We start from the raw sequence: 57,671 nt of genomic DNA, 5'->3' as shown, positions 1-57,671 counted from the left end.
GCGCCCGGAAATGATTTCGGGAATCGTGCGCACCAGAATGCGCAGATCGAGCCACAGCGACCAGTTCGTGATGTAGTAGCGATCGTATTCGACACGGCGCTGCATCTTGTCCGGCGTGTCGGTCACGCCGCGCAAGCCATTGATTTGCGCCCAGCCGGTGATGCCGGGCTTCACGCTATGGCGCAGCATATAGCCGGGAATCAGGCGCCGATAGAGTTCGTTGTGCTCGGCGGCGTGAGGGCGCGGGCCGACGAGGCTCATCGAACCGCTCAGCACGTCCAGGAATTGCGGCAGTTCGTCCAGCGAGGTCCGGCGCAGCGTCTTGCCGATCGACGTGATGCGGTCGTCGCCAGCGACCGCCTGGCGCACGGTGCCTTTGCTGGCCGCTTCTTCATCGCGCGTGGCCACACGCATCGAGCGGAATTTGTGCACAACGATCGGCTCGCCGCGCTCGCCGTAGCGCAGCTGGCGGAACAGGATCGGCCCTGGCGAATCGAGGCGGACCATGATCGCGATGATGAGCATGATTGGTGAAAGCAGCAGCAACATGATGGTCGCGCCGATGATGTCCACGCTACGTTTGAGCACGCGCGAAAGGCCGAGGATCGGCATGTCGTGCAAGGCGAGCAATGGCACGCCGGCAAGGTCTGTGCTGCGCGTCGAAAGATCCTCGACGATGCGCGATTCGGGCACGAAGTAGATGGCCGCCGTCGAATCGTAGAGATGCTGGAGGATATCGTTGTTGATGTTTTCGCCATCGGGTTGACCGATGGCGATAAACACTGTTTCGAAATCATTGGCCTGAATGCGGGCGGTGGCGTCCACAAAGCGGCCGAGATACGGCGGCAGCGTTTCACCGGCACGCGGCACGACAGGCGCATCGTTGTAGTAGCCGATCACGCGGATGCCGAGGATCGGCGAGCGGCGCAGTCGCAGATTCAGTTTGCGCGCCTCGTTTCCCATGCCGAAAAACACGGCGTCGCGCTGATTGCCGGGCGCATTGTTGATGCTGTGCGCGACGCCGCGCAGTACGGCGAGTCCGGCGAGTTGCAGGGGCAGTGCAAGCGCCGCCCATTCAGCGAGCAGCACGAGGGTGCTCGTGGCACTCAACTGCGCGAGCGGGCTCAGCAGCGCGAGGCCGACGAACAGACGCGCCCAACGCAGCGCGCCGCGCCCGAGCATCCACCAGAGATCGCGTGCGCTCGCCAGCAAGTGAAAACGCGCGAACAGAATGCAAGCCGCGATCGCCAGCAGGCCCGCAAGGACGCGCGGATAGAGCAGTTCGCCGCCCGAGCTGACAGGCGGCAGCAGGGCGACCAGGGCGCCCGCGTTGAGGGCCGCGCTGATACCGCCGGCCAGCGCCATGAAAAGGCGATGATGGTGGCTAGACTGGGTGGACATGGCGGGTTCGGCTGGTTCGTGGAGCTAACGACTCGACAGCGTTCATCAGGCCCGGCGGCGCGAACGCGTCCGGGGCTCGGGTGGTGCATGGGGAGAACGTCTCTCGCGAAACAGGCGCAAGCGTGCCGGGCAGGGCGTATCGTCTGCAAGACGATGCCCGCGCCGAAAGACTGGCGGTCGATAGCATGCTGCGAACGGGCGCACGCTTATTTAGCTGTGCGTCTTCGGTTCATGCATGCAGGCGGATGGCCTTTCCCCGATGGCCGATGGCGCGTGCTATTCGATCTGGCAACCCGAATGGTCTAGGTTCGAGCCGATATTCCAGAGCAGCAAGCTGCCATCCGATATTCGCGCCCATCTTACCAGCGACGTATGTTTTTTGCGTATCTGAAACTGGGGCTTCGATAAAAAGACACGCCGGTGTGGTCAATTGGTCACTAGACGTAATTTTTACGTGAATGGTGTCGGTCGCTTCTTTGAAAATAAATACCCGGGCGGGCGGGGACTTTTAAGCCGCTCAAGCACGCGCAAACGTTTTCGTGCCCGAATGCGTTTTATTCTGATGAATGCGTTGGGTGTTTGATTCAAGCCGCCAGTTTTTGCGTATTAGCGCCCGACGCTCGCGGGTAGCGAGCGTATCGCCGTCATGAGGTCGTCCGTGTGCACCATGAGGTCGCGCACCTGGTTCAGCATCGGGTATTGATTCAGCACGGAATGCCAGTGCGGCGACTCCTGTAGTGCTTGCCAGACAGGTTCGAGTTCGTGCGTGCTCGCAGGGTGGCCCTCTGCCAGCTTGCTCGCGAAACCGACGCTCGCCGGCGCCGACAGCAGTTGCATCCGGCTTGCCGCGCCTAGCAGGCGCTGCGGCGTGTCGGCAGGCCCATCGCAGCAATACAGCACTTCTTTCGCCACCCCGGCTTCGTCCGCCGTCAAGGCATGCAACGACGCACCGTTGAGCTTCACGGCGCCTTGTTGCGTTTCGAACCCATAGACCGTGTGGGTGTGGGCGTGGGCGAGCAGGCGCAGGCCGCGCAGCAGCCGGGGGAGGTCGGTCGTCGCGGCATCGACGGACGCTTTGGCTTCCACCAGCAGGCGGATGTCCCAGGCGCAGCGTTCATCGTCGTCGTCCGTCCTTGCGCGTTCGAGCAGAACCGCATCCCATTCGGTCTTGGCGCGGTCGTGGCTGCCGGGTATCGCTGCCGGCACGCGCATCGACGTGACGACGCGATACTGTAGACCGGCCGTGTCGGCGTCGTTGAGGCGTGCGGCGAGTGCATCGAGCGCCTGCATCGCCAGCGTCTCGACCGCCGCGCCGCGTTGCTGCGAGCGCGTGCCCTGGGCGATGGCCTGTGCGCTCCCGGGGCGCGGGCCGTTGCGGTTCAGCAAGGACTGGTACCTGCGCACGCGCTCGTCTTGCGCCAGCGCTTCCAGGCGCAACAGGCGCCCGAGCGCCGCATTGCCGGCCAGTTGTTCGATGTCGCGCGCGAGGGTTGGGGATGCGGCGATGGCAGGCGTCGCGAGCAGGTTGGCCAATGCCGCTTCGACATCCCGCCACGCATGCGCCGACGCAGCCGCCTGCAATTGCGCGAGCGCCGCGCGCGGTGCGTCATGCGCGAGCCGTTGCAGTTTGGCCGGATGCGCGAAGGCATTGACGGCGGCATGGATGGCGCGCCGATCCTGGTTCGCGTCAGCAGCGAGCGAAGCGTACTCGCGAACTTGCACGACGCGATGGCGTAGCACCGTGGCCTGGAGCGCGGCGTCGCCCGCCTCGTCGCGCATCGCGTGGCGAATCATCTGGGCGAGTGCGTCGATGAAAATGCGCTTGAGCGCCGTGTCTGGAACCTGTCCCTGGGCGATGTCCCGGCGGGCGGCTTCGATCACGACGGCGAGCTTCGTGGCCGGGCCGTCTGCGTCCGTCAAGGATGCGGCAGCGGCGAGCGGCGGCAGACGATAGCGCCGGTCGACGCGGCGCAGCGTTTGATCGAGCAAAGGCGGCAGCAGGGGCGGCATGAAGGAGCGGGTGAAGTCCTGACTATGTCGCGCAGCCCGGAATGGCGTCGCGGTATAGGGATTGTAAGTTTTTAACGCAGGCCTTGCTTGCGGGTTCAAGGAGACCGCTGCTCTGGACTGGACTGGGCTGGCGTGAGGCGGGCGGCGTATGAAAGCGGGTCGCAAGATGAGGGCGGGGGCATGCCAGGCTATGCGGTACTTTGGCGATCGGCAAGACGCGGTCGTGAGTCGGTCATTCTGCTGCTCGCGAATATATTCGGGAATCCTACTAAAGCGATGCGTGTTTGTTGAGCGAAGATCTGCGTGCGTGCAACGTGCTCATGCATGTGTTCGCATCGTCTTCGGAAAGTCTGCTTATAAATTTTATAAACGTCCTTTCAATGACGAATAAGAAACTCATGACGCACATCGGTGATAAGGTTCTGATGATATGGATTGGGAATGAAGACGTTGATTTATGCGATCGCCTAATTGGGAATGGGACACTCTGATGCTTCAATACCGCCTCCGTTTCTGTTTGCTATGGCTTCGATCTCCGGCGCGGTAAGAGAATGATTTTCATTTAGTCGCTAGTAATGCTTTTCCATTGGTGATCTATCCTTTGAAAGCAGAAAAAATATATGAAAAAACTCACCTTGCATCATGCTTCAATCGCGGCATTCCTGATGAGCGCTATTCCTGCATTCGCGCAATCCAGTGCGCCAGGGCGTGTGCCCGTGACCGTCAAGAATTTTGTTCGCGCCGAAAGCGACCTGTCGTTCGCGAATCTCGCCAAAATCAGTGGGGTAGGCAAGTTTTCCCACAATCGCGATGTCGCGCCGATCGACAATCAACCCATCGTTCGACCGAATCGCGACACGCTCTATTCGGTCGGTGTCTTCGACCTGGATGCAGGGCCGCTCACCATCACGTTGCCGGATGCGGGCCATCGCTACAGGGCCCTTCAGGTCATCACCGAAGATGAGTACACGCCCGAGGTCATCTACCGCGCAGGAGTCTATACGTTCACCCGCGCGCAGATTGGAAGCCGTTATGTGACGTTGGCCGTGCGAACGCTGGTCAATCCCGACGACCCTGCCGACCTTGCTGTGGCGCACCGTCTTCAGGATGCTATAGGCGTGAAGCAGGCCAGCATCGGGCAATTCGACATCCCGGACTGGGATCCTGAAAGCCAGAAGAAGGTGCGTGAAGCGTTGCTGGTGCTCGGCGCCACGCTACCGGATTCGAAGGGTATGTTCGGTGCAAAGGCAGAGGTGGATCCCGTGCGCCATCTGATAGGAGCCGCTACCGCGTGGGGCGGCAATCCGGATCATGCTGCGATCTACCTGAACGTTGTGCCGCAGAAGAACGACGGGAAGACCCTTTACCGCTTGCGGGCGAAAGACGTTCCGGTGGATGGATTCTGGTCAATCAGTGTTTATAACGCCAAGGGATTTTTCCAGAAAAACGATCTCAACGCTTATACGATTAATAACATTACGGCAAAGCATGAGCCCGACGGATCGGTCAACGTCCAGTTTGGCGGTTGTGACGGCAAGATTCCGAACTGCCTGCCAACGACCGAAGGCTGGAATTATATGGTTCGGCTTTATCGGCCTCGTGCCGCGGTGCTCGACGGACAGTGGCACTTTCCGGAGGCGGTGCAGGCGAACTGACGCGACCGGCCTGCGCGTGGCGTGACAATATTTACTTCACGCAGCATTTAATTCACTTTCCTCAATGGGTGCGCTGTTTGTGATCTTGCCGATGGCATAGGTGCGGGAGTCGATCATTAAAAAATCCCTGATCATCGGCAATTCATTCGGCCGCCATGCCGAATGAATGTTGCATGCAACTCAGCTCATAAAATTTAACGTTTCATTCGCTAAATTGTCCCATATACTTGCCCTGCATCAAGGCAAGTGCGGATGATACCCCGATGTCTGGCTGCGATAAGGACGTTATTAAAATGACGCGTTTGAAGAGGGTTCAAAAGAAGCTCAAGCTTTTCACCTTTAGCAGCCTGGCCGCCGCAGCCGTATGCGGGCCGATGGGGGCCGAGGCCACTGAAGGCGCACTCGGGCGGCCCGTTGCGGGTATGAGCGTGCTGTCGGGAATCGGCATCGTGCCGCCCGAACCGATGACGATCGTGAGCCTCCAGCAGATTTATATCGATGGCACCATCAGCGCGAGCCGTGGCGTGCCGGTCGCGGGCAAGACATCGCTGGGTCTGGAGGGCCAACTCGCTCTCACGCTTGCCACGATCGAACACGTGTGGGGCGGTATTGGCGGATGGGACTTTGCATCGGCCATCACCGTGCCGTATGTGTGGGAAGAGGTCACCGGCACGTTTTCGGTGGGGCCGGCGTCCAGGTCGACATCCGATCGGGTCTCGAATCTGTTCGACCTGTACTTCACGCCGATCGTCGCCGGTTATCACTTCAGTCAGACCGACCATATTGCGCTCAGCTTCAACTTCTGGGCGCCCACGGGGCAATACAACTCCCATGATCTCGCGAACGCCAGTCTGAATAACTGGACGTTCGTGCCGCAGGTCGCCTACACGAAAATCGTGCCCAAGTACGGCCTGGAGTTCGACGCCGTGCTGGGTTTGCAGTTTTATACCCGTAATAACGCGACCGATTATCAGAACGCGCCCTTGCTGACACTCGACGTGATGGGCTTAAAGAAGTTTGCGAACGGTGTGGGTGTGGGGCTGGTGATGGGTACTGTGCAGCAACTCGGCAAAGATACCGGGCCGACTGCGGACAAGCTCGACGGATTTGTCGGGCGAGATTTCTCCCTCGGTCCCATCGTGACCTACGACACGAAAATCAACGGCAAGCATCCGTTTTCGGCGAGCCTTCGCTGGGTGCCGACCATCGCCAGCACCAATCGCCTCAAGAGCACCACGAGCATACAGGCGACGGCTACGCTCGCATTCTAGAGTTTTCGACCGCATGAATTCGCACGTGCGGATACGTCTGGAATTGCCGCATCAAAACCTGGAACGATTCCAGCGCAGGCGATCAACGGGTGTGCTCGAATCAAACTCCTCATACCGAACATGGAGATTGCCATGAGAGTGAATCGCATAGTCGGCGGCCTTGTGGTGACGGTAGTTGCCGTGGCGCCCTGGGCAGCGTCGCCGGTATTTGCCCAGCAGCCGGTGGTGTATCCGGAGAAGGGACAAACACCGCAGCATCAGCAGGCCGATGAGGGCGCATGCTATTCGTGGGCCAAACAGCACACCGGAATCGATCCTGCAGTGGCCGCCTCACCGCCGCCTCAGGTCCAGGCGCAGAACGGACAGCGGGTCCGAGGAGCGGCCGCAGGGGCCGCTATGGGAGCGGCGGCCGGCGCGATTGGCGGCGACGCCGGTCACGGCGCTGCCGTGGGCGCGGCGGCTGGCACGATGGCTGGCGGCGTGGCGCACCGGCAGCAGCGGCGTGCCGCGGCCAACGAGAACGCGCAGATACAGGCGTCGCAGCAGCAGGCACTGGCGACCTATAACCAGGCGTGGGCCGCTTGCATGCAGGGGCGTGGGTACTCGGTGCGCTGAGGGGGCGACGTTTCGCGCTCGCGGCAGCGACTGGATCGTCTTGGCCGGGTTTCCCGCGAGGCCCACACGCTTGACGCGAACGTCGGACACGCAGCCGTACGGGCGGCTTGCCTTGCCAAAACCGTCGCAAAGCAATGCGCCCGCCCGGCGGGCGCATTGCGCAATCCTGTAGTGCGCCATTGAGCCACCAATAAACGCGATTCGCCCGCGGCCCAGGCCAAACCAACAGTGGCTGTCGCGACCGACTACTCGTTCTCAAAGCGTACCGAAGCCTGCTTCCTGATCTGAGACTAGCGGGCGTCCGTCTGCCGCTGCTTGCTGTCGATCAGCACGTCGCAGTTCTCGAAGTTCTAGTGCGGAGCCGACGCAACAGTGTGATCGTGACTGACGAGCTGCGAAGCGATGCGGCGGCGAACAACAAACTCGGGCTGAACGTTGAGGATCGGCAGCAAAAGGGATTGAGCATTCGGGCAGAAAATTCGCACCAGCCGACCCGGGAGCGTGAGAAGGTAAGCCGGGCTCGCACTTCACTCAGCATTGGCGATCCACGCCGGTCGTTTAAGTTGAAGCGCAGCGAGACAGACTCCGATTCCCGCCATGCAGCACGTTAGAATAAAAATAATCATCGCCGCCCCCAATCTGCCGGCAAACAAGCCAACGAACAGGCCAGCAAGCGGTTGAGTTATGTTGTTGAGCAACGCGATCAGGCCTACCGTTTTTCCGAAATCCTTCGGGGGTATCAGACGCTGCCGGGTACTCCGGATGAAGACGCTAAACATCTTGTCGAAGCCGGTAACCAGTACGAACCCAGCGACATAGATTAATGGATGCGTTATCCACGCCATCAGCAGACCGCCGAGTACGATCAGGAAATAAGAAACAAATCCCGATACCCACGCACGCAGCCGCACGTGGGCGACAAACGTGAGTACCACAACGGTCGCAACCGCGCCGCCCATCTGAAGCCACGCATAGGCCGACGTAGATTGTGCATAGACGCCGGAGAACATCGCAGCCGAGGTCGCAAGCGTGACGCCAACGACGAGATTTACGCCTGACGCCAGAACGATCAATTCAAGAAGGCCTGGAATCCTGACGATGTGCTGGGTCGCCACGAGATAGGGTTTGAATACGCCGTCGGCACGATTAGCGAGAACTTCTTTATCTCCACACCGCTTCCTCCACTGCGAAAACATGATGTCGGAAAGCACGAATATTGCCGCCGCGGCGGCGACTATGATTTGCCAGCTCCAGACAATCAGCAGGGCACCCGCAGCAAGGGGGCCAATCACCGTGCCAAGCTGGTCAGCGATCTGGGTATAGGAAAGTATCTTTCGATACTCATCCTGGTGAAAATATTGAGGGAGCATAGCCTCACGTGCCATAAATCCCTGTGTCGTCAATATGCCTGCTCCGGCAGACATGCCGATTACCCATCCGATCCCGCCGAACAACAAGAATCCACCGGCCCCTGCAATACACAGCAAGGCGCGAAGAATCTGGCTCACATGTATCAGTCGGACCGGCGGGATCCGGTCACAAAGGACCCCGCACACTGGAAATGCCGCATATCGCGGCAGGGACTCCACAAAGAATGACACGCCCGACCAGGCGACACTTCCAGACATCCTGAATACGATCAATGGGACGATAAAAAGCAGAATCTGGTCCGCGAGACGTGTGAGTAGCAGTGAAATGAAGAGCAGGGAATTTTTTGCGTTCATCTCTTGACTCAGAAGACACCGATCGATATATCAGCCAGCATGCTGCGTATGGCTTCCTTCGCGAAGCCAGGCGTCACAGTTTCATCGAATTCACCGTAGCGGCGCCAGGCACGCTCCACGTCTTCATCCGCCAGTGCATACTGCTCCAGAATGGGATATCTGATGCCAGCACGCAAGCATAAGGACGCTGCGAGCTGGCACTCCTCGGGCCCGGGAACGCATTCCCATGCAATCTTGTCATCTGACAACAACTCAAGCCACGTGGATCTGAGCGTGCTGTCTGGAAAAAGCGATGCCGATGCACCGACTACCGACATTGCATGATCTTCACCAAAGAGTGCTGACATCATCAGATAGCAGAACAGGCATTTCGTACACCGACGACACCACGGCTTTTTGTAATTGCACGAGTGAGTGCGTAGAAGAAGGTCGGGGCGATGTGCGATGATCCGATAGATGGCGAGATCATACAGTCCAGACAGCGGGCTATCAAAACCAAGAAAATAATCAAGTGAGGTTAATCTACGAAACAGATCTGTGCTTACTCGTCGATATTCATCGCTCTTGCACCACTGATGATTGATCGGCTCACCGTTCCAGTGCACCTGTGGTGAATCTGCTGATTTTTCGATGTTAAAAAGAATCCGATTATATCGGTGAGCAATGATAAGCGGGAAGTATCCAACATAGTTGGCGGTATGTCCCACCATGAAGTCCCCCTTGTAGTGCTGACATATCACCCCGTTGTTTATAAACTGACTATCCGGACAATCGAAGAAATTGTCGCTGACTGTAACACGACACCTTTTGCGTTGCGCGCCGTCGTCCGGTGTAGAGAGTTGCCCGAGCAGATCCGCCTGCAACTCGGCATTTCCACCTAGCGGCATATAGCCCTCGTACAGATCGAAATCCATGTGAAGGCCGGATAGTATCATCATACTCGCCAGCGTATCCTTGCCACCACCGTTTGTTAGCAGGCAGCGTGGTTCCGGAGCGTTATGCGAGTATTCTTGAGGACTTTCGAAGTCGGATTCATTTGAATAAAACCTTGCGCCAAGCAAATTCGGACCGAGAGGATCAGGATAAACAACATGGTTCCGGTATCGCCACTCAGCGAACTGGCGCATGAAGCAATGTCGCCAGATATCCCTGACGCTATCGCTCACCGATAAAATTTCACAGTCAGCGATAGTCAGACATTCACCGCCCAGTGCCATAAATCGCATGGCATCCCATGCAACAATTGCCCCGATCAACTCGCGAAACCGGCTCTTCCCCAATGGTGATATGACTTCGCTCCAACTGTCGATTGAATGCCAGGTAATATCGGAAAAAAAATTCTGCAGCCCAACGGACAGACTGATTTTCATCCTGGCAGGCCGATCCATTAGCTGTATCCGGGTGACGACCACATCGAGTCGCCTGCTGGCGACTACTCCCATACCTTCGCTTACTTTTTTCATGGATGTCTCTGAATCGGGCATTTCGTCTAAGGAGCCAGTTGCTCAAGCGCACGTTCAATATCGGTTGTGAGATCCGCACAGGATTCTGTACCGATGTAGATTCTCAGGCACAGCCCATCTGTGTCGCAACGCGATACACTTCGGTGCTCGTTAGCCATGAATATGGATACCAGACTGATCGTGCCTCCCCACCCGTATCCAATCCTGAAAACTTCCAGGGCGTCCAGAAATCCTTGAATCTTTGGCTTTGTGACGTCAGACAGCGAGACAGAAATCAGACTGTTACTTCCAGAGAAGTCACGCTTCCATAGCGAGTGGCCTGGATGCATTTGACGCGAAGGATGAAACACTGTTCTCACCAGCGAATGAGATCCGAGCTTTTCCAGCAGGATCGATGTGGTCTGCTGCTGGCGCTCTAGACGGAGGTCCATCGTCGTCAGAGAAGTCAGCGTCGCCGAGCATGCGTCTGCAGATACCGCCAAGCCATGCAGCGCGATCTCGTTGGCGATCTTCCGATAGAGCGCTGTGTCGTTGGTGAAAACCGCGCCGAGCGAAACTCCAACTGGTCCGCCCGCATTCTTTGACAGTGATACAACAGACACATCGATTTCGGATCTAAGCGGACGGAAGAAAGTCAGTGCTGCCCAGGTGTTGTCCAGTACGCTCACGATGCCCGCCCGCCGGCAGGCGCGCGCTATTGAAGGAACATCTTGAACCTCGAAGGTAAACGCTCCGGGCGATTCCAGGAAAACAACGCGCGTACGTGGTCTGAAATAGGCAGAGATATCGCTGGTATCAGGTGGATAATATTCCACTTCCACGCCCAGCTCCGACAAACGCCGCTCAAGAAACCAGCGTGTCGAATATGTGGCTGTGTCGACTGCAAGCAGATGGTCGCCCGGCCTGAGCAAGGATAGCAGTGTGACTGTAATCGCGCTCTGACCTGAAGGAGTCAGCGACGCAAATGCGGCGCCTTCGAGGCTACACAGAGCGCGCACGAGGTTATTGCTGGTTGGCGTACGCAGACTTCCGTAATTGAATCCGTCGAGCACGCTATCATTGTTCGCGGTCAGAGCCCCTTCGTCGATACCAGCGTCATCTCCGAATCTCCGCGAGATTACGGTTGTTGCGTTGACTGCTGGCGTGACGGGCACCATGACCGAACCAACCGGAAAGATTCCAGCCTGGGCGAGCAGCGTTGCTCCAGATCGGCTTTTGTCGCTCATGATTGCTCCGCTAGTTCGGCAAGCGAATGAAATTTCCGCAATCTGTTCACTACGTCGGCGAGTTCATCTAGTGTTGGTTTCCGAACGTCGGGCAGGGGGTAGCGCAGCGATGCCTCTCCAAAGTTATGAAACAGTTCCAGGTAGGGGCCGTCGGGCGTTCCCCAATCAATGTACTCGTATTCGATCTTCGGATTGATCGCGCGCAGGGGATGGCACACCGCCCAGTTCGCGCTCACGGTAACAGGTCCTCCCAGCATTATTCTGGTATCGAGAATCCCATCGAGTAGTGAAATTCGACTTGAATGGCTTTCACCGAGTCCGAAAAGGATCGCACAGCCGCACTTGATACCATTTGCGGCGAGAAATGTCAGCGCACTTCGGAAACGTTGTTGCCACGGCGCCAGCGCACTCCCGATATCCTTGCTCATACCGCCGATTTCTGTCGGATCCGCGGTTTCGAGACCAATGAAGACATAGCGCATGCCAACCCGGGAAAGGCGCTCGATGAGTGGCTGCCGCCGGAGTATCTGATCGATGGTGAATTGCACGCCGAAGTCGATATCAACGGGATCGTTCTCCAGCAGCTCGCAGAATTGTTCAATCTGCTTCGGAGAGCCACCGAGAAGTATCGAATCCTCGACAAATGCGCTTGCGCCGCGGCCGGGCCACTCATCCTGAATCACCTTTACGGCGTCCGACATCTGACGATAGAGTCTTTCAGGGGCTCGGCTGATATCCCGCAGACCTCCGGTTGTTGAGCGTCGTTCGCTGCAAAATGTACAGTCATAAACGCATCCCTGTCCGGTATCGCTGAATACATGCGCCGTCATCCTGCCTTCGAAAACATCGAAGGCAGCGGAAACGCCATAGATGGACGCGATCGATGGCAGCTCGTTGTAGTTGAGTGGAATTCCCCGGCTTACTACCGTTTGCTCACCGTTGCGACAGGCGACCGCTATCCAGTCTCCTGGAATCGCCTGGGTGCGAAGCCCACTCAGTATCGCTGCCATAGCCTCGCCAGGCAGCACGTGGACCAACAATTCTCCTATGGTGGAAATCACGAGTTCGCCGTCGCCAGAAACCACGAGGTCGAATACACAGGGCACGAGACCGCGCTTCATCAGCGCGACTGGCGACGCGAGATGGTGTACCACCCGCGATTCGAAGCGCTGTGAGGGATCATCGAGCCAGATTGTTTCGGAAGCATGGCGCCCCCCAAGCACAATGAAGATTTCATCACCAAACTTCTCTCTCGCTATCCGGGCACACTCCAGCGCTCCGGGAAAGCTGAGCGTCATTGCCCCCAGCAACAGGAGGTTCGGTCTCTCACGTTCGAGCAGTTCTACGAATTTTCCTATGTCATCGAGGGAATACATCAACAAGAATTTTTCCCTCAGTTGGGGACGTGGTACCGCCCAGTTGCTCTTCCCCCATTCGCCAACTCCATCCCGAGCCAGCATGCTCGCGTGTCGGCACGCATTAAACAGGCTCGCCGGGTCCGAACTGTTGAGGGCCGCCGAATTCTTCCTGCCTGCTATCCAGTCGGGTGCGGATACTGCCACGGTTCTCAATGACATTTTGAAAAATAAAATGGATTGCTAAATAAATTTTGCTCGCGTCGAGGATTCTCGTTCAACATGTCTAATATTTGAGTGCTGACGTACCGGAATCCGTTATTGCCCTGTGCCAACCAACGTCGATATGAGACGCCATGACCTGAAGGTTGCGCCAATGACGTTGAACCGGGTGGTCATGGGAAATGATGGCCGCTCCGGTACAGCCCATAATTCGCGCCACGGCTTTCAGGCAAAGCCTGGCAAGAAATGACCGATCGAGCCGTAGTGCCGCCTGCTCAGATGCGTTCAGATCTCTATCTTCGCATCCAGCCGTATGCAGGCTCATGAGCACATTCTCGTAGAGGGATCTCGCCGCCGACAATTCGGCCAGGCTTTCTCCAACTGTTGCGGCAACGACATCGGTGCCTGCAAGGCCTGGATGGGTTCGCCTGGCGGAGAGCAACTCAAGGCAGGTTGCAACAGCGCCTTCTGCGCAACCCATGATGGGGCCAACAATCGCGCTGACGGCATACGGTAAGTAATCGACACGGTCGACATACGTCTCCGCCGTAACGGCATTGCGTTGCAGGCACATGCGTTGGGAAATTACGAATTCCTCTGGTACCTTCAGCCTGGAAAAAGCGATGTCCCTGGATCCTGTCGCGCCCATTCCGGCCGGCTGCCAGTTCCCGCTGATCGCAGCTTTCTGGGGGCGAACGGCAACCATCAATCTTTCTGGCTCTTCATGCCCTGGACGGAAGTGATTGCCCGTCACCAGGATCCAACTGGCGTACTCAACACCAGAACAAAGTTGCCAGGTACCATCCAGAACGAATTCTGGGCCGACGCGTACCAGCGTACCGTTGGTTGATTTCGTCGCGGTGGCGAAGAGCTGTCTCTCACGCGGACAGAACAGTTGCTGTCGGGCGGCAACCGGAAAGCGACCGGCCAGCACGCCATGGCCACCGACAAGCGCAATCATCCATGCTGTTGACGCACACGCCCGAGCGGCAATCCGTGCGGCCTCCGGAAGCACCGGCCACGGGAGGCCATAACCCCCGAAGCGCTTCGCGGTGACAAGACGTAGCAGACCGGCGTCGAACAGTTCATCCATCGACGCTGAGGGGATCTGGCAGGCACGTTCGGCCGCCGCCGATCTGGCACACCACCTGTTACTGAGTAGGTGCACTCTCTCCAGGACGTCATCGACAGCCGCCCCGAGCAGGAGCCGATGCGAGTGGCGAGCCATCCCGGTCAGCATGACTCGCCAGCGGAAAATGGCAACCCGCTCTCCATGCAAAACCTGTCTTCGACAACGAGCGGGCCAAGCAAGTCAAGAAACTCTCGCATGGTTTCCGCGCTGTTGGAGGCGACGAGTTCGTAAAAATTCGTCCCGTTCCAGAGCACGTACACATATCTAAATCGCACGCGGATGTGTCGAATCAGATCAGTCAGTGTGACCTCTCCCTGCTTCATCCTGGTGAGCATCTGTGTTTTCTTCCAGGCGATTTCCTCTTTCGAAAAGTAATCTGTTTTGTGAAAGCAATCCTTAACGTCCTCGCGGCGCTGATATTCCTGAATGTCGTCGTTCAGGCATTTCTCCAGAAAGAAGAAAAGTCCGTCCGGGCGTAACAGTGGCATGACATGATCGATCTGCCGGTCTCGCTCGACGCCATAAAACTGGAACGCGGCAGTTTCGTAGATATAGTCGAAACCATTGTGGAAGACTGTGGCACCCAGGTCGCTCAGCACATTGCGATCGACGGAAAGGAACGAGCCCGAGACGAATTGTGATGCCTTCGGATCGGCATACCGGTGGAAGGCGGTCTCGTTGGCAGGATTGGGCGAACACGTCACTGTCATGATATGGCCACCGGAGATAGCCGCCAGCGTGCGGCCATTCGTGCCATCGAAAGCATCGACTTCAAAGAACGTGCATGACCGACCAGTGGACAGAGCGCGCTTTTTCGAGAGCTGTGAGAGTGCGATGCCGACCCTGCACATTTCCTCCAGGATATTCGGGACGCTCGCAAGGAAATGAGAGAATAGCGGTCCGCAGGATTCGATCATGTGATCATGGTAATTGGCGAGACCCGAGACAACGAGCCTGTCCCGAATGCGCGACGTCACCTTCTGACGTGGGACCTGAGTTTGCCCCGTCGCCAGTGCATGGAATTCAGAAGCAAGCGCGGCCATGGACGACTCACGCAGGTATTCGCGGTTATCTGAATCTGGATGACTCATGAAGCATCCTCTATGTCTTGAAGTTACTGCATCAGTGGAATATCAGCAGAAAGACAACGTGTTGCGATTTTTCCGGACTCGGTACGTGGCAATGCAGCCATAAACACAACTTGTGCGGGTATCATTTGCCAGTCGAGCCCGGCGACGCAATGTTCAATGACACCGTCTGCTGTGAGTGACGACCCCGGATTCAAAACCACACAGGCCCGAGGTACCACGCCTTGCCTTGCGTCGGGAACGGGCACGACGGCGACGTCGACGATGTCCGGCAGGAGCCGGAGATGCTCCTCGACTTCCCTTGGATTGACCTTGAACATGTTGCGGGAGAAAACGTCATCTTTTCTTGCGACGTAATAGAGGTATCCCTCTTCGTCCATCCTGAAGAGATCACCTGTCAGAAAAACACGGGATTCTCCAAAGACGTCAAAGCGAAAACGCCGCTCATTCTCTTCTGGCATATTCCAGTAACCGGCCATGACTAACTCGCCGGAAACGGCAAGCTCACCGGTCATTCCGGCGTTTCGAATCAGGTTCTCATCGTCGTCGATCAGATAAGTGCGAACGCCGGGAATTGCTTTCCCGACGGAGGCCGGCCGGATATCAATCTGCTCCGGCGGCAGATAGGTCACGCGTTTGCACTCGGTCATGCCATAGCTGGAAAATACCTTCACTTCAGGCCAGATAGCACGGAGCCGCGCAATGTCTCGCACGGGGAGCTGCTGGCCACTACTCAGCATGTACCTGATTCCGGTGGTAGGAAATGTGTTGAGATCTGGAACAGATAGCAGATCGACGAGGGTGGGAGGGAAGATATGGATCGCCGTGACGTTGCACCGCTCGATCATCGAGGGAATCTCCCGCGGATTTGAGCCAGATCTTGTAGAAATAACAGCCGTCCCACCAAGAAGGATGGGAATTAGCACACTGTAAAATCCGAAGTCTGTGGCGAAGGTGGAGAAATTTAGCACAACGTCGTTTTCGCAGATTCCGAGATAGGCGCTCACTGCACGAAACGCGGCAATCATGTTCCTGTGCGTTACAACAGCACCTTTCGGTTTGCTAACTGATCCTGTTGTGAAGAAGATTGCTCCGATGCTGTTCCCGTCAAAGTCGGCGTCAATGGGTGCGTGCGACGATTCGTTCGAGAATCCTTCCTCCGATAGCCAGGCTTTCACGGTGTTGAGATCGAGGATTCCTGCAATATTGGTGCGGCCAAGCACGCTATTTGCACCCGATACCTGATCTGTGATGACGTATCTCGCGCCAGAATCCTCGATCTGGACTCGCAGCTTGTCCAGGCTGAACGAGTGATGGACAGTAACCATCACGCAGCATTCCTGCAGTACGCCCACGATTGCTGCCAAAACGGGTATGTCAGGGCGCGCGTAGAACGCTACGCGATCACCGGCTGTAATCCCAGCCTCGCGTAGTGCTCGACGCACCCGCGTCGCCAGACGCGATAGGTCGCCGTAAGAAATCTGATCTTCATCAACGCGAAGCGCGATCTTCTCCGGGTGAGAGATGACGTGTATTGCCAAATTGTCAAGGAAATGCATACGTAGCAGTCCTATTTTGTATTTGCAATCCGACTCGGCGAAGTATCGAGATTGCCCCTATCGTGTAAAGCGATGGAGACGTGTGTCGGATACGCGCCGACGTTCACCACGCGAGAATTCGTGTACTGACAAGATGTAAGACATTGCACGGAATTGACTGACCACATCGTACTATGCGTTTCAGTGCGAAACAACGTCTCATGCCGATGTTATGCCTCGCGCATGTTTCTTCGACCAGTGATCTGGATATCGAGATACAGTCTCCCGCTTAAGTTGTAGCGGCCAGCCTTTCCCGGGCATCTTCGAGCCATAATTTACGGCAGTCGAGGAGCCGTATGAGCGGAAAGTGGTATACGGATGAATTCAATATTGAAGTGGTCAGGCAACTAACCACGCGCGACTATTCGGTGGCAGATGTGGCCCGGCGTTTGGGCATTACGACGCATAGCTTGGCCGCCTTGCGGGCGAAGTTCGATAAGCCGGATGTCGTACGGCGGCCGGAGCTGGACGATTTCGTCATCACCGGATGTCGTCACATAAAGCACCGGCATCTGCGTACCGACGCTCGCGTGTATCGCGTTGAGCACGCGAGTGCCCATCATGTCGGGCGAGATGTGATCGCGTATGAACAGATCGTACGTCGGAGAGCCGGTGGTGCACTGCGATCGGTTTTCCGATTCATTTTTCAGGGTGACGGCTTTAGCGTATGGGCCGGTTTCTGCCTCTGCTGGCAGGGTGGTGCGATGGCCCACGGCAGAAGTTCGTTGTTGCGGATAATCGAGTGTTCGGCAATGGTTTTGATGGGCATGCAGAAACGCGCTACTCGGTGCGCCGATTGGGTCAGCGCTTCCTGTTTGTGCTGCCTGTTCGTTGCAACGGTTGGTTTTCCTTCTCGGATCGCCAGGACGTTGCCACCGCCTACCCAAGTCGTGCCGACAACTGCCATGTCGCCTGGATCAGCGGCGTGGCAATCGAGCGGATGTCTCGCTGGGTATCGAAACAGACCGCGAGAGCCGCGAGCGGCTCGCCATGCCGGTTCAGCACGGGAGCCGCGAGCGTGAAGACGCCGGCAAGCGTTTCCGTTTGCGACAGCGCATAGCCCACCCGACGGATCTCGGCGAGTTCCTGCCGCCACGTCTCCAGCGGGTAGAGCGGGTGTTCAGCGGTGGGCCCGTGGTGCTCGATATGGGTTTCCCAGTACCGCGTCTGGATGGCCGGGGGATGCATGCTCATCATCGCCTTGCCGGCCGCCGTGCGATGCAGGGCATTCGACAATCCGACATAGACGCCGTGGCTCGGCGCGAACGGCCACGGGACATGCGCGACCACCAGCGTATGCGAACCCGCGAGGACGTTGAGGTTGACCGCCTGGTGCAGTTCATTTTTTAGTACGTCGGCTATCGAGTGGAAAAGTGGCACGATCGGCTGCTGGAAGTACGCCGCTGAGGCCATTTGAAACAGGGCCGCCCCCAGGCAATACGACTTCCTGCGCTGTAGATCCTGCACGAGCAGCCCTCGGCGCAGCAACGCGTTGATGATCCTGTGGCAGCTCGTCACCGGCATGTTCACGCGTACGGCTATCTCGGACAATGAGAGGGGCAAGGTCGACTGCACGAGCGTCTGCATGATGTCGAATGCGCCATCCACGGCAGGCGCTTTGGATTTCCCGGACAAAGGGCAGTCGAGCAGGTTCATCGGCGTCGATCTTCAGTTCACGATATCGAAGTTACTTTAATTGATTTGTTATCCTGATTATCGGGGAGATCCACGGATTGCAGGATCGCTTCTGACGCTTTCTCCGCTAGCATCATCGTGGGCGCGTTGATGTTGCCCGATGTGATGTTGGGAAACACGGATGCATCTACGATTCTCAGCCTGGCCGTGCCATGAACCCGCAACGCGCTGTCCACGACCGAGCTTGCCGGGTCGTCGCCCATCGCGCATGAGCCGCACAGGTGATAGATCGACCCCGCCTCTTCGCGAAAGAACCGCAGCATGTCGTCATCACTGGACGCTGCCGCTGGCCTGATTTGCGCATCGGTGACGGTGGACAGTCCTACCGTAGCGGAAAGACGTCGCACCAGCCGCGCGCCCGCGACGGCCTCGTTGCGGTCGTGTTCCGTGGACAGGTAGTTCGGGTCGATGCGTGGCGTGACGCGCGGGTCGGCGCTGGTGATCTGCACGGTGCCGCGGCTGCTTGGGCGACAGGGCGAGTAGAAGATCGTGTACCCGGAATACGGTTCGATCTTCGGCATGCCGCCCGATTCCGGCAGTACGTAGGAGAGCGGATTGAAGTAGATCTGTACGTTCGGACGCGGCTGGGCCGCATCGGTACGCAGGAACCCGCCGGCCTTCACGGTCGTGGCCAGCATGCCACGGCGACGCAACAGCCAGTCGAGCATGGCGCCGGCCTGCTGCGGCCACGTCCTGATTTCGTCGTTGGCCGTTGGACGATTCGCGCGGTAATAGAACGAGGCGCACAGGTGGTCCTGCAAGTGGCGGCCCACCGCTGGCGCGTGATGGACAACCGGAATCTGGTGGCGCTGGAGCAGGGCCGTGTCGCCGACACCGGAGCATTGCAGCAGCTTCGGCGTGTCGATGGCGCCAGCCGAGAGGATCACTTCGCGCCGCGCGCGGAATTCGCACCGGTGCCCGCGCAGGACCACGCTTACTCCGCTTGCCTCCTTGCTGGCATGGAATAGCACGCGCTCGACCCGTGCACCGGTTTCGACGACCAGGTTCGCGCGTTTCATGGCCGGATGCAGATAGGCCACAGCCGATGAGTCGCGTTTGCCGTGGTGTGTATTGATGTCGTAGACGCCAACGCCTTCAAGCCGCGCGCCGTTGAAATCGTCGTTGCGCGGGAATCCCAGTTCCTCGCCGGCCTGGAAGAAGTGCTCGCAGATCGGATGCACAGCGTCGCGCGTGATGTGGATCTTGCCGCTTGCGCCGTGCCATGGCGTATCGCCGAGATAATGCGACTCCAGCTTGCGGAACCACGGCAGTACGTCTTGCCACGACCAGCCGGGATTGCTCTGCCGGGCCCAGTCGTCGAAATCGCTGGGCTGCCCGCGCACGTAGATCATGGCGTTGATCGCGCCGGAGCCGCCGAGCACCTTGCCGCGGGGCGTATAGACGCGCTGTCCTGCCAGTTCCGTCTGCTCGGTGGTGTGGTAACGCCAGTTGTACTTCGGATGGTAGAAAAGCTTTGCGAAACCCAGCGGCATACGGAACCACATCGAGCGGTCCCGCTCGCCCGCTTCCAGCAGCAGAACGCGAAATCGCCCGCACTCGCTTAGCCGGTCGGCGAGGATACATCCTGCCGATCCCGCGCCGACGATGATGTAGTCGAAGGTCGTGGTATCCATTGCCGCTAGTCCTTGTCGACGGCGTAACGCGCCTTCCAGCTCTCGGAAGGCCCCGTCTTGACGTCGAACGGCTGGGTCGAAACCGTCAGATGCAGGCGCTCGCTGGAATAGGGCATGTGGGCCTTCACGACCTCCATGTCCAGTTCCACCCCCAGACCCGGTTCGGTCGGCGGGATGATGTAGCCGTCTTCCCAGCGGATCGGCTGTTTCAGGATCTGCGCATGAAAACCCTCCCAGCGCATGATGCTTTCCTGGATCAGGAAGTTCGGCGACGCCACACCAAGCTGGATACTGGCCGCCGCGCCAATCGGGCCGTTGTAGAGATGCGGGGCGATCTGCGCGTAATGAACCTCCGCGAGACTGGCGATCTTTTTGGCTTCGAGAATGCCGCCCACGCGCCCCAGGTTCATTTGCAGGATCGAGGCCGCGCTATTGCGTAGGATGTCGAAGAATTCGTATTTGGTCGTCAGGCGTTCGCCGGTGGCGACGGGAATGCAGGTCTTTTGTGCAACACGGGCCATTGCCTCGGACTGGCCCGGCGGCACCGGCTCCTCGAACCACAGCGGATCGTAGGGCTCGATATAGCGTGCGAGCCGCACGGCGGCGGACGGCGTCATCTGCCCGTGCGTGCCGAAGATCAGGTCGCATTGCGTGCCCACTGCCTCGCGCAGACGGCGGCAGAAGGTGGCCGACAATTCCAGCAGATCGAGACTGAGTTGATGGCCGCAGTAGGCGGTATAAGGCCCGGCCGGATCGAACTTGATCGCCGTGAAGCCCTGCTTCACGTACTCCACGGCGCATTGGACCGACAGCTCGACATCCTCGTAATCGTGACTGTATTCGCCGTCGGCCGTCCGGGGATAGAGGTAGGTATAGGAGCGCAGACGCTCGTTGACCTTGCCGCCGATCAGGTCGTAGACGGGCCGGTTCGCGGCCTTGCCGATGATGTCCCAGCACGCCATTTCCAGACCGCTCACGACACCCATCATGCTGAGGTCCGGTCGTTGCGTGAAGCCGCTTGAATAGGCTTCGCGGAAGAAGCGCTCGACGTGGTGCGGGTCGTGATTCTCGAGGTAGCGCTGGTACACGTCGCCGATGGCCGCTTCCATCACGCGAGGATGGAAACTCGCCGCATAGACTTCGCCGACGCCTTCGATGCCGCATGCCGTCTTCAGCTTCACGAAGATCCAGTAACGCCCGCCGATATAGGGCGGCGGAACAGCAACAACATAGGTTTCAAGCGAGGTGATTTTCATGGGTCGTTCTTCTGGAAAGGGATGTGAATGAGGTTATCGGCCTGGAAAGCGGTAGTACGCCGTACGCCGGCTGAAGACGTAGACGAGGCCGCTGCCCACCAGACAGCAGGCGCCGATATAGACGAAGTAGAGCTGCGTACCGAGGACGCCTGGAAACCGGTGCGAAATGGCCGAGCTGATCATCGGCAGGAAGACGTCGGGCGAGAGGCCGATCATCGAGATGATTCCGATTGCGAGGCCCGTCATGCGTGGCGGAACATGGCAGCGGTCGATGATGGCCCAGTACAGGCCGTGCACCGAGTACGTCATGAGACCCAGCAGGACGATGCAGAGGGCGAGCAGCCACATGGGCACCGAGCCGGGCACGAGGACGAACAGCATCCACGCAATCGCCGCGGCGAGCATGCCGAAACCCAGCACTTTCACGTTGGAGAAACGGTCGCCGAGAAACCCGCCGCCGATCGCGCCAATCGGGCGCATCCACAGCTTGATCACCGTGAGCTCCCCCGCAAGCACCGCCGAGGCGGAGAAGTGTTCCTGGATGTAGCTGGAGAACGAGAACGTTGCCCACAGCAACTGGTAGCCGGCCAGCACGATCAGGCTGATGAGCCAGATTTCCGGAATGCGGATCAGCGTGATGAAGTCGCGCAGCCCCGGTGAAGCGGCGTGGCCGATGTCTCCCGATCCCGGCGCACGCTTGCGGTCATTCGGCAGGACCAGCGCCGAAAGCACCGCGATCCCAAGACACGTCCATGCGTACAGGTGGATCACCGGCCGCAGCGAGACCTGCGCCGCGGCGTTCGCATAGTGCGCAAAGATCGCGATGGCGATCGACGCGAGCACCGCTTCCGTCAGCCCCCGGCCACCGTCGAGAATGCCGAAGAAGCGCCCTTGCTCGCGGTCTGTGCCGAGCAGTTTGACCGCACGCAGGATCGCCGACCAGAACGTCAGGCCACCGGCCACGCCCCAGCCGAGAAAAATCCATTTCAGCATGGCGGGTTCCGGGAACGTGGCGAACCACAGCCCGAGCCCACCCACCACGCACAACGAAAAGACCACGAGCCACCGCGAGCTCACGCGGTCGGCCAGCCAGCCGCTCGGAATGTAGGTCACCACGTAGACCATTCCCAGCAGAGAGTAAAGCTCGCCGAGCTGGTCCGCAGTTATGTGGAACGCCTGTAGCAGCGTCACTTCGAAATTCTGGCGCAGGTAGAGCAAGGGGTAGAGTGCGCCAGCCGCCAGGGTCAGCAGGCCGAGCTGGACGTAGCGAAATAGCGGGAACGCCGCAGTGGAATGCCCGGTTAGATCGGGCTTCGGGGATTCGATGCTTACGGTCATGATGTCTCCAGTCTTTTGCTCGATATCCGGCGCATTCTTTCAATTACACGCCGGGCATTCTTTAGTTGATGTGTAATCCTTAATATTGTTATCGCGGACTGATCCCGGCATGACGGCAGGCGGAACCACGAAGACCTGTGGTGCGCCTATGCGGCCTTCAACCCCTGAAATGCATGTTCTGTTGTGTGCTACCAGGAGGCGACGACGAGTCGCGTTTGCGTGAAGGCGAGCATGCCGTGCTGGCCATCGTCGCCGCCGATGCCGGAGCGTTTCCAGCCGGCGTGATGACCCTGATACGGATCGTCAGGAATACGGTTCACGTAGCATTCGCCCGCCTCGATTTCGTTGGCGACGCGCATGATCGTGCGATAGTTCTCGCTGTAGATCATCGACGCCAGTCCGAACGGGTGATCGTTCGCCATCTCCAGCGCCTCGTCGAGCGTCTGATAAGTCACGACGCCGAGCACCGGCCCGAACACCTCCTCCTGAATGATCTCCATCTCCTGCCGGCAGCCGGTGAGCAGGGTCGGCGGATAGAAAAATCCCTTGCCTTGCGGGATCGCGCCGCCGCATTCGAGGACGGCGCCATCGTCGATGGCGCGTTCGACCATCTGGTGAATATGCAGGCGTGCGTTGTCGTGAATCAGCGGACCCATCCAGTCGTGATGCTTGCTGCGGTCGCCCCATTGGCGCTCTCGCATGCGGTTGCGTAGCAGCCCGATGAATTTCGACGCGACCTCCTCGTGCACGTAGACGCGTTCGACCGACGTGCAGAGTTGCCCGCAGTTCGCGGTGGCGGAGCGAACGATGTCGGCGGCCGCCTGTTCGAGATGGGCGTCCGGCTCGATGATCGCTGGCGTCTTGCCGCCAAGCTCGAGCGACACCTTGGCGATATTGACCTGCGAATACTCCAGCACCTTGCGGCCCGCGCCGACACTGCCCGTCAGCGTGATCATGCCCACCGAAGAATCGGTGCAGATCTGCTCGGCCACGAGATGGTTCATCGCCATGATGTTGATGACACCGGCCGGAACGTTCGCCTGCATGACGGCCTGGGCGATCTCCAGCGCTGAACACGGCGTGTAACTGCTGGGCCGCACGATGACCGTGTTGCCCGTAATGAGCGCGGGTGCGAGCTTGCGCATCAGCGTATAGACCGGCGAGTTGAACGGGATCAGGCAGACGACGACGCCGATGGGCTCGCGATAGAGCAGGAGGTTTTCGTTGGCATTGTCGCTGGGGATGATCTCGCCGGTAATGCGGCGCGCCCATTCGGCGTGATAGCGGGTGACTTCGGCGGCGTACATCACCTCCGCACGGGCATGTGCGGGACTCTTGCCCGACTCGAGCGCGAGCGCGGCGCCGATCTTGTCGGCGCGTTCGACGAGGGCATCGGCGAGCCGTTGCAGGACTTTCGCGCGCTCGACCGCGGGTAGCTGGCGCCAGCGTTTCTGCGCCGTCGTGGCCTGACGCGTGGCACGACTGGCATCTTCGGGACTGACCGTGTCGACGTGGGCGATGACCTGGCCGGTTGCGGGATTGAAGACCTCGATACGCGCCTGCGTGGCGGACGCAATGAAGTCGTTATCGATGAAGTTTTCGTAGTGCTGCACGTGGAAGTTCTCCGTTCGGGTTCGCGTGACGGGTCACGGCTTCTGGAGGACTATACGGCGCAGTTTTTTGCGGGGTCAACGACACGACTTTGGGAGCGAGATTTTTCCGTATATGGCAAATGAGATGCAATGACGTCTTGCGTCACGCGGGTGACTTCACCGTTCCTCCCGCCCGACCGGCGCTTTGTGCGCGCTCAAGTTTTGACAATCGCTGGCAGTTGGAAAAAAGAGATTTCTGTAGCGTGTGCCCCCGAACCGTTTCTGCCTTGGGGCAATATCATGAATCAGCCAACGTTTTTACCGCCGGGCGATGGCCCGGGCAACGCCCAGACCGTGCCCTGGCAAGCGCGTGTTCCCGCTGAAGCACGCATGACCTGGAAGCCATGCATCGCCAGGCCGCTGAAGACCTCGCCCGTCTCGACCAGACGATCGCCCGTCTGGAGGCGCAAACCACCCAGGCGTGTGCCGACAAGCGTGCAGCGGACATCAGGGTGCGGCGGTTGGGCGAACTGATGGACGAACTGCGTGGGATGAGCGCTGCACCTGTCGCGGCGGACAACATCCGTCCCGTGGCTGAACCCGATAATCGCTCGGTCCAGCGCCAGCGCAGGTGGCCTCTCGCTGTGATGGCCGCCATTGTCGTTCTGGCGGCATGTGCTGTCCTGGTCATGCAGTCCACGCACGGCGGCTCGTGGCACAGTTTCCTGAGCCATGCCGCAAACCGTATTCAGTCGGGATCGATTTCCCTGCACTGAAGGCGTTGACGCGTTTCGAGCCAGGCACGCCGCCTCGCTCGAAACGCGCGACAGCATTGACTCGGCGTGACACTCAACGCGCCTGCCGATCCTCCAGATAACCCTGTCGCGTGGCCGCAAAGCCCGCCACGCCGATCAGCACGCCCGTGCCGGCCATGAGCCAGCAAGGCACGAGCCATCCGCCGCTGATTGCCAGCAGCTTGCCGGTGACCCACGGTCCCGCGCAGGCGATCAGATAGCCCGTCGCCTGCATGACGCCGCTTAGCGCCGTGGTGCCGCTTTCGGTGCGGCTGCGCAGATTGATGAGCGTAAGCCCGATAGTAATGGCCATCGCGCCGAGTCCAGCCGGAATCACCCAGAGCAGCGCCAGTTGCGGGCAATACGCGAGGCCCAGCGTGCCTGTCACGGTGCAGGCCGCGGCGAAGAGCACGACGCGCTCGGGACGCTTCGTCGTGGCAAGCAGGTTCGGCACCACGAGATTGTGCGCGAGGCCCACGAGGCTATACAAGGCGAGCATCGCGCCCGCGTGGGCTGGCGGCACGTGGGCGGTTTGCACGAGCAGGGTCGGCAGCCACGCGAGCAGGGCATACATGACCCACGCACCACCCGCGAACACGACGACGAGCGCCCAGGTCTGCGGCCAGCGCAGCGCGAGCCGCGTCAGACCGCCATCGCGCTGGCTCTGCACGGCAGTCTGCGGCCGATGCAGCACGAGCCAGGGCAGTGCGGCGGCTACGGCCAGCAGCGACCACGCGCCGACCGAGACACGCCAGCCGAGCAGATGCGCCACGGGCACCGCAAGCAGCGAAGGCGCCGCCGCGCCGATCGCCGACATGATGCAGTAGGCTGCCGTCATCGCGCCGACACGGTTCGGCAGATAGCGCTTGATCGTGGCGGGCAACAGGACATTGGCCATGCCCATCCCGCCGAGCGCCATCAGCGAAAACGCGCCCAGGCTCCAGACCGAACTGGAGAGCCACGCGCGCCCCAGATCGCCGACGCAGACCAGCAGCATCGACAAGGCGATGCCGCGCTCGAGGCCCACGCGCCGGTTGATCGCGGGCGCACAGCACCCGAACACCGAAAACGCCAGCGCCGGCAGCGAGCCGAGCACGCCCTGGGCCTGCGGCGAGACCAGATAGCTCTTGCAGATGAGATCGTAGATGGGGGAGAGCGCGGCCACCGCCGCACGCAGGTTGGCGGCGACGAGCAGGATGCCGACGACCGCGATCAGGCTGCCGGCCGTGTAACGCGTGGTTTCGGCTGTGGGCGCCTTGGGGTGGAGGAGGCGGGTATCCATCGTTGGTATTGCTTTGCCGGGGCGTTCTGCCCCGTCTTTCGTGCTGAAGCCCGCAGTGTATTGAATTAACCAGGTAGTTACCGATAGGGGTTTACGTGGGGGCTTTGAGCGGGACTGAAATGACGCAATAGAGCATTGCAAAAGCAGTAATAAACCGCGTATTCCAGGTGTTTCATCGCGCCGGATCAACGATCCGTAAATCCTGAAAATTAACTATTTGGTGACAAATGATGGCGCCGTGGGTAAGCCTGGAGGAGGCGTGCAGCAGCGCCTGCTAAGCTGCTGGTTTTCGTCCTCGACCCGACCGTTCCCCGTGCGTCCATTCAACGCCGTCTTCCTGCTCATCGGTGTGCTGCTCGCTTCGGCGGGCTATGGCGCGACGTTTCTCTTTTCGATGCACGTGCGCCTACTTGGCGGAACGGATTTTCAGACCGGCGTGGCGCTAGCCGGTGCGGCGCTGGGCACCTTGACGGGCGTGCTGCTGACGGGCTGGGCCGTCCGGCACATTGGCGCGGCTCGCATGGCTGCGCTGGCGGCGTTGTCGGTGGGCGCGGGCGTCGCGAGTTTTGCGTTCGCGGGGCGCCCTGGCGCCGTCGATGCGCTGCCTGGCTTCCTCGTTGGCCTCGGATGGGGGGCCTTCTGCCTCGCCGCGCCGATCGCGCTGGCCGAGCGCACCAGCGACGCCAACCGCGGTCTCTGGTTCCTGCGCTTCGCGACCGTGCAGATGACGGGCATCGGCGGCTGTCCGGCGCTGGCCGCCTTCGCGATCCGCTGGTGGCGCGTGCCGCTCGAAGGCGTGTTTTATGGCATCGGCGCGCTATGCGTGATTGCCGCCGTTCTGCTCGAAGCCTTCGGCCGCCTCGCGCACGTGCAGCCGCAGCGGGACCGCTGGCTGCGCAATATCGGCGCGGTGGCGCGCACGCGCGCGATCTACCCGGTCGTCATCATCGCGCTGGGCGGCTGCGTGTTCTCGGGTCTGATGACGTTCCAGATGTCGCTCGTGCATGGCACACAGGCGCAGGCGAGCACGTTCTTCAGCCTCTACACGGTGACGGTTGTGGCCACGCGCTGGCTGCTGTCGCGTCTCGTCGTCAGGCTGCGTCCGCAGATCGCGACTCAGGTGCTGCTGGCGATGATGGTGCTCGGCAGCGCCGCCATGTTTGCGGTGCCGTGGCACCCGGGCTTTCAGGCGCTGTCCGCGGTACTGCTTGGCACGGGCTATGGGCTGGCGTATCCGATCGTGCAACTGCAGGCCGTCAATGATTCGATCGACGAGCACCGGCGCGCAGCGCTGACTTGGTTCGTCGCCGCCTATTTCGTGGGGGCGTTCGGCTTTCCCATGCTCGGCGGCTGGGTGCTGGTGCACGGCGGCAAGAGCGCGCTGCTCATGCTGATCGCCGGGTGCGGGCTGGCCGCGCTCGCGCTGGCGGTAGTGCGGGATCGGCGGGGGGCGCTGGTGGCGTGAGGGCGCATTCGCCCCCCGTTTCAGTCTCTATGCCGCAACGCTTGCGCACGTATCGCGAGTTTTGTCCATAACATCCAGACCGAGGCCCGCAAGCAGCGCCGCTACCAAACCGTTTGCTTCCTCCAGCGTGCTCGCCGCGCCAAATACATAGTAGTCCGGACGGACGATCACGATCGCCGCGTCGTGCTCATCGAAGAAACGCCGATACTTCCCGCTGACGTCGTGAAGCACGCGGTTCGGCACCATCTTCGCCGCATCGCGCGTGACGCCGACTGTCGACGCGCCAAGCCGGTCGAGTGCGGCCCGCGACGCATCGTCAAGGTAATCTCGCGGATCGACATCGAGACCAATGACCTGAAACCCGCCTGGCACCGCATCGTCGAAACGCATGGTCTTGCCGTTTGTTCGCACCTGGCCGTGCACGCTCAACCGCCCGGCGATGCCGCCTTCGGCGCTATTCTGCGCGTGGACGATCAGGCCGTCGGTGAGCCCAGGGAAGGGCGGCAGCGGCGGCACATTGCCGGAAAGATACGCGGCGTCACGCTCCGCGGCTTTTACCGGATCGGAGGTGCAAACGACTTGCCCCATCTCGATCGACGCATCGATCACGGCGCGCACCTGAGGGCGGCGCTCGGGCGTGTAGCCGTCCAGCAGCGTGGCCGGCGCGATATCGCGCAGCACGAGATCGAAGCGCCACGCGAGGTTCCATGCGTCGCGCAAGCCCGAACACATGCCCTGGCCCATAAACGGCGGCATCTGGTGCGCGGCGTCGCCGGCGATCAGCACGCGGCCTTTGCGCCATTGATCGGCGATCAGCGAGCGGAACGTGTAGAGCGCGTAACGCACGAGCGTCGCTTGATCGGGGCCGACCCACGGCGAGAGCAGTTCCCAGACCTTTTCGGGCTGCTGCATGGCTTCGCGCGTCTCGTGCGGCAGACGCATGAATTCCCAGCGCCGGTAGCCGGGGCCGCCGGGCACCATCGTGGTGGGGCGTTGCGGATTGCACCACTGGCCGATGTCCGGCACGTCGAGCGTCACGCCGTCGTGCGGCTTCAGGTCGATGACGAGCCAGTCCTCCTGGAAGCCCAGATCTTCGAACGCGATGCCGAGCGACTTGCGCACGAAGCTATTCGCACCGTCCGCGCCGATCACGTATTTCGCCCTGACGGTCTGCGTCTCGCCGCTGCGCGTGACCTTGCCGTCCTGCATGGTGACGCGTTCGAGCGTGAGTTCGCAGTGGTCGGCGCGTTCATGCAGTTCGATCGCCTCCCAGCCCTGATGGACCGCGACCGACGGCAGCGACTTCGCCTTGCTGTCCAGCAGCGCCTCGAGCGAAGGCTGATTGAACAGATAGCCGACCGGTCCGTCGCTGATCGACTCCGACGACCAGTCGATTTCGACCAGTGTTTTCCAGTCGGCATTGAACCATTGGTAGGTGGCAGAAGGCTGCGAAATCGATTCGACATCCTGACCGATTCCCATAGCATGAAACATGCGGCGGATCTCGTGATCGTGAAAAACCGCGCGCGGCAAGGGATAAAGCGACGGCCAGCGGTCGTAGACCGCGACCTGATAGCCACGCTGGCCGAGCAGAATGGAAAGCGTTTGTCCGACGGGGCCGTAACCCACAATGACGACATCGAGAATGTTCTGGGAAGCCATGCTGTCCACCTTCAATCGAGCTTAAGCGAGTTCAAACGAGCGAGTGATGCCCTGGCCACCGGCGCGGCCGGCAGCCATGAATCTGTGTCTGATGAAATTGCGCTGCCGGGGTGTGCCGTCAGGCGGTCACTTCGGTATTGCGGATGAAGTTCTCGGGAACCGCCGGTCCCCAGAGATAGAGCGAGTCGGCGGGATCGTAGTCGCCAGCGGGCCACTGCGAGCCGGCCGAAACGAAGTCGATATCCGCTGAATACTCGCAGAACGAGCCCCACGGATCTTCGACGTAGTGGAAGTAGTTGGAGCCGAGCACATGACGGCCCGTGCCCCAGCCTTTCGTATAGCCGGCCGCCGCCATCTGCGAGGCGCCTTCGCCCACCAGGTTGACGTTGTCGACGTCCCATGCCGCGTGATGCCAGCCGCGCGCGGCGCTCTTCGCGAACGCCACGAGATGATGATCGCTGCCATGCGGCGCATGCGTGAAGGCGATGATGTCCTGCGACTTGTCCGAGAGGCGCAGGCCCAGTGCAGTGTGATAGAAGTCCAGCGCGCGCAGCACGTCGGGCGTAAAGAGCAGCACGTGCGAGAGGCGGCGCGGATGCACCGTCTGCGCCTGCGAGCGCGTGTGCGAACCGCGCGTGTCGGCGGGGCTGCCGTCGAGATGAGAGGGCGTCTTGGCCGACGGACTGGTCTTCGGGCCGACCTTCACCTGCACCAGATTGCCGTCCGGATCATGGAACCAGAAGCCGTCGTTGCCACGGTCGTGCAGCACCGTGCAGCCGGTGGCGGTGACCTGTGCGCGTAGCGGTTCGAGATCGTCGGCGTAGCAATTGAAGGCGAGATACGCGAGCGACTTGTGATCGCAGGCCAGGATGCGCGCCCAACGATGCCCGTCCGCGGCATAAAGCGCGAGTTCCGGCGCAGGGCCGCCCGCGCGCTCGACGCGCAGCCCGAAGCTGCGGTAGAAGCGTTCGGCCTCGTCGAGCGAAGGCACGTTCAGCGCGAAATGGTCGATGGAATGGATGCTCGCGCGAGCGCTGTGCGCACCGGGTGAGTGGTTTTCAGGCATGGTTGTCTCCTTCAGGCAGCCCGCTCGGGTGGCGGGCTGTCTCTGTTGCCTTGTTCAGGATGCCGAAGATAAATTCAGCGAGGCGCGGCTTCGTCGGCGATCACGTTGCGCAGCGTGCCGATCTTTTCGACCGTGACCTCGCACACGTCGCCGGCTTTCATCAGCAGCTTCGGCTCGCGTGCCCAGCCGATGCCCGAAGGCGTGCCCGACACGATCACATCGCCCGCTTCGAGCGTGATGGCTTCGCTGATGATGCCGATGAGGCTCGCGACGTCGAACACCATTTCGTCGGTGCTAGCCGACTGCACCACCTCGCCATTGAGGCGCGTTTCGAGGCGCAGGCCCTTCACGCCCGGCGGCAGTTCGTCGGCGGTGACGAGGTCGGGGCCGAATGCGCCCGTGCCGTCGAAGTTCTTGCCCACGGTCCACTGCGGCGTCTTGAACTGGTACTCGCGCACCGAACCGTCGTTGAACAGCGAGTAGCCCGCGACGTGTGAGAGGGCCGCTTCCTTCGTGATGTGACGGCCGCCCTTGCCGATCACCACGGCGATTTCACCCTCGTAGTCGAGGCCAGCGGAGTCCGTCACGCGCGGACGGATCATCGGCTGATCGTGGGCGATCAGGCTGGTCGCCACGCGCAAGAACAGCGTCGGGTAATCGGGCTGCGCGTACTTGCTCTCGGCGGTGTGATCGGAAAAATTCAGGCCGACGCACAGGATCTTGGGCGGGTGCGAAAGCGGTGGCAGCAGTTTGACGTCGGCGATGGCGACGCGCTCGTCGCTTGCATGCTGGCGCGCGTAGTCGACCAGATTCACGCCACGCGCGAGGACCGATTCCAGCGTCTCGTCGCCGATGATCGTGATGTGCTCGCCCTCGCGGACACCGAGTGCCGCCTTGCCATTCCGCTCAAAACTTACCAGTCGCATTGTGTGTCTCCGGACATTGCTGGGGTTCGGTCCCCGTTGAGTTGACGAATTTGTCATTTCGTATACTAGGCGTTTTGACAAAATCGTCAACTAGATTCGATTCAGGACAAACCCTAAAATGCCGGAGGACACTCAAGCGCTAATACGCGCCAACACGCGCCGAACATGCAGACAGACAGCCGGGAAATGGACGCCACAGAAGAGAACTATCAAAGCCGCGTAGGCGCGGCGCGCCGGGAGAAAACGCGCAACCGTCTGATCGAGGCGGCGCTGGGCGTTTTCGCGGAGAAGGGCCCCGATCTGCCGATCATCGACGACTTCATCGCGGCGGCCGGGGTCGCGCGCGGCACGTTCTACAACTACTTTCGCACCACGGGCGAGTTGCTGGTGGCCGTGGCGGGCGAGAGCAGCGACCAGGTGCTGGGCGTGATCGACCCGCTCGTGCTGGCCGAGGCGGATCCGGTGCGCCGCCTCGTGGTGGGCTCGCGCCTGTATATGACGATGGCGGCGCGCTATCCGCTGTGGGGCGCCTTCATCACGCGCGTGGGGACGCGGCGCGGCTCGCGCGGCCGTCTGCTCGACGAATACCTCACGCGCGATCTGCAAATGGCGATCGACGCCGGGAAATTGCGGGTCGCGCACGTGAGCGTGGCGCGCGATATCGCGCTGGGCGCGATCATGTATGGGATCGAAACCTTGCTGTCCGGCGAGGCGCCCGCGGATTACACCGAGCAGGTGATGTTCACGCTATTGCTGGGTTTCGGCGCGAACGAGGAGGAGGCGCATGCATTGGCGTTCGCGCCGATTGCCGATTGCGGCGAGCCGCAAGGCGTGATCTTCGAAAAGGATCCGCTGCATCGGCAGGCTGCGGATGATTCAGAGGATGTCGATGCCTGACCGCTAGCGCAGCGCGACAGTCTGCGTGAGCGTGGAAACGAAGCGTGCCGTGCGCGCATCGCGCGGGCGCGAGAACAACTCGCTCGATGGCCCGGCTTCGACGATCGCGCCATCCTTGAGAAATACTGCGTCATGCGCGATCGACGCCGCGAGGCGCAGATCGTGCGTCGCCATCAGCATCGTCGTGCCTTCCTGCGCCAGTTGCCGCAGCACGTCGACCACTTCCGCAGACAGTTCGGGATCGAGTGCCGAGGTCGGCTCGTCGCACAGCAGCACTTGAGGCGAAGGCGCGAGCGCCCGCGCAATAGCTACGCGCTGCTGCTGACCGCCGGAAAGCGTCGACGGCCACACGTCGGCCTTGCGGGCGATGCCCACTTTTTCCAGCAGCGCCAATGCGCGTTCGCGCGCACGCAAACGATCCCACTTGAGGACGGTGATAAGCCCTTCCATCACGTTCTCGATCACGGTGAGATGGGGGAAAAGCTGGAAGTTCTGGAACACCATGCCCGTGTGGCGGCGCACGGCGGCGACCTCGGTGTGCGCCGCGCGACGGCTGTTCGTGAAGTCGATGCGCGCGTCGCCAACGCTGAGCGCGCCGTCGTCCGGCATTTCGAGCAGATTGATGCAGCGAAGCAGTGTGCTTTTACCGCTGCCCGAGGGGCCGATCAGCGCCGTGACGCTGCCCGCCGCGAGCGTGAGGTCGATTGCGTCCAGCACGCGATGTTCACCGAACGATTTGCCGAGTTGGTCGAGCCGGATCATTAGCGCCCCACCGAAAACAGTGCGTGGCGGCCATAACGCGCCTCAAGCCGTCCTTGCGCGTGCGAGAGCACGGAACTGAAAGCCAGATAGATCAACGCGGCCTCGGAGTAAAGAATCAGCGGCTCGTAAGTGACCGCGGCAATGCGCTGCGCGGCCTGAAAAATCTCTGGCACCGTGAGCACCGCCGCGAGCGAGGTGTCCTTCACGAGCGAAATGAACGAATTCGACAACGCAGGCAGCGCCACGCGAATCGCCTGCGGCAGGATCACGCGGCGCAGCGCCTGTGCGCGCGTCATATTCATCGAGTAGGCGGCTTCCCACTGCCCGCGCGGAATCGACTCGATCACGCCACGGATCACCTCGGCGTTATACGCGCCTACATTGAGAGAGAAGCCGATGATGGCCGCCGTGAGCGGGTCGAGCACGATACCAACGTTCGGCAGTCCATAGAAAATGACGAACAACTGCACAAGCAGCGGCGAACCGCGAAACAGCCAGATATAGAAGCGCACGATCGCCACGGCCCAGCGCGGCCCGAACAGACGCACAAGCGCCGCGCCGAACGCCAGCGCGATGCCCAGCGCGAACGATGCCAGCGTGAGCGGGACGGTGAAGACGAATCCCGCGTAGAGCAGGGGCCAAAGCGATTGCCCCATCAAATGCAGCCATGCCGGCATCGTTTGATCCGCCTCGTTGAAATCTTATTGGGAAACGTCTTTGCCGAAATACTTCTGCGAAATTCGTGCGTAGGTGCCATCGGCCTTGATGTCGGCGAGCGCCTTGTCGATGGCCTCGCGCAGCGCGGGATCGCCCTTGCGGATCAGCACGCCCGATTGATCGTCGGCAGTGCTGGTGTCGCTGGCGGCGACCTTGAGCTTCGCGTCGGGCTTGTGCTTCTGGAAATCGAGGAAGGACAGCGAGTCGTTGATGGTGGCGTCGACGCGGCCCGAGGTGAGCAGGTCGATCGACTCGTTGAAGCCTTGCACCGGCACGACATCGGCGCCATGTGACGCGGCGAGCTTGCCGAAGTTGCTGGTCAGCGTATTGGCCGACTTCTTGCCTTTCAGGTCGTCGAAAGAGTGAATCGTCGTATTGTCCGAGCGCACGATCAGCACGGCGTGCGTGGAGATATACGGCGTGGAGAAGTCGTATTTGGCCTTGCGTGCATCGGTGATGGAGACTTCGTTGATGACCGCGTCGTAGCGGTTCACATCGAGGCCAGCGATCAGGCCATCCCACTTGCCTTCGACGAATTGCGGCTTCACGCCCAGCCGTTGTGCGATGGCAGAAGCGATATCGACATCGAAGCCGGTCAGCTTGCCGGTTTCATCGTGGTAGGTAAAGGGCGCGTAAGTGCCCTCCGTGCCGACGCGGAACACCCCGGCGGACTTGATCTGGGCGAGTTCGTCGGCGGCGAATGCGGGCGCGGCGGCAACGGCCGACAGCAGGGCGGCGAGCAGTACTGAGCGAATGGCTTTCATGGTAGAAACTCGCGTATAAGAGAACGTCAGGAATGAACTCGATCGAGGAGTCGACAGATTCTACTGAGCGCGCGCCCTGCCACAAAATCGTTGATGCGCTATTCATATGCCGTGGTGGAATATAACGGCGGAAACGGCGCATCCACGAAGGCGGCATTAGAAGCGCGTGCGCAGGCCGATGGTGGCGACCACCTGGGTTGCGGTAGAGGAAGCGCCGCCCGCCGTGTCGATAAACGCGACGTAGTGATGACCCGAGACGTGCTGGTAAATGCCTTCGAGATAGACATCGGTACGACGCGAGAATGAATAGACGAGTTGGGTGTCCACCTGTTGCCACTTCGGATCGGTTGAATACGTTTTGGTATCCGAAACATGACCGTCGGTATAAACGTAAGCGAGACCGAGCTTGAGATGGCGTGCGAGCGGATACTCGCCATTGAGTTCGTAGTTATCGAAACTCACGTTGCCGCCCGCCGAGCCGAACGACGTGCTGCCTTCGAACTCGCTGTGCGAATAGACGAAAGCCACCGACCCTGCGCCCACGGCGTAGCGGATCGCGCCCGCCGCGACGCGCTGCACCTCGGCCGCGAGCGTGAAGCCACCCACGCCATTCGCCGCCGACTCGGCGGTGTCGACCGCGCCGCTGCCCGTCGCGCCTGCCGCGTGATCGATCTGCAAATAACCCGCGCTTAGACTCAAAGGCCCGCGCGCGTAACTCGCGCCCGCACTCCACGCACGGTTTGCATTGAAGTCGGTGCTGTTCGAGAATGCATACAGCCCGCCGAATTGCAGGCCCGAGAAGCTCGGGCTGGCGTATTTCACGGCGTTGCTGAAGCGCAGCGAGTCCGCGAGATTGTCGTTGTCGAACGGATGCGCAAAGCTCGTCTTGCCGAACGTGCCCGCTTCGGCCGACAACGGCGCTACGTAATCAACGACCGAATCGTACTGTCGACCCACGGCGGCGAAGCCATAACGCTCGCTAGTGAGCCCGACCCATGCCTCGCGGCCAAAGAGGCGACCGTCCTGGCCGAGCTTGCCATTTTGTACATTGAAGCCATTTTCGAGCACGAATACGGCATTGAGACCATCGCCGAGCGATTCGCGTCCGCGAATGCCGAAACGGCTGCCGTTGATATTGCCGCTGGTGGCCTGGAAGAGCGCGCCGTGTGCGCCGCTTTTGCTCACGTTGTTGGTGTACATGAGACCGGCGTCGATCATGCCGTAGAGCGTCACCGAGTTCTGTGCGAAAGCGGGCGATGAGAGCAGTGCGGCGGTCAATGCGCCGAGCAGAATTTTTGTTTTCAAGCCAAACCCCTGAAAGCGTGTGTCGAACCTTGCGATGCACAAGGTCAGGCCGATGCTAGGGAGAGGCGGGCGCTGCGCTAACGGATCGATTGGGGAAAGCTCATTGCTCACGCGCTGCTTTGCATTTCACGTAGACGGGAAAGGGCCACGCGTGTCACTGCTGGCTTGCCGATCTCGCGAATAAAGCGTTATGCATCAGGTATTTCGATGCGACGTCCGCTTAAGCGTCAAGCGCACGGAAAGCGCTTTCGCGACCTCTTGCACAAGCATTATTTGGCTTCGCGGAAGACAAAATTCCACTTCGTGCGTGGCGAAATACGCACGCTGGCGCGATCTCGAGCAGTCTGCCCGCCCCGGTTTCAAGCCCATGTCCACCTGCTGGAAATCGCGGCTGCGTGCGGCGTCGCCTGCGGATAATCCTCGAAAAACCCGCCTGCCTGACAAACGGTAAGGCGGTTAGACGGTTATCGGCGAAATGCATCCACAGGAGACACGTTGTGTCGCGCATTACAGGTCAAGTGGTCGAATACACGTACGAGGACGCACGGCTCGTTGGCTATCTGAGCCGGGACGAAGCGATCGGAGGCAATCAACCGGGCATCGTGATTGTCCACGACGCCTTTGGCGTCAGCGAATTCATCAAAGGCATCGCAGATCGCGTGGCCGCACTCGGTTATGCCGTGCTCGCCGCCGATGTCTGGGGCGACGGCCTGCAACTGCGCGACGAAAGCCAGATCGGCCCGACCATCGGGCGCTTCGTCGGCGATCGCGCGACCTGGATGGGGCGCCTGCGCGCTGCGCATGAGACGCTCGTTGCGCAACCCGGTGTTGACGGCTCGCGCATTGTGTTCACGGGTTACTGCTTCGGCGGAGCCTCGGTGCTCGAATATCTGCGTACCGGTGCCGGCGTGGCCGGTGTGGTGAGCCTGCACGGCGGGCTGGACCTGCTGGGCGACGACTGGCAGGCGGCGCGTGCGGGCACGAAGGCGCTCGTGCTGACCGGCTTCGACGATCCTATGGCAGCCGCGCCGAAACTGCTCGCCTTGCAGCAACACCTGAACGCCGCGAAGATCGACTGGGAAGTCGATAGCTACGGCCTCACGCGGCATGGCTTCACGAATCCGCACGCCGACCGGGCAGGGCGTCCCGAAGTGATCGCGTACAACGCGCAGGCCGAACGGCGGTCGTGGGCGGCGATGTGCCGCTTCCTCGCCGAGGCGCTGGCCCTACACCAATAATCGAGGGAGGAGACGCCCATGCCAGTCAGCCACGACTATCACGATCTGCTGTTCCCGATCGACTCGCCCCGCCTTGTCAGTTGCCGTCATAAGGATGCCTATCAATATGCGAGCGATATTCAGGGCTTTCATCCGCAGGTAGCGGAGATCGTCGCCGGTTGGCGTGCGGCCTACGCGCAGCCGTTCAAGGGCCTCACGAGCGATGGGAACGTCATGCCAGGTCTGTACCGCCTGGAAGACGAAGGTGCGCCCACGCATGCGATGACCGAAGCGGCCAACCGTCTGCTGAGCGAACTCAGTGAAGCGGCGCGCGAACAATTGCGCTACGACGTGGGCGCGAGCGAATGGCGCATCTGGAGCAATCCCGAGTTCCTTGTCAATCCGCGCGGACTTCGTCTGGAAGAACTGCCGATCTCGCAACGCCGCGCGGTCATGGCGCTGGTGGCGGCCAGCCTGAGCCCCGAAGGCTACCGCAAGGCCGAAGGCTGCATGCTGACGAACGGTTTTCTCGGCGAGCTGTGTGGTCTGCCGCAGATCATGAACGAGTGGAGCTATAACTTCCTGCTGTTCGGCACGCCATCGCCAATGCAACCGTGGGGCTGGAGCCTGTACGGCCATCATCTCTGTCTGAACTGCTTCGTGCTGGGCGGGCAGATGGTCATCTCGCCGACCTTCATGGGTGCGGAGCCGAATGTGATCGATCGCGGGCCGCACGCGGGCCTCGCGCTCTTCACCGATGAGGAACACATCGGTCTCGAACTGATGCGCTCGCTCACGTCGCCGCAGCGTGAGCGCGCCACCGTCTATCGCCGCATGCACGACCCGGCGATGCCGTCCGGACGCTGGAACATCGCCGACCAGCGGCACATGGGCGGCGCGTTTCAGGACAACCGCATCGTGCCTTACGAAGGCGTGCGCGCGAGCGAGTTTTCGAAACGCCAGCGCGAGCGCCTACTGGAGTTGGTCGAACAATTCATCGTCTATTTGCCGGATGGCCCGCGGCGTGCGCGCATGCGCAGCATCGCGGCTTCGCTCGACGAAACCTGGTGGAGCTGGATTGGCGGCCACGGCGACGACGACGCGTTCTATTACCGCATCCAGAGCCCAGTGGCGATGATCGAGTTCGACCATCACAGCGGCGTGTGGCTGACCAACGAAGAACCGGCCCGATGCCACATCCATACGGTTGTGCGCACACCGAACGGCAACGACTATGGGCGAGACCTGCTGCGCCAGCACTACGAACAGATGCATCCGGGGCAATGCCCGGGTGTGGAGTGCACCGCGCATCGTCATCAGTAATCGACAAGCATTGAGAGGAAAAACGTATGGATCTGGGTATCAAGGGCCGGCGCGCGTTCGTGTCGGCATCGTCGCAGGGACTGGGCTTCGCGTGTGCGTGTGCGCTGGCGAATGAGGGCGTGCACGTGACGCTGAACGGCCGCAATCAGGACAAGCTCGAATCCGCCGCGCAGGCGCTTACGCAACTCGTGCCGGGCGCGCAGGTGTCATTCATCGCTGCCGACCTCTGCACACCCGAGGGGCGCGAAAAGATTCTCGCGTTCCAGCCGGAGGTGGACATCCTCGTCAACAACAACGCCGGGCCGCCACCGGGCACGCTCGACGAATGGGACGAGACCGCGCTGCTCGGCGCGCTGGGTGCGAATATGATTCCCGCCGTGCAATTGATGCGCGCGTACATTCCGGGCATGCGCGCGCGGCGCTTCGGCCGCATCATCAATATCACCTCGGCAATGGTGAAATCGCCGCACTACATCATGGGCTTGTCGACGTCGGCGCGCACGGCGCTCACCGCCATCAGCAAGGCGATCAGCACGGAAGTCGTGGTGGACAACGTCACGGTCAACAACCTGCTGCCCGAGCGTATCGATACGCCGCGCCAGGAGTTCATGGCGAAGCGCCTGATGGCCGAGCAGGGCATCGACCGCGACGAAGCGCGACGCCAGATTGCGCAGACGATCAACGCGAAACGTCTCGGACGTCCGGAAGAATTCGGCGCGGCTTGCGCATTCCTGTGCAGCGAACTGGCGAGTTATATCTCCGGACAAAACCTGCAACTCGATGGCGGCTCGTACGAAGGTCTCATCTGATGCTGGAGAACCACGCATGAACGGGCAGGAAGCCATTCTCGCACTCGAAACGCGACGGCAGGCGGCCTTGATTGCCGTCGATCTTGATGCGCTCGATGCGATGTTCGATGAAGACCTCGTGCACGTTCATAGCACGGGCCTCGTTCACGACAAGGCCGCGCTGCTACGTCATATCGAACTCAAGCGAGGCTTTGCCGCAATCGAGCGTGGGCCGCTCACGATACGCATCGAAGGTGCCATCGCCGTGATGACCGGCCCGATGCGTAGCGTTATGCACGCAACGGATGGCTCGGGCGAGACCGTCATGCAGAGCTTCGTGACGCAGGTATTACGCAATACGGCGCAGGGCTGGCGCTTTATCAGCTTTCAGTTGACGGTTGACCGCACGAACTGAGCTTCGCGCAGACATTACAGGAAATCCAGCATGAAATTGCTTCGTTTCACCGAAGGCGGGACGACCCGCATCGGCAAGCTCGTCGGCGACGACGTGATCGATCTGTCTGGCGTGGCGGGCGTAGGCGCGTCCATGCGCCAGCTACTGACGGACCTGCCCGCTTTGCGCGAGGTGCTGGAGGCGGCGCGCGGCCCCGCGTACCGGCTCGATAAGGTTCGCCTTGCCGCGCCTATCGACGATCCGCAGAAGTATCTCGCCATCGGCCTCAATTACAAGGCGCATGCGGAAGAGGCGCGTGCCGCTGGTGTTCCGATTCCCAGCAGTCAGCTCTGGTTCAACAAGCAGGTGTCGTGCATCACGGGGCCGTACGATCCGATCGAGTATCCGCGTGTGGTGGAGAAGCTGGACTACGAGATCGAAATGGGTGTCGTGATCGGCAAGCGCTGCCGCAATGTGAAGGCGAGCGACGCGCGTTCGGTGATTGCGGGTTATTTCGTTACGAACGATGTGTCGGCGCGCGACTGGCAGAATCGCTCGCCGACTTTCACGCTCGGCAAGTCTTTTGACACGCATGGTCCGATTGGGCCCTGGATTACGACTGACGATGAAGTCGATGATCCGTTGGCGCTGGAAATGGTGCTCAAGGTGAATGGCGAGACGCGTCAGCAAAAGTCGACCGGCGACATGATCTACGATATTTATGCGCAGATCGAATATTTGAGTACGGTGATGACGTTGGAGCCTGGCGATATTCTTGCGACTGGCACGCCCGAAGGGGTGGGTATGGCGCTTGGGAAACTGCTGAAAGCGGGCGATGTCGTGCGTGCGGAGATTGAGGCGTTGGGGTTTATCGAGAATGAGGTCGTGGCCGCTGGGTGATCGCGGGTGCAGAGGTATGTTCAAGCCGCTCCCGGGGCGTTCGGGAGCGGCTTTTTTGTGGGGGGGGCAGCGTGGAGAGGCTGTAGTCGGCCAGTCGTGGACATACCAAAGCCTCAACTTCCAGGTAGCTAAACAGCCGGCATTTATCGCGGAGCAGCTATTTATGGAGAAGTGAGCGACCAGCGCGGCTTTCCGCGCAGATCCGCTCGACTGAACGGTTATGCGTCGATTTCACCACCGACTAATATGTTCCTCACTTCTAGCGCTGCTCAAGACCACGCGGCGTGCACCTCGAAGGCCCTGTCAGTTCCACCAGTTTCTCTGGCTCAATCAGAATCACGCGAACGAGGTACAAACGCACACAACCACTGACTAAAACTAAAAGAGGCGCACTCTGCCGCCTGCGTCAGCTGTGGAGAAATCTGGCGCATCAATGTGCGAGTAATTCAAGTGACAAGTTTGATGCCGGTTGTAGGTGGTGCTTTTTAGTTCTATGAATATATTAGTTTATATTGTTATTATCGACACGATTTCTTAGAGTCTGCTTTAATGTCTCCAAATCTTCATTGGAATTGTACGCAGCGTCCATTCCTTTTTCTTTGGACCATTTTCTGAACTCTTCCATCTTTTTCTCTCCTGTCGTCGTAAGCCCTTCGCCGCCATTAATCTCGAAGCCAATTACTACTGTTGAATCATCCGAATGATCTTGGTATCTCTTCTTAAGTTTATTGATAGCCTTTTCCAGCTCATTGGTCGGCAACTTGCCTGTATAATTCTTGTCTTGACCGTATACAACTCTTTTTTTTAATCATTTCTCTTGTTCTCCTTTAGTTTGCGCAAATATTCGAAATAATCAATATTTGATTTTATTATGCGCTCGTAATCCACGCCATCATCCTGTTGGTTGGTTGTTTTTTTGCGTAGATGCTCAATATCTCCGCTAGTATCTTGTTGCATTAATCCGCCAATCTCGAGGGACTTTCCTTCCAATATGCTACCTTTTCCCATGTCAGCCCCCTAAGAAATCAAGAGTTTTATATTGCGGGAGTCGGTCATCCCATCATTAATGAGAAATATTTTTATCAACATATTGAGCAGCGTAATGTCTCGAATATTTGATATTAATTCTTCGCGTTTTGATTTTCCTGATGCGTTCTCTAAATCAGAAAGCAATTTATCTTCTATGTGATCTACTTTTTCGGATAATTCGATGATATGTGTTGTAGATATTTCTCTGTATTCCAGCCCTTCATCATCTTCGAATGCTTGAAAGGATGAAACGAATTTTTCCGATATCAGCGAATCCAGAAAATCTGTGACTATCACTTCTTTACTGAGGTTCGAGTAGTCTGAATTTAATTTTCCTTCTCGCGTTTCAAATTTGGCAACACTCAAATTCATGCTCATGATTTTTCCTCTTTACAATAGTTTCACGACATCACTTCTAATTTTTTGCTTTAATTCAGCTATTGTTATTGTTTCTTTTAAGTAATCATCTGGCATGATGTAATTTAGTGATTTAGGAATTTTATCTGATAGATGTTTGGCATATGCTTCTAATTCTGTCGCGTCGCATTTTATTTCATATTGAAAAGAAAATCTGCGCTTAAGCGCTGGATCTAACAGGTCAAAGCAGTTTGTTGTCGCAAGTATTGTTATTTTATGCTCGATCGATATTGATTGAAAAAAATCCATTAAAGATATAAAGGCTCTTTTCATCTCTGATACTTCATTTCTTTGCTGTCTATCAACTAAGATCCGATCAAATTCATCTAGAAACAGGATAATCCCCTCTCCATTTGTGCATAGTTGATTTATTTCTTCGTATGCAAAATGAAAATTTTCTAGTGTTTTTCCAAGTTCCGACGTAATTATGTCTTGGAAATTAAGTTCATATGTTTCGACTTCAAGCTCTTCTAATGCATATTTGGCCAGGGAATACGATAATGTCGTCTTTCCTGTTCCAGTTTTGCCGTAAAAAATATTAATACTTCTAATGTCTAATTCATCACAAAAATCCAGCATTGGTTTATTGGATCCGTGAACCAAATTTATTACCTTTTTGCATGAATCGTATATCTCATCGTGTCCGATTAAATCAGGTTTGTTTTTTATTAATTTTTCATCAACTCTAGTAAGAAAGCTCATGCTTTGGATTCTCTTCTAACGGATCTAACAGTTTTTATGCGGGTATCAAGGGCGGTATGTCAATTGCTAATGCCGACAGCCATTTTCGCACTTAAACATCATACTCCTCAAGCCACACGTCGCGCCCTTGTTTATATATCAACCTTCAACTAGCTGACACGTGGCAGTGCTCCCGCCGACGCTGCCGACGGCGGTATCATGATTCAAGGCGGTCGTTATTTGCTTTGACCGAGAAACGGCAGCTCCGGGCCGTGCGCCGCCGATCAAATTCTGGCGAGGTTGAAGCCGCCTATGCCAATTGCATGCACAGCTCCCGCTCAACTTCGGACCACGGCCACGCATTCACGCGGACGTTCGATCGACGACTACGCACAGACACCGGACGCACCGTGTCGTTGCATCATCAGCCCACTGTACAGCCTAGCCAAATCCCGATGCTGCTGGACAACAATGCTGCGTAAGTAGACCGCTGCGTAGCAACGTCGGGCTCCGCCAACCTTATTGCCCCGGCGCGAGGCCCACACCGAGTTGCATCATCAACCCGAGTGTGTCCATGATGATGCGGCTCTCCTTGATCCTGCCGTCTTGAACACGGTCGATGACCATTCCCCAGACGCGTACCGGATGCCCGGTGGCGGGCACGCCGAGAAACTCTCCACGGTGCGTGCCAGTCCATTCGAACCGGGTCAGCACCCGATCTGCGTCAGAAAATTGCTCCTCAATCCGCCAGTGCATATCCGGGAACGCGGCCCGCATGCCCCGCACGACCTCCTTGAGGCCTTCGAGACCGGGACCTTGGCCGGGGAATGGGACCTGTTCGACCATGTCTTCCCAGAAGAATTGCCCGGCGGCATCAATGCGCCCCTGGTTCAGAACCTCTTCAATAAACCCGCGAACAATACCGCTGATCTCAAGCATGAGATGGACTCCTGGCAGTGGGTTGAACGATCAATTGGCCGGCATTGAGTGGAAACGCGGCAGTCGCTGGATTCGCCCATCAAGGCTACCCGAAAAAACCGGGAGCCGGGCGAGCGCTGCTCAATAGTGTCCGTTGGACTTTATGCCCTTTTCACCCAACGGATTGATCCACCGGCGCGAGATGATTCTCCTTCGCCCACGCCCGCAAAAACTGAATAAATGCCGTCGCAATCGGCGGCACATAAGCATTGATACGATAAGCCACGCCGATAGGCCGCAACTTGTAGTTCCCATCGGGTTTGATCAGCGTATAGCGGCCAGTGGCAGTGAGCGTAGCCGCCAGCGGCGACGGGATCATCGTCAGAAAATCGGTACGCCCGAGCACATCGACCACGAGACTCAGCGACGCCGTTTCAAGCGCCACGGCGTCGCGCGTCAGCCCGAACCGCGCCATGCCCGCCTCGACATCACGGCGCAGCGGATCCTGTTCGAGGCAAGCAACCCAGCGATACTGCTGTAACTGCGCGACGCTCACGTTCTCCACGCCTTGCAGCGGATGACCGTTGCGCCCGATGATGACGAGTTCGTTATCGACCAGCGGCTCGAAGCGCAGGCCGTGATCCTCGGGGAGCATCTGCGTGCCGCCCACCACGAGATCGAGCTGGCCGCCGTCGAGTTCTTCAAGCAGGCGCGGCGTGGGCCCGGGCAGCACACGCACGGAGGTCTTCTGGCGTTGCGCCAGAAAGCGGCTGATCGGCTCCGACATCACGCCATTGGCGAGCGAGAACGACACGCCCAGCCTCAACTCGCCGACTTCGCCGCGATGCACCGCCGTGCTCATTTCGGCGGCTTGCTGGCTCAGGTCGAACAGCATGCGGCCGTAAGCGGCGAGCGTTTTGCCTTCGTCGGTGGGAATCGCGCCGTGCTTGCCGCGATTGAGCAGCCGAACGCCGATACGTTGTTCCAGCAGGCGGATATTGCGGCTAAGGCCCGGCTGCGTGAGACCGAGGCGTTCTGCAGCCGAATGGAACGAGCCCAGTTCGACAATCATATGAAGCTGGATCAGATGTCTGGGGTCGATGAGCACGCTGCGAAGTCTCCGGTATTTTTCGGGAATTCTAGCAGCCGACAGGCCGGTTTCCCCGCCGCCCGATGATCAACATCATTTGAATCCCCCTTCAAAAAGCGTAATTTGCGCGCACCATCGTTGCGCGCGCAATCAGTTTCTACACGGCAACTCTCCATAACGGAGAAAATATCCGGGTTTCCACTGAGAGGAAATCGGGGTTCGAGCCAGGCCATTTCCCTGATTGTCGAATAGGGCGCGAAATGTTATTCGGCGGCCCATAAAACGGGACTCGGCGCGTCTGCGATGCCATACGTTATGGATCGGCCGCTCGCGCGCATTCTTTTGATTGGACGCTCTTTGCGTCGCTCCGTAACCTCCACTTCCACCAGGCGAACACGCTTGAGGACCTATCAGGAAGACAGGAAGAGGACGACGCGCAATGACGATCCGCAATATCCAGCATTTCTCCATGACCGTGCCCGACCTCGAAGTCGCGCGCGCGTTCTATGACGACTTCGGTCTCGATACCTTCTATCGCGACGGCACGCTGGTCTGCCGTTGCTACGGCCGCGAGCAGGATCAGGTGATCCTCACGCAAGGCCCGCGCAAGCGTCTCTCCTATGTGAGCTTCGGCACCGACGAGGCATCGTTTGCCGCGATCCGCAAGCGTCTGGAAGCCGCTGATGTCGAACTCGTCGATGCACCCGCCAACGTGCCCGCCGACGGCGTCTGGTTCCGCGACTTCGACGGCATGCTCACCAACATCAAGGCCGCCGACGAAGCGCCATGGGACACCGCGCCGCGCGTCACCTTCAACACGCTGGAGAACCGCCAGGCGCGCAAGGGTCGCACCGAACTGATGGACGAGCATCCCATCAAGCCGCGCCGCATGGGGCACGTGGTGCTGTTTTCCACCGATCCCAATCGCAAGGTCGCGTTCTACAACGAGATGTTCGACATGCGTCTTTCGGATCGTGTGGCTTCGTTCCTGAGCTTTCTGCATTCGTCGGCGGGTAGCGATCACCACATCGTCGCGTTCGGCAAGTCGACCACTTATGGCCTGCATCACGTCGGTTTCGACGTGGGCACGAGCGATGAAGTCGGTGCGGCTGCGCGCCAGATGGTCAACAAGGGCTATATCCCGGGCTGGGGGCCGGGCCGTCATTTCGTCGGCTCGAACACGTTCGCGTATATCCGCGATCCCTGGAACAGCATGCACGAGTACTTCGCCGATATGGACTACATCACGCCCGAAGCGAACTGGGACGCGCAGGACTGGGTGCAACTCGGCACGCGCAGCATCTGGGGCGATGCCGAGCCGCTCGACTTCGCGAAGAACTTCGAGACCCCCGAGCTGGGCCGCTAAGCCCACGCCATTCTTCAGAGGAGACAGCACATGACCGACTCGGACCACGCATTCGAGACCCGGCTGTATATCGACGGCCACTTCGTGTCCGCGAGCGATGGCGCGACGCTGCCCGTCATCAATCCTTCCGATGAACGCTTGATCGCCCATGTTGCGGCAGCCACCGAAAGCGATGTGGACAGGGCGGTGCGCGCGGCGCATGCCGCGTTTCACGGCGCGTGGGGCGCCACGGACGGCCCGACCCGCGCGCGCCTGTTGCATCGCCTGGCTGATCTGGTCGAGCGTGACGCCGACGCGATCGCGCGCCTCGAGAGCATCGACAACGGCAAGGTGTTCGGCATGGCGCGTCATGCCGATGTCGCCAACCTGATCGCGACGCTGCGCTATTTCGCGGGCTACGCCGACAAGCTCGACGGCCGCAGCATTCCGGTACCCGACATGTTCGGCCGTCCGGTGCTGGCCTACACCGTGCGCGATCCGCTTGGCGTGATCGGCGCGATTGCGGCTTATAACGCGCCGACCATGTACATCGGCTGGAAAGCTGCGGCTGCGCTCGCGGCGGGCAACACGGTGGTGCTCAAGCCCGCGGAGGAAGCGCCGCTGTCGACGCTCTACGTCGCACGGTTATTCGATGAAGCGGGCTTCCCGCCCGGCGTGTTCAACGTCGTGCCGGGCGCCGGGCCGGTGGCGGGCATGGCGCTCGCACGCCATCCGCTTGTCGCGAAGCTGAGCTACACGGGTAGCGGCGCGGTCGGGCGCATTCTTGCGACCGAAGCCGCAAAGACGCTTAAACCGCTGACGCTCGAACTGGGCGGCAAGGCCGCGCAGATCGTGTTGCCGGACGCCGATCTGGACGCTGCCGTCGATACGCTCGCGATGGGCTTTCTCGCCAACCAGGGGCAAATCTGCGCGGCGGGCACGCGCATTCTCGTGCACCGCACCCGCGTCGCCGAAGTGGCCGAACGGCTCGGCGCCATCGCGCGCGCCCAGGTGATCGGCGATGCGCTCGACCCGGCCACCACGCTCGGCCCCGTGATCAGCCAGCGCGCGGTCGACCGCATTCTCGGCTTCTGCCGTGCGGGCATCGACGAAGGCGCACAACGCGTCACGGGCGGCAAGCGGATCGAGCGCCCTGGCTTCTTCCTTGAGCCAACCGTCTTTATCGGCAACAACACGATGCGGATCGCGCGCGAGGAAATCTTCGGCCCTGTGGCCTGCGTGATGCCGTTCGACGACGCCAATGAGGCCGTCGCCATCGCCAACGACAGCGACTATGGCCTCTCCGCCGGCATCTTCACGCGCGACTTGAGCGCGGCCCATCTCGTCGCGCGTCGATTGCAGGCGGGCGCGGTGTGGCTCAACGGCTTTGGCCTGATCGAACCGGGTCTGCCGTGGGGCGGCGTCAAGGCAAGCGGATATGGGCGCGAGAACGGCCTCAACGCGCTCGACGACGTCACGCACGAAAAGGTCGTCACGGCCTTGCTTTGAGCGAATGAACCTTATTTATCCCGCAGTTTTCAGGAGTTTTCAGATGCAGACGAAGGTTTCCATTCCCTCGGACGGTATTCAGTTGTCCGGAGTGCTTCACGTCCCGGAAGATGCCAAAGGAGCGCGCCCTGCAATCGTCGTGTCACACGGCTTTGGCGGCAACAAGGACGGCGAAACGCATGTCATCGAGGCGAATCTTTACGCGAGTCTGGGTTACGTGGTGCTGCGTTTCGATTTCCGGGGGTGTGGCGAAAGCGGCGGCCAACCCGGACGCGTCATCTGCCAGGAGGAAGTGGCGGATATGCGCAACGTCATCACGTGGTTGCAGGCGCGCCCCGAAGTGCGCGCCGATCGCATCCTGCTGAGCGGCCAGAGCTTTGGCGCGGCCATCAGCATCTTCACGGGCGGCGTCGATACGCGCGTGTCGGGTGTCGTCTCGATCGGCGGCTGGGGCGATGGTCTGAAGAAGTCGCAGGATCAGCATCCGAGCCCGCAGGCGTGGGCTCGCTTTGAATCGCTGATGGCCGAAGGGCAGCGGCATCGTGAGCAGACCGGCGAGTCGTTGATGGTCAAGCGCTGGGACATCGTGCCGGTGCCCGAGCATCTGCGCAAGAACTTGCCGGAAGGCTCCGTCATGGACTTCACGGCGGACACGATGGCGAGCATCTGCACCTTCCGGCCGAAGGACGTGATCGCGCAGCTCGCGCCGCGTCCGCTGCTGATGCTGCATTCGGCCAACGACAGCGTGACGCCGACCGCGCAGGCAATCGACGTCTTTCAGCATGCGGGCAAGGGCGCCGAACTGATCCTGCTGACCGAAGTGGATCACTTCCCCTTCGCCGACGGCAACGGCCGCCTGCCGCAGATTCTCAAAGGCTGGCTGGCGCGCTATTTCCCGCTTGAAGGTTGATGGCTAACGCAGCGTGCGCCGCTTCAATGCGGCGCGTGCTGTTGGTGGTGTGTCAGGCGATCTGTTCGTCGGCGATGCGGTAGATCGCGGGCGTGGGCGTGAAAAACGCAGCGGGCACGAGGATCTTGCTTTCCTGATGCTGGATCAGCGGCAGGATCTTCTGCACATAGGCGCTCCAGCGCGGATCGCGCTTGAGCAGCGCGCGGCGGCGCATGCGGTCGTTGAGATCCTCGTAGCCCCACATATGGATCACCTGGTTGAGCGTGCCGAGCTCGCTGGTGTAGTAGCCAAGCGGCTTGGGCAGGTATTCGAGCTGCACTGACAAGCCCTCGGACGTGTAGTGCGAGAAGTACGCGGCGGTATTACCCGGATGCAGCGTGTAGGTACGGTGTTCGATGATCATCGTCGTCATGTCGTTCGGAATGTGGCGGGAGCGGTGCACAAGGCACCCGGACCATGCTCCGCGTTTTCAAGCGACATGACGGCGGCTTTTCTGCTGGGTGGAAATGGTTTGTTGTGCGTGCAACGTAATGAATCAATGCAGGCCGGGGAAATGCTGAAGCGCATCGCGAATGCTGGACGCCGTCGCGCGCAACTGGCGCGACAGCAGTTCGACGCGCGAAGCGGACATGCGATTGTCCACCGCTGCCACGCTGATGGCGGCGACGGGATTGTCGAGCGTGTCGAGGATCGGCACGCCGACCGCGGTGGTCCCGAGCGTGACCTGACTGCTGATCAGCGCATAGCCTTGTTTGCGGCAGGTTGCGATCGCGCTGCGCAGGGCGCGCTCCTGCAGCGATTTTTGCGTCGGATAGCGCTGCGTGATGTGCGCCACGGTGTGCTCGCGCTCTTCGTCGGCAATGGCCGAGAGGATCGCAAGGCCTCCCGCGCCGAGTCCGAGTGGGCGGCGGCTGCCTACTTCGAGCGTGACCACGCGGATCGGCGAGGGGCCTTCGTAACGATCCGCACAGACCGATTCGTAGCCACTGCGCACGGTGAGGTAGACCGTATCGCCGATTTCTTCGGCCAGCCGCGTGAGGATCGCGCGGCAGGGCTCGCGCAGGTCGTAGATCTGCGAGGCCGCAAGACCGAGTTCGAAGCTCAGCGGTCCCAGCAGGTAGCGCTTGTTCGATTCGCGCTGCACGACCATGCGCTCGGCGATCAGCCGGCGCAGCAGTCGATGCACGGTGGAATGCGGCAGTTTGGCGGCATCCGAGATTTGTGTGAGGGCCAGGCCGAAGCGGCCTGCCGTGGCGAGCAGGCGCAGCATTTCCATCGTGCGTTCGATGGTGCCGGCGTCCGATGTCTCCGTATTTGCTTTGGATGTCATGTTCACTGATTGGAAAACGAGGTTTGAGCTTGCCGGTGCAAGCGTAAATTTCACCTGCATGAAGTGTAATCAATCTTTCCGATAGGTGGAAACAAGAGATGAAGCTGGCATCACTCAAGAATGGCAAGCGCGATGGCGCGCTGATCCTCGTGTCGCGCGACCTGACGCGCGCAGTCGCTGCGGACGATATCGCCGCGACCTTGCAACAGGCGATCGAACGCTGGGCCGAGGTCGAGCCGCAATTGCAGGCGCGATACGCAGCGCTCAACGCGGGCACCGCGGCTGGCGCGTTCGCGTTCGATCAGACCGCTGTGGCTTCGCCGCTGCCGCGCGCGTATCAATGGCTCGACGGTAGCGCGTATCTGAGCCACGTCGAGCTGGTGCGCAAGGCGCGCGGCGTGGAGATGGCGCCGTCGTTTCTTGAAGATCCGCTGATGTACCAAGGTAGTTCGGACTACTTCACGGGCCCGCACGATCCGGTCTTTATCGCAAGCGAGGATTGGGGCGCGGACCTCGAAGCCGAGATCGCCGTGATCACCGACGACGTGCCGATGGAAGCCACGCCGGAAGAAGCGAAATCGCATATCAAGCTGCTGATGCTGCTCAACGATATTTCGCTGCGCCACATCATCCCGCCGGAACTCAACAAAGGTTTTGGCTTCGTGAACGGCAAGGGCGTGACGGCGTTTTCGCCGGTCGCCGTGACGCCTGACGAACTGGGCGACGCGTGGGACGGCAGCAAGATCAGCTTGCCGCTCACGGTCCACGTGAACGACGCAAAGCTCGGCGCGCCGCTCGCGGGCGTCGACATGTATTTCGACTTCCCGCGCCTGATTGCGCACGCGGCGAAGACGCGTCCGCTGGGCGCGGGCACGGTGCTGGGCTCCGGCACGGTGTCGAACCACGATCGCAGCAACGGCTTCTGCTGCATTTCCGAAAAGCGGGCCCTTGAAACGGTCGAACACGGCAAGCCGCGCACGCCGTTCTTCCATTTTGGCGACCGCGTGCGCGTCGAGATGTTCGATGCGCAGGATGCCTCGATCTTCGGTTCGATCGACAACGAAATTCGCAAGTACGCCAAGTAATACACCAGCCCGGTCAAGAGCCGGGTTGCACCATCACGTGAGACGCCAATGAGCAGTGTGCTGACATCGACGCCGGGCCAGGCCTATATGAGCGGCTTCGGCAACCAGTTCGCCACCGAGGCCGTGCCGGGCACCTTGCCCGAAGGCCGCAATTCGCCGCAGCGTGCCCCGCACGGTCTGTATGCGGAGTTGCTGTCGGGCGCGGCCTTTACCGCGCCACGCGCGGAAAATCGCCGCACCTGGACTTATCGCGAACTGCCTTCGGCGGCGCACGGCGCGTATCGGCAACTGGCGCTCACGAACTGGGAGTCGGCGCCCTTCACGGAAGTCGATACGCCCGCTAACCGCTTTCGCTGGAACCCGTGGCCCGCGCCTGCTGCGGGCACCGATTTTATCGACGGCATCGTGACGATAGGCGGCAACGGCAGCACGGACGCGCAGACGGGTATCGCGACGCACGTCTACCGCGCGAATCGTTCGATGACGCATCGCTACCTGCTTAATACGGATGGCGAAATGTTGATCGTGCCTCAGGTTGGCGCGCTCACGGTTCGCACCGAACTAGGCGTGCTCGATGTCGCGCCGGGCGAGATCGTGGTGATTCCGCGCGGCGTGCATTTCCGCGTCGATCTGATCGATGAGCGAGATGCGTGTGGTTATATCGCGGAGAACTATGGCGCGCCGTTTCGCCTGCCCGAACTCGGGCCGATCGGCTCGAACGGGCTTGCCAACCCGCGCGACTTCCTCACGCCTGTCGCGGCCTATGAGTCCGGCCCGCGTGATGTGAGTGTGGTGCGCAAGTTTCTGGGCAAGTTCTGGGAAGTGCAGCAGCGCTATTCGCCGCTCAATGTGGTGGCCTGGCACGGCAATCTCGCGCCGTACAAGTACGACCTCGCGCGCTTCATGGCGATTGGCACGATCTCGTTCGATCACCCCGATCCGTCGATCTATACGGTGCTGACCGCGCCTTCCACGGTGCATGGCACCGCGAATTGCGACTTCGTGATCTTCCCGCCACGCTGGCTTGTCGCTGAGGACACATTCAGGCCGCCCTGGTTTCATCGCAACGTGATGAGCGAATTGATGGGGCTCGTGCGCGGCGTCTACGACGCCAAGGCCGAAGGCTTTGTGCCGGGCGGGGTGAGCCTGCACAACTGCATGATGCCGCACGGCCCCGATGCCGCGACTTTCGACAAGGCCAGTGCGGCCGATCTGCAACCGCACAAGGTCGATAACACGCTGGCCTTCATGTTCGAAAGCTGTCATGTCTTCAGGCTCACGCGCCGTGCGCTGGAAGCGGCGAACCGGCAGCCCGACTACGACGCGGTGTGGGACGGTTTTCGCGCGGCGAGCCTCTAGATGAACCGCAGGATTCCGAACAGTTTGAATCCATCGTAAGCAACCGCAACAGAGCGAAGAAAAATCATGGAGACATACGACGCGATCATCGCCGGCTACGGCCCGACTGGCGCGACGCTGGCCAATCTGCTCGGCACTTATGGCCTGCGCGTGGCCGTGGTCGAGCGCGAAACCGCCGTCTACGACAAGCCACGCGCCATCACGGCCGATCACGAAGCGCTGCGCGCCTTCCAGTTCGCAGGCCTCGCGGAGCGGCTCTCCGAGGGCACTTGCCCGCATCCTGGTACGGACTTCGTGGGTGTCGAGGGCGAGGTGATCAAGCGCTTTTACCCGATGCCGGCACCGGGACCGCTGGGCTGGGAGCCGACCTTCATGTTCCATCAGCCGACGCTGGAGACGCGTCTGCGCGAGGGTGTCGCGCGCTTCGGCAAGATCGACGTGCTGCTCGGCCATAGCGTGACGGATCTTCAGCAGGATGCCGAGGGCGTGGAGATTGACGTTACGTCGGCGGACGGTGCGCGTACCTCGCTGAGCGGGCGTTACCTGCTGGCCTGCGACGGCGCGCGCAGCGTCGTGCGCAGCCGCATCGACGCCCCGCTGTTCGATCTGGCGTTCGACGAATGGTGGGTCGTGGTCGATGCCGATTTGCATACCGATGTCGAATTGCCCGAGCGTTGCGTGCAGTACTGCCGCCCATCGCGTCCCGGCACCTACATCGTCGGGCCGGATCGTCTGCGGCGCTGGGAAATCAAGGTGATGCCCGGCGAAACGCCCGAGTCTTTCAACGATCCCGCGCACGTGAAGGCGGTGCTCTCGACCTTTGTGGATACCTCGGGCATCGAGGTGCAGCGTGTGGCGATCTATCGCTTTCACGCCGTGGTGGCTGAAAAGTGGCGCGAGGGTCGTGTGTTCCTGCTCGGCGACGCGGCGCACCAGATGCCGCCGTTTCTCGGGCAGGGCATGTGCGCCGGCATTCGCGACGCGTGGAATCTCGCGTGGAAGCTCGACAAGGTCATCAAGGGGCACGCCGACGATTCGCTGCTCGATAGCTATGGGCTGGAGCGCCGCCCGCATGTGCAGACCGTGGTCGAGCACGCCAAGTCTTTCGGCCTGATCATCGGCGAACTGGACGAGACGGCCGCGCGTGAACGCGATCGCCAGCTTGGCGCCGAACTCGCGGCGGGCACCGCGCCGACGATACGCCAGTCCTTCATTCCGGGCCTCGCGGCGGGATTGCTCGCGCTCGACGCCGCAGGCAAGCCTACGGCAGGCGCAGGAAAGTTGTTCCCGCAACCTTGGGTGAGCGGCACACGACTCTCACGCACGCGGCTGGACGATCTCGTTCGGGGCGACTTTTACGTGGTGGCTGTCGATGCCTCGCTGGCTCAAGACGCGGTGCTTCGTCTTGCCGGTTCGGCACGCCTTGCAGGCGCGAAAACGGTGTGTTTTGCACAAGACGCTCCATCGGCAGCAATCGCCGCCGTGGAAGAAATCGACCTCGTGCATCGCTGGCTTGCCGAGCACGGCGGCCGGATCGCACTGGTTCGCCCAGACGGCTTTGCCTATGGCGTAGCGCAGACGGCCGAGGCGTTCGGCGCGCTGGTCGATGACCTCGATGCCGAGCTGCTTGGTCGGAACACAACACGCACGGAAACCGGCAGCGCATGCACGGTTTGAGCGAACGATAAATGCAGCGGAGCAGGGGAAAGCCGCATTTAAAGCAGTAAAAACAAAACAATCACGGAGACACCATGGAGACGAATCAACACGCGAAGTCGCGTGTGCGCAAGCTGTGCCGAGCCGTTGCCCTTGCCTGCGCGATGCTGCCATTTGCATCGCAGGCATCGACATATCAACCGGCCGGCATCGATCTGGGCGCGACGACGTTCAACGACGCCTTCGGCAGCGTCGAGCCGGGTTGGACCACGATCCAGTTGCTGCAATACGAAAACAATAACCACTTCTACACGAACACCGGCTCGCAGAGTCCGGCTTTCAAGAATGCGGAACTTCACGCGTTCGTGTGGCTGCCCCAACTCATCTACACTTCACCGCTGCATTTCCTGGGCGGCGCGCTGGGTCTCACGGCGCTGTTGCCCGTGACCTCGCTGAATTCGCATTCGGATGAAATCAATCCGTACGCGCCGACGCTCACCGCGCGCTCCGGTTTTGGCGACATCACGTTCGGCCCGTTCCTCCAGTTCGCACCGATTATCAGCGGCGGGCGTCCCGTGTTCGTGCAGCGATTCGAGTTCGACGTGATCGCGCCAACCGGCGCCTACGATCCGAACAAACTGGTCAACCCGGGTTCGGGTTTCTGGTCGCTCAATCCGTACTGGTCGGCGACCTTCCTGCCGACAGCGAAGACCGAAGTCTCGGTGCGCCTGCACTACCTGTACAACCTGCGCAACGATAACCCCGGCATCAACAATCCGTTCCAGGTGCCCGATATCGCGAACTTCCAGGCCGGCCAGGCGGTGTGGGCCAACTTCGCCGCTTCGTACAAGGTGCTGCCGAACGTGGAGGTGGGCATCAACGGCTTCTACTTCCGCCAGATCACCGACGACCGCGTGAACGGCCAGAGCCAGAGCGCGGCCCGCACGACGAATCTCTCGCTCGGCCCCGGTGCCGAATGGGCCATTGACCGCAGCAACTTCGTGTTCGCGAACCTCTATCTGCCGGTCGTCGAACGCAATACGTATTCAGGCGTTCACGTGAACCTGCGCTGGATCCACGCGTTCTGAATGGTTGATCGACAAGGAGACAAACATGGCAATTCGACAGTCGGCGATATTCCGTATCGCCATCATCTATAGCCTCGGCGTGCTGGCAGCGATGACGGTTGGCGGCGCGATTCCCGAACTCGACGCGATCGCACGCGAGTTCCATCCACGCGACCCGTCGCTGCTTGGACTCGTGATGTCGTTGCCATCGGTGATGGTGGCCGTGGGCGCGCTCGTCGCGGGATATTTCGTTGACCGCTTTGGCGACAAACAGGTCTTGTTTCTCGGCGCAATCGCGATGGTGGTGGGCGACGTGATCGTCTGCGCCGCGCCGACGATGTCCACGCTGCTGGTGGGACGCGGCGTATGCGGCATCGGCTACGTGCTGATGGCTGTGTCTGCGATCACGTTGCTGATTCGCGTCGTGGATGCGCGCCGCCGCAATATGGCGATTGCGATCTGGTCGACCTTCGTGCCAGTGAGCATGATCATTCCGTTCATGCTGGCTGGCGTGGTAGCGAAGGCCGGAAGCTGGCGCTACGCGTTCGGCGGCCACGCGGTGATCACGATTGTCTTTGCGCTCGTGCTGCTCGCGAGCATCCCGGCACGCAGCAAGGAATCGCGCCAACTGTCGCGCACCACCGGCGTGCTCGCCGTGCTGCGTTCGCCGTGGCCGTATCTACTTGGGATCTCGATCGGTGGCGACGCGTTCCTGCATGTGGGCATCATCGCCTCGCTTGCACCGTATCTGCATACGCGTTACGGCATTGACCCGATGACAGTGAACCTGTGGAATATCGGCGCAATGATCGTCAATGCGCTGGGCTCGCTGCTGTTCGGCAAACTGCTCGACTGGGGCGCGCCGCCCGTCAAGACCGGCATTATCGCGATCCTCGTGACCGGCGTGCCCGCGCTCGTGATGTTTGCCGCGCCCATTGGCGCACCGGCCTCGATTGCGCTGTCCTGGCTCCTGCTGTTCGCGAGCGGTGTGCTGACCGGCATGTGGGCCTATACGCCGAGCGTGTCGCCGTCGCCGGAAAGCATCGGTGCGACGAGCGGCATCGTGACCCAGATTACGCTGCTTGGCGTGCTGCTGAGCGGCCCGATTTTCTTCGCGGCGGAAGCGGCGCCCACACCGCTGCCGATCGTCATCACGATCCTCGCTGGCGTGATTGCCTGCTCGGTGCGTCTGCCGATACTGGCGCGCGGCACGCAGCCGGTCTGGGCGCGCGACCAGGTCGATGCTAACGTGGTGGCCGCGCACGGTTGAAGATTGGCTGGTTCGACATTGAAACGAAAGCGGGTCCCGATGAGTGACCCGCAGTGAGACTAAGAGAGGTGCATGGTGGACATTGCAATCATTGGCGGTGGTATTGGTGGTCTGACGTTGGCTCTGCGGCTGCATCAGCAAGGCTTCAAACCGCGCGTGTACGAAGCGACGGCGGAACTGCGACCGCTGGGCGTGGGGGTCGTGAGCCAGCCGTACGGCACGCGCGAGATGACCGAACTGGGCTTGCTCGACGAACTCAATGCCGTCTCGGTGGACGCGGTCGAGTCGATTTACTACAACCAGTACGGCCAGGAAATCTACGGCGAGCGATGCGGGACGCAGATGGGCTATCCGCACGCCCAGCGCTTCGTGCATCGCGGGATCTGGCAGATGATGCTGTATCGGGCCGTGGTCGAGCGGCTGGGTAAGGATGCCGTGGTGCTTGGCGCGCGATGTGCGGGTTTTACGGAAGATGAAAATGGCGTGACGATTCGCTTTACCGCGCATCCGAACGCGACGGAACCGGTGCCCGCCGAAGTGCGTGCGGATGTCATGATCGCTTCGGACGGCATTAATTCAGCGGTGCGTGCGCAGCTTTATCCGCAGCAATCGGAGCCGCATTATTCGGGTATTACGCTTTGGCGCGGCGTTACCTTGATGAAGCCGTTCAAAACGGGTGGTGCGATTTTGCATATCGGCGCGCCTAGTCAGGGCAGCCTGATTGTTTATCCGATCGTCGATAACTACGAAGGTACCGGCCTGACGCTTGTCAACTGGATCGTCGAGCAGAACGATCGCGCGCAGAGTATCGAGGACTGGAACCAGAAGGGCGATATTGCCGAGATCGCGCATATGTTCGATGCCTGCGAGCTCGATTTTATTGATGTGGGGGAGATGCTGCGCAAGGCCAAAGAGGTCTATCTGTTCCCGCTGATCGATCATGATCCTCTTGAGCAGTGGTCGTTTGGGCGCGTCACGCTGATGGGCGATGCGGCTCATGCCATGTATCCGCGGGGCGGCAATGGGGCGTGTCAGGCGCTTGTCGATGCGCGTGTTATCGCTGAGCAGCTTGCTACTGTTGATGATCCTGCTGAAGCTTTTCGTCGCTATGAGGCCGAGCGGCGTCCAGTCGCTAATCGCATCGTGATGGCGAATCGTGGCGATGGGCCGGAAGTCGTGCGGCGTATTGTCGAGCAGCGCACTGGTGGGGCTCGGTTCGATGATATCGAAAAGGTGTTGCCGTTTGCTGAGGCCGATTCCATCTTTAAGGAGTATCACCGGTTGGCCGGGATGAAGCGGCCTAATGAAAATCCTGGTGAGGCTAGTGGGTTTCGGTCGGTGTTTTTTCAGAATAGTTGATTCGCTGGTGGTGTAATTTGAATTTTTAGTTGGGAAAGGCCGTTATGGTGCGATTTTTGTACCGTAGTGGCCTTTTTTGTTTTAAACACCGTTTGGGGTTCCTTGCGGG

General features: G+C 60.2%; 50 protein-coding genes and 2 pseudogenes (1 of these 52 running past the window's edge). 22 read left to right on the top strand and 30 right to left on the bottom strand.

Annotation, left to right across the window (positions count from 1 at the left end; all coding sequences use genetic code 11):
- Together U5782_RS15545 and U5782_RS15540 are read right to left on the bottom strand one after the other, a co-directional pair.
- Positions 1 to 1,401 carry the 5' portion of an undecaprenyl-phosphate glucose phosphotransferase gene (locus U5782_RS15545; protein WP_322044735.1) on the bottom strand. 12 nt of this gene lie to the left of the window's left edge, so only the first 1,401 of its 1,413 coding nucleotides appear in the window; its start codon is at positions 1,399 to 1,401; its stop codon lies beyond the left edge, outside the window.
- Between the two features lie 606 nt (positions 1,402 to 2,007).
- Complete coding sequence (locus tag U5782_RS15540; RefSeq protein WP_322044734.1) at positions 2,008 to 3,411, bottom strand: 3-deoxy-D-arabino-heptulosonate 7-phosphate synthase; 1,404 nt, start codon at positions 3,409 to 3,411, stop codon at positions 2,008 to 2,010.
- A 620-nt stretch (positions 3,412 to 4,031) separates the two neighbouring features.
- On the opposite strand from U5782_RS15540, the gene U5782_RS15535 reads away from it, so the two are divergent.
- The 4 genes and pseudogenes from U5782_RS15535 to U5782_RS41640 form a co-directional block, all read left to right on the top strand.
- On the top strand, positions 4,032 to 5,066 hold the full coding sequence (locus U5782_RS15535) for a DUF1254 domain-containing protein (RefSeq protein WP_322044733.1): 1,035 nt from the start codon (positions 4,032 to 4,034) through the stop codon (positions 5,064 to 5,066).
- A 293-nt stretch (positions 5,067 to 5,359) separates the two neighbouring features.
- A complete protein-coding gene (locus tag U5782_RS15530) occupies positions 5,360 to 6,337 on the top strand; it encodes a transporter (protein ID WP_415914331.1) in 978 nt (325 codons plus the stop codon).
- A gap of 132 nt (positions 6,338 to 6,469) precedes the next feature.
- Positions 6,470 to 6,952, top strand: a complete 483-nt coding sequence (locus tag U5782_RS15525; protein WP_322044732.1) for a YMGG-like glycine zipper-containing protein — start codon at positions 6,470 to 6,472, stop codon at positions 6,950 to 6,952.
- Between the two features lie 317 nt (positions 6,953 to 7,269).
- Positions 7,270 to 7,464: pseudogene (locus U5782_RS41640) on the top strand (IS6 family transposase); the annotation flags it as partial.
- 15 nt (positions 7,465 to 7,479) lie between these two features.
- On the opposite strand, the gene U5782_RS15520 reads toward U5782_RS41640, so the two are convergent.
- From U5782_RS15520 to U5782_RS15490, 7 genes are all read right to left on the bottom strand, one after another.
- Entirely contained in the window at positions 7,480 to 8,676 is a 1,197-nt protein-coding gene (locus U5782_RS15520; RefSeq protein ID WP_322044731.1) for an MFS transporter, read from the bottom strand.
- A gap of 8 nt (positions 8,677 to 8,684) precedes the next feature.
- On the bottom strand, positions 8,685 to 10,139 hold the full coding sequence (locus U5782_RS15515) for a hypothetical protein (protein ID WP_322044730.1): 1,455 nt from the start codon (positions 10,137 to 10,139) through the stop codon (positions 8,685 to 8,687).
- A 26-nt stretch (positions 10,140 to 10,165) separates the two neighbouring features.
- Positions 10,166 to 11,365 (bottom strand): trans-sulfuration enzyme family protein, encoded by a 1,200-nt coding sequence (locus tag U5782_RS15510; protein WP_322044729.1) that lies wholly within the window; start codon positions 11,363 to 11,365, stop codon positions 10,166 to 10,168.
- Entirely contained in the window at positions 11,362 to 12,927 is a 1,566-nt protein-coding gene (locus tag U5782_RS15505) for a B12-binding domain/radical SAM domain-containing protein (protein WP_322044728.1), read from the bottom strand. Before U5782_RS15505 ends, U5782_RS15510 begins: the two co-directional genes overlap by 4 nt.
- Positions 12,928 to 13,006: 79 nt before the next feature.
- The gene (locus U5782_RS15500) at positions 13,007 to 14,035 is read right to left on the bottom strand and encodes an acyl-CoA dehydrogenase family protein (protein ID WP_322044727.1); all 1,029 of its coding nucleotides are present in this window, start codon (positions 14,033 to 14,035) and stop codon (positions 13,007 to 13,009) included.
- 140 nt (positions 14,036 to 14,175) lie between these two features.
- Entirely contained in the window at positions 14,176 to 15,165 is a 990-nt protein-coding gene (locus U5782_RS15495; protein WP_322044726.1) for a class I SAM-dependent methyltransferase, read from the bottom strand.
- A 23-nt stretch (positions 15,166 to 15,188) separates the two neighbouring features.
- Complete coding sequence (locus U5782_RS15490) at positions 15,189 to 16,721, bottom strand: class I adenylate-forming enzyme family protein (protein ID WP_322044725.1); 1,533 nt, start codon at positions 16,719 to 16,721, stop codon at positions 15,189 to 15,191.
- Between the two features lie 335 nt (positions 16,722 to 17,056).
- On the opposite strand from U5782_RS15490, the pseudogene U5782_RS15485 reads away from it, so the two are divergent.
- Positions 17,057 to 17,230, top strand: a pseudogene (locus U5782_RS15485) (transposase); the annotation flags it as partial.
- A 409-nt stretch (positions 17,231 to 17,639) separates the two neighbouring features.
- Here the strand turns inward: U5782_RS15485 and U5782_RS15480 are convergent.
- From U5782_RS15480 to aldA, 5 genes are all read right to left on the bottom strand, one after another.
- The gene (locus U5782_RS15480) at positions 17,640 to 18,416 is read right to left on the bottom strand and encodes an IclR family transcriptional regulator (protein ID WP_322044724.1); all 777 of its coding nucleotides are present in this window, start codon (positions 18,414 to 18,416) and stop codon (positions 17,640 to 17,642) included.
- Positions 18,417 to 18,433: 17 nt separating this feature from the next.
- A complete protein-coding gene (locus U5782_RS15475) occupies positions 18,434 to 20,089 on the bottom strand; it encodes a GMC family oxidoreductase (RefSeq protein ID WP_322044723.1) in 1,656 nt (551 codons plus the stop codon).
- Positions 20,090 to 20,094: 5 nt separating this feature from the next.
- Positions 20,095 to 21,345 carry a mandelate racemase/muconate lactonizing enzyme family protein gene (locus U5782_RS15470; RefSeq protein WP_322044722.1) on the bottom strand — a complete coding sequence of 417 codons (1,251 nt, stop codon included), beginning with the start codon at positions 21,343 to 21,345 and terminating at the stop codon, positions 20,095 to 20,097.
- 33 nt (positions 21,346 to 21,378) lie between these two features.
- Positions 21,379 to 22,683 (bottom strand): MFS transporter, encoded by a 1,305-nt coding sequence (locus U5782_RS15465; RefSeq protein WP_322044721.1) that lies wholly within the window; start codon positions 22,681 to 22,683, stop codon positions 21,379 to 21,381.
- A gap of 188 nt (positions 22,684 to 22,871) precedes the next feature.
- Entirely contained in the window at positions 22,872 to 24,296 is a 1,425-nt protein-coding gene (gene aldA, locus U5782_RS15460; RefSeq protein WP_322044720.1) for an aldehyde dehydrogenase, read from the bottom strand.
- A gap of 383 nt (positions 24,297 to 24,679) precedes the next feature.
- Here aldA and U5782_RS15455 point away from each other — a divergent pair, with 383 nt between their 5' ends.
- Positions 24,680 to 25,051, top strand: a complete 372-nt coding sequence (locus tag U5782_RS15455; RefSeq protein ID WP_322044719.1) for a hypothetical protein — start codon at positions 24,680 to 24,682, stop codon at positions 25,049 to 25,051.
- Between the two features lie 73 nt (positions 25,052 to 25,124).
- Here U5782_RS15455 and U5782_RS15450 read toward each other — a convergent pair whose 3' ends face one another.
- On the bottom strand, positions 25,125 to 26,351 hold the full coding sequence (locus U5782_RS15450; RefSeq protein ID WP_322044718.1) for a CynX/NimT family MFS transporter: 1,227 nt from the start codon (positions 26,349 to 26,351) through the stop codon (positions 25,125 to 25,127).
- 313 nt (positions 26,352 to 26,664) lie between these two features.
- Between U5782_RS15450 and U5782_RS15445 the strand changes: the two genes are divergently transcribed.
- On the top strand, positions 26,665 to 27,816 hold the full coding sequence (locus U5782_RS15445; RefSeq protein ID WP_322044717.1) for an MFS transporter: 1,152 nt from the start codon (positions 26,665 to 26,667) through the stop codon (positions 27,814 to 27,816).
- 27 nt (positions 27,817 to 27,843) lie between these two features.
- On the opposite strand, the gene U5782_RS15440 is transcribed toward U5782_RS15445, so the two are convergent.
- The 3 genes from U5782_RS15440 to U5782_RS15430 form a co-directional block, all read right to left on the bottom strand.
- Entirely contained in the window at positions 27,844 to 29,478 is a 1,635-nt protein-coding gene (locus U5782_RS15440; RefSeq protein WP_322044716.1) for a bifunctional 3-(3-hydroxy-phenyl)propionate/3-hydroxycinnamic acid hydroxylase, read from the bottom strand.
- 118 nt (positions 29,479 to 29,596) lie between these two features.
- A complete protein-coding gene (locus tag U5782_RS15435) occupies positions 29,597 to 30,544 on the bottom strand; it encodes a VOC family protein (RefSeq protein ID WP_322044715.1) in 948 nt (315 codons plus the stop codon).
- Positions 30,545 to 30,618: 74 nt separating this feature from the next.
- Positions 30,619 to 31,470, bottom strand: coding sequence for a fumarylacetoacetate hydrolase family protein (locus U5782_RS15430; protein WP_322044714.1), 852 nt, complete (start codon positions 31,468 to 31,470; stop codon positions 30,619 to 30,621).
- 165 nt (positions 31,471 to 31,635) lie between these two features.
- On the opposite strand from U5782_RS15430, the gene U5782_RS15425 reads away from it, so the two are divergent.
- Positions 31,636 to 32,367, top strand: coding sequence for a TetR/AcrR family transcriptional regulator (locus tag U5782_RS15425; protein WP_322044713.1), 732 nt, complete (start codon positions 31,636 to 31,638; stop codon positions 32,365 to 32,367).
- Between the two features lie 3 nt (positions 32,368 to 32,370).
- Here the strand turns inward: U5782_RS15425 and U5782_RS15420 are convergent, their stop codons facing one another.
- The 4 genes from U5782_RS15420 to U5782_RS15405 form a co-directional block, all read right to left on the bottom strand.
- Positions 32,371 to 33,129 carry an amino acid ABC transporter ATP-binding protein gene (locus U5782_RS15420; RefSeq protein ID WP_322044712.1) on the bottom strand — a complete coding sequence of 253 codons (759 nt, stop codon included), beginning with the start codon at positions 33,127 to 33,129 and terminating at the stop codon, positions 32,371 to 32,373.
- Positions 33,129 to 33,806, bottom strand: coding sequence for an amino acid ABC transporter permease (locus U5782_RS15415; protein ID WP_322044711.1), 678 nt, complete (start codon positions 33,804 to 33,806; stop codon positions 33,129 to 33,131). The genes U5782_RS15420 and U5782_RS15415 overlap by 1 nt, the downstream gene beginning before the upstream one ends.
- A gap of 24 nt (positions 33,807 to 33,830) precedes the next feature.
- Entirely contained in the window at positions 33,831 to 34,610 is a 780-nt protein-coding gene (locus U5782_RS15410; protein ID WP_322044710.1) for an amino acid ABC transporter substrate-binding protein, read from the bottom strand.
- Positions 34,611 to 34,766: 156 nt separating this feature from the next.
- Positions 34,767 to 35,915, bottom strand: coding sequence for a porin (locus U5782_RS15405; RefSeq protein ID WP_322044709.1), 1,149 nt, complete (start codon positions 35,913 to 35,915; stop codon positions 34,767 to 34,769).
- A gap of 497 nt (positions 35,916 to 36,412) precedes the next feature.
- On the opposite strand from U5782_RS15405, the gene U5782_RS15400 reads away from it, so the two are divergent.
- From U5782_RS15400 to U5782_RS15380, 5 genes are read left to right on the top strand one after another with little or no spacing between them, the layout of a single operon-like run.
- Positions 36,413 to 37,153, top strand: coding sequence for a dienelactone hydrolase family protein (locus U5782_RS15400; RefSeq protein WP_322044708.1), 741 nt, complete (start codon positions 36,413 to 36,415; stop codon positions 37,151 to 37,153).
- Positions 37,154 to 37,171: 18 nt separating this feature from the next.
- On the top strand, positions 37,172 to 38,455 hold the full coding sequence (locus U5782_RS15395) for a DUF3500 domain-containing protein (RefSeq protein ID WP_322044707.1): 1,284 nt from the start codon (positions 37,172 to 37,174) through the stop codon (positions 38,453 to 38,455).
- A gap of 26 nt (positions 38,456 to 38,481) precedes the next feature.
- Complete coding sequence (locus U5782_RS15390) at positions 38,482 to 39,264, top strand: SDR family oxidoreductase (protein ID WP_322044706.1); 783 nt, start codon at positions 38,482 to 38,484, stop codon at positions 39,262 to 39,264.
- A gap of 16 nt (positions 39,265 to 39,280) precedes the next feature.
- Positions 39,281 to 39,658, top strand: coding sequence for a nuclear transport factor 2 family protein (locus tag U5782_RS15385; RefSeq protein ID WP_322044705.1), 378 nt, complete (start codon positions 39,281 to 39,283; stop codon positions 39,656 to 39,658).
- Between the two features lie 30 nt (positions 39,659 to 39,688).
- Complete coding sequence (locus U5782_RS15380; RefSeq protein WP_322044704.1) at positions 39,689 to 40,537, top strand: fumarylacetoacetate hydrolase family protein; 849 nt, start codon at positions 39,689 to 39,691, stop codon at positions 40,535 to 40,537.
- Between the two features lie 502 nt (positions 40,538 to 41,039).
- Here the strand turns inward: U5782_RS15380 and U5782_RS15375 are convergent.
- The 6 genes from U5782_RS15375 to U5782_RS15350 all read right to left on the bottom strand — a co-directional run bounded on the left by U5782_RS15375 (position 41,040) and on the right by U5782_RS15350 (position 44,690).
- Entirely contained in the window at positions 41,040 to 41,297 is a 258-nt protein-coding gene (locus U5782_RS15375) for a hypothetical protein (protein WP_322044703.1), read from the bottom strand.
- 44 nt (positions 41,298 to 41,341) lie between these two features.
- Positions 41,342 to 41,545 carry a hypothetical protein gene (locus tag U5782_RS15370; RefSeq protein ID WP_322044702.1) on the bottom strand — a complete coding sequence of 68 codons (204 nt, stop codon included), beginning with the start codon at positions 41,543 to 41,545 and terminating at the stop codon, positions 41,342 to 41,344.
- 9 nt (positions 41,546 to 41,554) lie between these two features.
- Entirely contained in the window at positions 41,555 to 41,944 is a 390-nt protein-coding gene (locus U5782_RS15365) for a hypothetical protein (protein WP_322044701.1), read from the bottom strand.
- Between the two features lie 12 nt (positions 41,945 to 41,956).
- Positions 41,957 to 42,685 carry an AAA family ATPase gene (locus U5782_RS15360; RefSeq protein ID WP_322044700.1) on the bottom strand — a complete coding sequence of 243 codons (729 nt, stop codon included), beginning with the start codon at positions 42,683 to 42,685 and terminating at the stop codon, positions 41,957 to 41,959.
- Positions 42,686 to 43,183: 498 nt separating this feature from the next.
- On the bottom strand, positions 43,184 to 43,603 hold the full coding sequence (locus tag U5782_RS15355) for an ester cyclase (RefSeq protein WP_322044699.1): 420 nt from the start codon (positions 43,601 to 43,603) through the stop codon (positions 43,184 to 43,186).
- 151 nt (positions 43,604 to 43,754) lie between these two features.
- On the bottom strand, positions 43,755 to 44,690 hold the full coding sequence (locus U5782_RS15350) for a LysR family transcriptional regulator (protein WP_322044698.1): 936 nt from the start codon (positions 44,688 to 44,690) through the stop codon (positions 43,755 to 43,757).
- 421 nt (positions 44,691 to 45,111) lie between these two features.
- Between U5782_RS15350 and U5782_RS15345 the strand changes: the two genes are divergently transcribed.
- Genes U5782_RS15345 through U5782_RS15335 form a run of 3 tightly spaced genes read left to right on the top strand, consistent with a single transcriptional unit; the run spans position 45,112 to position 48,436 of the window.
- Positions 45,112 to 46,038: a VOC family protein gene (locus U5782_RS15345; RefSeq protein WP_322044697.1), complete on the top strand. Its 927-nt coding sequence runs from the start codon at positions 45,112 to 45,114 to the stop codon at positions 46,036 to 46,038.
- A 30-nt stretch (positions 46,039 to 46,068) separates the two neighbouring features.
- Entirely contained in the window at positions 46,069 to 47,526 is a 1,458-nt protein-coding gene (locus U5782_RS15340; protein ID WP_322044696.1) for an aldehyde dehydrogenase family protein, read from the top strand.
- A 43-nt stretch (positions 47,527 to 47,569) separates the two neighbouring features.
- Positions 47,570 to 48,436: an alpha/beta hydrolase gene (locus tag U5782_RS15335; protein ID WP_322044695.1), complete on the top strand. Its 867-nt coding sequence runs from the start codon at positions 47,570 to 47,572 to the stop codon at positions 48,434 to 48,436.
- Positions 48,437 to 48,488: 52 nt separating this feature from the next.
- On the opposite strand, the gene U5782_RS15330 is transcribed toward U5782_RS15335, so the two are convergent.
- Both U5782_RS15330 and U5782_RS15325 read right to left on the bottom strand, forming a co-directional pair.
- Positions 48,489 to 48,848 carry an NIPSNAP family protein gene (locus tag U5782_RS15330; protein ID WP_322044694.1) on the bottom strand — a complete coding sequence of 120 codons (360 nt, stop codon included), beginning with the start codon at positions 48,846 to 48,848 and terminating at the stop codon, positions 48,489 to 48,491.
- 123 nt (positions 48,849 to 48,971) lie between these two features.
- Positions 48,972 to 49,766, bottom strand: coding sequence for an IclR family transcriptional regulator (locus U5782_RS15325; RefSeq protein WP_322044693.1), 795 nt, complete (start codon positions 49,764 to 49,766; stop codon positions 48,972 to 48,974).
- Between the two features lie 98 nt (positions 49,767 to 49,864).
- Between U5782_RS15325 and U5782_RS15320 the strand changes: the two genes are divergently transcribed.
- From U5782_RS15320 to U5782_RS15295, 6 genes are all read left to right on the top strand, one after another.
- Positions 49,865 to 50,851, top strand: coding sequence for a fumarylacetoacetate hydrolase family protein (locus tag U5782_RS15320; protein WP_322044692.1), 987 nt, complete (start codon positions 49,865 to 49,867; stop codon positions 50,849 to 50,851).
- A gap of 48 nt (positions 50,852 to 50,899) precedes the next feature.
- Positions 50,900 to 52,210, top strand: a complete 1,311-nt coding sequence (hmgA, locus tag U5782_RS15315) for a homogentisate 1,2-dioxygenase (RefSeq protein ID WP_322044691.1) — start codon at positions 50,900 to 50,902, stop codon at positions 52,208 to 52,210.
- A gap of 66 nt (positions 52,211 to 52,276) precedes the next feature.
- The gene (locus U5782_RS15310) at positions 52,277 to 53,887 is read left to right on the top strand and encodes a bifunctional 3-(3-hydroxy-phenyl)propionate/3-hydroxycinnamic acid hydroxylase (RefSeq protein ID WP_322044690.1); all 1,611 of its coding nucleotides are present in this window, start codon (positions 52,277 to 52,279) and stop codon (positions 53,885 to 53,887) included.
- A 74-nt stretch (positions 53,888 to 53,961) separates the two neighbouring features.
- Positions 53,962 to 54,954, top strand: coding sequence for a transporter (locus tag U5782_RS15305; RefSeq protein ID WP_322044689.1), 993 nt, complete (start codon positions 53,962 to 53,964; stop codon positions 54,952 to 54,954).
- Positions 54,955 to 54,979: 25 nt separating this feature from the next.
- On the top strand, positions 54,980 to 56,203 hold the full coding sequence (locus U5782_RS15300) for an MFS transporter (protein ID WP_322044688.1): 1,224 nt from the start codon (positions 54,980 to 54,982) through the stop codon (positions 56,201 to 56,203).
- A 72-nt stretch (positions 56,204 to 56,275) separates the two neighbouring features.
- On the top strand, positions 56,276 to 57,562 hold the full coding sequence (locus U5782_RS15295) for an FAD-dependent monooxygenase (RefSeq protein WP_322044687.1): 1,287 nt from the start codon (positions 56,276 to 56,278) through the stop codon (positions 57,560 to 57,562).
- The last annotated feature ends 109 nt before the right edge of the window (positions 57,563 to 57,671 follow it).

Origin of the sequence: Paraburkholderia sp. J67, assembly GCF_905220265.1 — a bacterium.
GTDB lineage: Bacteria > Pseudomonadota > Gammaproteobacteria > Burkholderiales > Burkholderiaceae > Paraburkholderia.
Note: the sequence above shows the minus strand (reverse complement) of the source record. Positions and strands in the feature narration are given on the sequence as shown.

Bases quoted from the DNA above. Each gene is read 5' to 3' on its own strand.
- U5782_RS15395 (WP_322044707.1), top strand. From the start codon at position 37,172: ATGCCAGTCAGCCACGACTATCACGATCTGCTGTTCCCGATCGACTCG.
- U5782_RS15410 (WP_322044710.1), bottom strand. From the start codon at position 34,610: ATGAAAGCCATTCGCTCAGTACTGCTCGCCGCCCTGCTGTCGGCCGTT.
- U5782_RS15475 (WP_322044723.1), bottom strand. From the start codon at position 20,089: ATGGATACCACGACCTTCGACTACATCATCGTCGGCGCGGGATCGGCA.
- U5782_RS15510 (WP_322044729.1), bottom strand. From the start codon at position 11,365: ATGAGCGACAAAAGCCGATCTGGAGCAACGCTGCTCGCCCAGGCTGGA.
- U5782_RS15390 (WP_322044706.1), top strand. From the start codon at position 38,482: ATGGATCTGGGTATCAAGGGCCGGCGCGCGTTCGTGTCGGCATCGTCG.
- U5782_RS15515 (WP_322044730.1), bottom strand. From the start codon at position 10,139: ATGAAAAAAGTAAGCGAAGGTATGGGAGTAGTCGCCAGCAGGCGACTC.
- U5782_RS15365 (WP_322044701.1), bottom strand. From the start codon at position 41,944: ATGAGCATGAATTTGAGTGTTGCCAAATTTGAAACGCGAGAAGGAAAA.
- U5782_RS15305 (WP_322044689.1), top strand. From the start codon at position 53,962: ATGGAGACGAATCAACACGCGAAGTCGCGTGTGCGCAAGCTGTGCCGA.
- U5782_RS15470 (WP_322044722.1), bottom strand. From the start codon at position 21,345: ATGAAAATCACCTCGCTTGAAACCTATGTTGTTGCTGTTCCGCCGCCC.
- U5782_RS15495 (WP_322044726.1), bottom strand. From the start codon at position 15,165: ATGAGTCATCCAGATTCAGATAACCGCGAATACCTGCGTGAGTCGTCC.
- U5782_RS15320 (WP_322044692.1), top strand. From the start codon at position 49,865: ATGAAGCTGGCATCACTCAAGAATGGCAAGCGCGATGGCGCGCTGATC.
- U5782_RS15480 (WP_322044724.1), bottom strand. From the start codon at position 18,416: ATGAACCTGCTCGACTGCCCTTTGTCCGGGAAATCCAAAGCGCCTGCC.
- U5782_RS15435 (WP_322044715.1), bottom strand. From the start codon at position 30,544: ATGCCTGAAAACCACTCACCCGGTGCGCACAGCGCTCGCGCGAGCATC.
- U5782_RS15360 (WP_322044700.1), bottom strand. From the start codon at position 42,685: ATGAGCTTTCTTACTAGAGTTGATGAAAAATTAATAAAAAACAAACCT.
- U5782_RS15415 (WP_322044711.1), bottom strand. From the start codon at position 33,806: ATGCCGGCATGGCTGCATTTGATGGGGCAATCGCTTTGGCCCCTGCTC.
- U5782_RS15455 (WP_322044719.1), top strand. From the start codon at position 24,680: ATGCATCGCCAGGCCGCTGAAGACCTCGCCCGTCTCGACCAGACGATC.
- U5782_RS15540 (WP_322044734.1), bottom strand. From the start codon at position 3,411: ATGCCGCCCCTGCTGCCGCCTTTGCTCGATCAAACGCTGCGCCGCGTC.
- U5782_RS15370 (WP_322044702.1), bottom strand. From the start codon at position 41,545: ATGGGAAAAGGTAGCATATTGGAAGGAAAGTCCCTCGAGATTGGCGGA.
- U5782_RS15325 (WP_322044693.1), bottom strand. From the start codon at position 49,766: ATGACATCCAAAGCAAATACGGAGACATCGGACGCCGGCACCATCGAA.
- U5782_RS15330 (WP_322044694.1), bottom strand. From the start codon at position 48,848: ATGACGACGATGATCATCGAACACCGTACCTACACGCTGCATCCGGGT.
- U5782_RS15450 (WP_322044718.1), bottom strand. From the start codon at position 26,351: ATGGATACCCGCCTCCTCCACCCCAAGGCGCCCACAGCCGAAACCACG.
- U5782_RS15490 (WP_322044725.1), bottom strand. From the start codon at position 16,721: ATGCATTTCCTTGACAATTTGGCAATACACGTCATCTCTCACCCGGAG.
- U5782_RS15355 (WP_322044699.1), bottom strand. From the start codon at position 43,603: ATGCTTGAGATCAGCGGTATTGTTCGCGGGTTTATTGAAGAGGTTCTG.
- U5782_RS15500 (WP_322044727.1), bottom strand. From the start codon at position 14,035: ATGGATGAACTGTTCGACGCCGGTCTGCTACGTCTTGTCACCGCGAAG.
- U5782_RS15525 (WP_322044732.1), top strand. From the start codon at position 6,470: ATGAGAGTGAATCGCATAGTCGGCGGCCTTGTGGTGACGGTAGTTGCC.
- U5782_RS15340 (WP_322044696.1), top strand. From the start codon at position 46,069: ATGACCGACTCGGACCACGCATTCGAGACCCGGCTGTATATCGACGGC.
- U5782_RS15465 (WP_322044721.1), bottom strand. From the start codon at position 22,683: ATGACCGTAAGCATCGAATCCCCGAAGCCCGATCTAACCGGGCATTCC.
- U5782_RS15430 (WP_322044714.1), bottom strand. From the start codon at position 31,470: ATGCGACTGGTAAGTTTTGAGCGGAATGGCAAGGCGGCACTCGGTGTC.
- U5782_RS15335 (WP_322044695.1), top strand. From the start codon at position 47,570: ATGCAGACGAAGGTTTCCATTCCCTCGGACGGTATTCAGTTGTCCGGA.
- U5782_RS15310 (WP_322044690.1), top strand. From the start codon at position 52,277: ATGGAGACATACGACGCGATCATCGCCGGCTACGGCCCGACTGGCGCG.
- U5782_RS15530 (WP_415914331.1), top strand. From the start codon at position 5,360: ATGACGCGTTTGAAGAGGGTTCAAAAGAAGCTCAAGCTTTTCACCTTT.
- U5782_RS15380 (WP_322044704.1), top strand. From the start codon at position 39,689: ATGAAATTGCTTCGTTTCACCGAAGGCGGGACGACCCGCATCGGCAAG.
- U5782_RS15535 (WP_322044733.1), top strand. From the start codon at position 4,032: ATGAAAAAACTCACCTTGCATCATGCTTCAATCGCGGCATTCCTGATG.
- U5782_RS15385 (WP_322044705.1), top strand. From the start codon at position 39,281: ATGAACGGGCAGGAAGCCATTCTCGCACTCGAAACGCGACGGCAGGCG.
- U5782_RS15300 (WP_322044688.1), top strand. From the start codon at position 54,980: ATGGCAATTCGACAGTCGGCGATATTCCGTATCGCCATCATCTATAGC.
- U5782_RS15520 (WP_322044731.1), bottom strand. From the start codon at position 8,676: ATGAACGCAAAAAATTCCCTGCTCTTCATTTCACTGCTACTCACACGT.
- U5782_RS15425 (WP_322044713.1), top strand. From the start codon at position 31,636: ATGCAGACAGACAGCCGGGAAATGGACGCCACAGAAGAGAACTATCAA.
- U5782_RS15440 (WP_322044716.1), bottom strand. From the start codon at position 29,478: ATGGCTTCCCAGAACATTCTCGATGTCGTCATTGTGGGTTACGGCCCC.
- U5782_RS15295 (WP_322044687.1), top strand. From the start codon at position 56,276: ATGGTGGACATTGCAATCATTGGCGGTGGTATTGGTGGTCTGACGTTG.
- U5782_RS15345 (WP_322044697.1), top strand. From the start codon at position 45,112: ATGACGATCCGCAATATCCAGCATTTCTCCATGACCGTGCCCGACCTC.
- U5782_RS15420 (WP_322044712.1), bottom strand. From the start codon at position 33,129: ATGATCCGGCTCGACCAACTCGGCAAATCGTTCGGTGAACATCGCGTG.
- hmgA (WP_322044691.1), top strand. From the start codon at position 50,900: ATGAGCAGTGTGCTGACATCGACGCCGGGCCAGGCCTATATGAGCGGC.